44 protein-coding genes (2 of these 44 only partly in view) are annotated in these 57,671 nt (G+C 69.0%); 18 read left to right on the top strand and 26 right to left on the bottom strand.

Annotation, left to right across the window (positions count from 1 at the left end; genetic code table 11):
* On the bottom strand, nt 1-1,758 hold the 5' portion of the coding sequence (locus tag FZ983_RS22660) for a tetratricopeptide repeat protein (protein ID WP_247883918.1). It extends 420 nt beyond the left edge of the window; the window shows 1,758 of its 2,178 coding nt (coding positions 1-1,758); the start codon lies at nt 1,756-1,758; its stop codon lies beyond the left edge, outside the window.
* Nucleotides 1,759-1,986: 228 nt separating this feature from the next.
* Here FZ983_RS22660 and lptF point away from each other — a divergent pair, with 228 nt between their 5' ends.
* From lptF to FZ983_RS22645, 3 genes are all read left to right on the top strand, one after another.
* On the top strand, nt 1,987-3,144 hold the full coding sequence (gene lptF / locus FZ983_RS22655; RefSeq protein ID WP_149225743.1) for an LPS export ABC transporter permease LptF: 1,158 nt from the start codon (nt 1,987-1,989) through the stop codon (nt 3,142-3,144).
* Nucleotides 3,141-4,151 carry a glycosyltransferase family 9 protein gene (locus FZ983_RS22650; RefSeq protein WP_149225742.1) on the top strand — a complete coding sequence of 337 codons (1,011 nt, stop codon included), beginning with the start codon at nt 3,141-3,143 and terminating at the stop codon, nt 4,149-4,151. Before lptF ends, FZ983_RS22650 begins: the two co-directional genes overlap by 4 nt.
* Nucleotides 4,152-4,238: 87 nt before the next feature.
* Nucleotides 4,239-4,790, top strand: coding sequence for a flagellar biosynthesis regulator FlaF (locus tag FZ983_RS22645; protein ID WP_149225741.1), 552 nt, complete (start codon nt 4,239-4,241; stop codon nt 4,788-4,790).
* Between the two features lie 64 nt (nt 4,791-4,854).
* Here the strand turns inward: FZ983_RS22645 and FZ983_RS22640 are convergent, their stop codons facing one another.
* The gene (locus FZ983_RS22640; RefSeq protein WP_149225740.1) at nt 4,855-6,900 is read right to left on the bottom strand and encodes an NAD(+) synthase; all 2,046 of its coding nucleotides are present in this window, start codon (nt 6,898-6,900) and stop codon (nt 4,855-4,857) included.
* Between the two features lie 322 nt (nt 6,901-7,222).
* On the opposite strand from FZ983_RS22640, the gene FZ983_RS22635 reads away from it, so the two are divergent.
* The 4 genes from FZ983_RS22635 (at nt 7,223) to FZ983_RS22620 (ending at nt 14,809) form a co-directional block, all read left to right on the top strand.
* Complete coding sequence (locus FZ983_RS22635; protein WP_247883917.1) at nt 7,223-10,267, top strand: chemotaxis protein CheB; 3,045 nt, start codon at nt 7,223-7,225, stop codon at nt 10,265-10,267.
* Entirely contained in the window at nt 10,264-12,885 is a 2,622-nt protein-coding gene (locus tag FZ983_RS22630) for a PAS domain S-box protein (RefSeq protein ID WP_149225739.1), read from the top strand. The genes FZ983_RS22635 and FZ983_RS22630 overlap by 4 nt, the downstream gene beginning before the upstream one ends.
* Nucleotides 12,886-13,050: 165 nt before the next feature.
* Nucleotides 13,051-14,373, top strand: coding sequence for a CHASE3 domain-containing protein (locus FZ983_RS22625; RefSeq protein ID WP_149225738.1), 1,323 nt, complete (start codon nt 13,051-13,053; stop codon nt 14,371-14,373).
* Nucleotides 14,374-14,410: 37 nt separating this feature from the next.
* Complete coding sequence (locus tag FZ983_RS22620) at nt 14,411-14,809, top strand: response regulator (RefSeq protein WP_149225737.1); 399 nt, start codon at nt 14,411-14,413, stop codon at nt 14,807-14,809.
* A gap of 22 nt (nt 14,810-14,831) precedes the next feature.
* On the opposite strand, the gene FZ983_RS22615 is transcribed toward FZ983_RS22620, so the two are convergent.
* The 3 genes from FZ983_RS22615 to FZ983_RS22605 are packed head-to-tail and all read right to left on the bottom strand — an operon-like array spanning nt 14,832 to nt 16,917.
* Nucleotides 14,832-15,518 (bottom strand): nitroreductase, encoded by a 687-nt coding sequence (locus FZ983_RS22615; RefSeq protein WP_149225736.1) that lies wholly within the window; start codon nt 15,516-15,518, stop codon nt 14,832-14,834.
* Nucleotides 15,515-16,003 carry an OsmC family protein gene (locus FZ983_RS22610; RefSeq protein WP_149225735.1) on the bottom strand — a complete coding sequence of 163 codons (489 nt, stop codon included), beginning with the start codon at nt 16,001-16,003 and terminating at the stop codon, nt 15,515-15,517. Before FZ983_RS22610 ends, FZ983_RS22615 begins: the two co-directional genes overlap by 4 nt.
* A gap of 20 nt (nt 16,004-16,023) precedes the next feature.
* Nucleotides 16,024-16,917, bottom strand: a complete 894-nt coding sequence (locus FZ983_RS22605) for an AEC family transporter (protein WP_149225734.1) — start codon at nt 16,915-16,917, stop codon at nt 16,024-16,026.
* A gap of 322 nt (nt 16,918-17,239) precedes the next feature.
* Here FZ983_RS22605 and bcsA point away from each other — a divergent pair, with 322 nt between their 5' ends.
* From bcsA to bcsN, 5 genes are read left to right on the top strand one after another with little or no spacing between them, the layout of a single operon-like run.
* Entirely contained in the window at nt 17,240-19,525 is a 2,286-nt protein-coding gene (gene bcsA / locus FZ983_RS22600; RefSeq protein ID WP_149225733.1) for a UDP-forming cellulose synthase catalytic subunit, read from the top strand.
* A 4-nt stretch (nt 19,526-19,529) separates the two neighbouring features.
* Entirely contained in the window at nt 19,530-22,043 is a 2,514-nt protein-coding gene (locus FZ983_RS22595; protein ID WP_149225732.1) for a cellulose biosynthesis cyclic di-GMP-binding regulatory protein BcsB, read from the top strand.
* Nucleotides 22,040-23,101 carry a glycosyl hydrolase family 8 gene (locus FZ983_RS22590; RefSeq protein ID WP_149225731.1) on the top strand — a complete coding sequence of 354 codons (1,062 nt, stop codon included), beginning with the start codon at nt 22,040-22,042 and terminating at the stop codon, nt 23,099-23,101. Before FZ983_RS22595 ends, FZ983_RS22590 begins: the two co-directional genes overlap by 4 nt.
* The gene (locus tag FZ983_RS22585; protein ID WP_149225730.1) at nt 23,098-24,921 is read left to right on the top strand and encodes a hypothetical protein; all 1,824 of its coding nucleotides are present in this window, start codon (nt 23,098-23,100) and stop codon (nt 24,919-24,921) included. Before FZ983_RS22590 ends, FZ983_RS22585 begins: the two co-directional genes overlap by 4 nt.
* A gap of 10 nt (nt 24,922-24,931) precedes the next feature.
* Nucleotides 24,932-25,615: a cellulose biosynthesis protein BcsN gene (gene bcsN / locus FZ983_RS22580; RefSeq protein WP_149225729.1), complete on the top strand. Its 684-nt coding sequence runs from the start codon at nt 24,932-24,934 to the stop codon at nt 25,613-25,615.
* 7 nt (nt 25,616-25,622) lie between these two features.
* Here the strand turns inward: bcsN and FZ983_RS22575 are convergent, their stop codons facing one another.
* From FZ983_RS22575 to FZ983_RS34250, 5 genes are all read right to left on the bottom strand, one after another.
* Complete coding sequence (locus tag FZ983_RS22575) at nt 25,623-29,138, bottom strand: indolepyruvate ferredoxin oxidoreductase family protein (RefSeq protein WP_149225728.1); 3,516 nt, start codon at nt 29,136-29,138, stop codon at nt 25,623-25,625.
* A gap of 225 nt (nt 29,139-29,363) precedes the next feature.
* A complete protein-coding gene (locus tag FZ983_RS22570; RefSeq protein ID WP_149225727.1) occupies nt 29,364-29,744 on the bottom strand; it encodes a helix-turn-helix transcriptional regulator in 381 nt (126 codons plus the stop codon).
* The gene (locus FZ983_RS22565; protein WP_052710194.1) at nt 29,741-29,992 is read right to left on the bottom strand and encodes a type II toxin-antitoxin system RelE/ParE family toxin; all 252 of its coding nucleotides are present in this window, start codon (nt 29,990-29,992) and stop codon (nt 29,741-29,743) included. Before FZ983_RS22565 ends, FZ983_RS22570 begins: the two co-directional genes overlap by 4 nt.
* A 99-nt stretch (nt 29,993-30,091) precedes the next feature.
* Nucleotides 30,092-30,673 carry a hypothetical protein gene (locus tag FZ983_RS22560; RefSeq protein ID WP_149225726.1) on the bottom strand — a complete coding sequence of 194 codons (582 nt, stop codon included), beginning with the start codon at nt 30,671-30,673 and terminating at the stop codon, nt 30,092-30,094.
* An 85-nt stretch (nt 30,674-30,758) separates the two neighbouring features.
* Entirely contained in the window at nt 30,759-30,926 is a 168-nt protein-coding gene (locus FZ983_RS34250) for a hypothetical protein (RefSeq protein ID WP_188092454.1), read from the bottom strand.
* A gap of 216 nt (nt 30,927-31,142) precedes the next feature.
* Here FZ983_RS34250 and FZ983_RS22555 point away from each other — a divergent pair, with 216 nt between their 5' ends.
* On the top strand, nt 31,143-31,943 hold the full coding sequence (locus FZ983_RS22555; RefSeq protein ID WP_149225725.1) for a hypothetical protein: 801 nt from the start codon (nt 31,143-31,145) through the stop codon (nt 31,941-31,943).
* Here the strand turns inward: FZ983_RS22555 and FZ983_RS22550 are convergent.
* The gene (locus FZ983_RS22550) at nt 31,876-33,204 is read right to left on the bottom strand and encodes a GH1 family beta-glucosidase (RefSeq protein ID WP_149225724.1); all 1,329 of its coding nucleotides are present in this window, start codon (nt 33,202-33,204) and stop codon (nt 31,876-31,878) included. The two genes, FZ983_RS22555 and FZ983_RS22550, sit on opposite strands and share 68 nt — an antisense overlap.
* Before the next feature lie 200 nt (nt 33,205-33,404).
* On the opposite strand from FZ983_RS22550, the gene FZ983_RS22545 reads away from it, so the two are divergent.
* Nucleotides 33,405-34,430 carry a hypothetical protein gene (locus tag FZ983_RS22545; protein WP_149225723.1) on the top strand — a complete coding sequence of 342 codons (1,026 nt, stop codon included), beginning with the start codon at nt 33,405-33,407 and terminating at the stop codon, nt 34,428-34,430.
* Between the two features lie 16 nt (nt 34,431-34,446).
* Here FZ983_RS22545 and FZ983_RS22540 read toward each other — a convergent pair whose 3' ends face one another.
* From FZ983_RS22540 to FZ983_RS22490, 10 genes are all read right to left on the bottom strand, one after another.
* Nucleotides 34,447-35,355, bottom strand: a complete 909-nt coding sequence (locus FZ983_RS22540) for a DMT family transporter (RefSeq protein ID WP_149225722.1) — start codon at nt 35,353-35,355, stop codon at nt 34,447-34,449.
* Nucleotides 35,352-36,404, bottom strand: coding sequence for a histone deacetylase family protein (locus FZ983_RS22535; RefSeq protein WP_149225721.1), 1,053 nt, complete (start codon nt 36,402-36,404; stop codon nt 35,352-35,354). Before FZ983_RS22535 ends, FZ983_RS22540 begins: the two co-directional genes overlap by 4 nt.
* Before the next feature lie 156 nt (nt 36,405-36,560).
* Complete coding sequence (locus FZ983_RS22530; protein ID WP_149225720.1) at nt 36,561-37,802, bottom strand: Zn-dependent hydrolase; 1,242 nt, start codon at nt 37,800-37,802, stop codon at nt 36,561-36,563.
* A gap of 174 nt (nt 37,803-37,976) precedes the next feature.
* Nucleotides 37,977-38,960 carry a 2-dehydropantoate 2-reductase gene (locus tag FZ983_RS22525; RefSeq protein ID WP_149225719.1) on the bottom strand — a complete coding sequence of 328 codons (984 nt, stop codon included), beginning with the start codon at nt 38,958-38,960 and terminating at the stop codon, nt 37,977-37,979.
* Nucleotides 38,961-40,667, bottom strand: coding sequence for an ABC transporter ATP-binding protein (locus FZ983_RS22520; RefSeq protein ID WP_149225718.1), 1,707 nt, complete (start codon nt 40,665-40,667; stop codon nt 38,961-38,963).
* A gap of 4 nt (nt 40,668-40,671) precedes the next feature.
* A complete protein-coding gene (locus FZ983_RS22515) occupies nt 40,672-41,514 on the bottom strand; it encodes an ABC transporter permease (RefSeq protein ID WP_149225717.1) in 843 nt (280 codons plus the stop codon).
* Nucleotides 41,511-42,491, bottom strand: coding sequence for an ABC transporter permease (locus FZ983_RS22510; protein ID WP_149225716.1), 981 nt, complete (start codon nt 42,489-42,491; stop codon nt 41,511-41,513). Before FZ983_RS22510 ends, FZ983_RS22515 begins: the two co-directional genes overlap by 4 nt.
* Nucleotides 42,492-42,651: 160 nt before the next feature.
* The gene (locus tag FZ983_RS22505; protein WP_149225715.1) at nt 42,652-44,319 is read right to left on the bottom strand and encodes an ABC transporter substrate-binding protein; all 1,668 of its coding nucleotides are present in this window, start codon (nt 44,317-44,319) and stop codon (nt 42,652-42,654) included.
* Nucleotides 44,320-44,525: 206 nt separating this feature from the next.
* Entirely contained in the window at nt 44,526-45,317 is a 792-nt protein-coding gene (locus FZ983_RS22495; RefSeq protein WP_149225714.1) for a class II aldolase/adducin family protein, read from the bottom strand.
* A 28-nt stretch (nt 45,318-45,345) separates the two neighbouring features.
* Nucleotides 45,346-46,668, bottom strand: coding sequence for an ArgE/DapE family deacylase (locus FZ983_RS22490; RefSeq protein WP_149225713.1), 1,323 nt, complete (start codon nt 46,666-46,668; stop codon nt 45,346-45,348).
* Between the two features lie 307 nt (nt 46,669-46,975).
* On the opposite strand from FZ983_RS22490, the gene FZ983_RS22485 reads away from it, so the two are divergent.
* Entirely contained in the window at nt 46,976-47,962 is a 987-nt protein-coding gene (locus FZ983_RS22485; RefSeq protein WP_247883916.1) for a LysR family transcriptional regulator, read from the top strand.
* 21 nt (nt 47,963-47,983) lie between these two features.
* On the opposite strand, the gene FZ983_RS22480 is transcribed toward FZ983_RS22485, so the two are convergent.
* The 5 genes from FZ983_RS22480 to FZ983_RS22460 all read right to left on the bottom strand — a co-directional run bounded on the left by FZ983_RS22480 (nt 47,984) and on the right by FZ983_RS22460 (nt 53,484).
* Entirely contained in the window at nt 47,984-49,399 is a 1,416-nt protein-coding gene (locus FZ983_RS22480) for a GAF domain-containing protein (protein WP_149225712.1), read from the bottom strand.
* On the bottom strand, nt 49,396-49,899 hold the full coding sequence (locus FZ983_RS22475; RefSeq protein ID WP_149225711.1) for a hypothetical protein: 504 nt from the start codon (nt 49,897-49,899) through the stop codon (nt 49,396-49,398). Before FZ983_RS22475 ends, FZ983_RS22480 begins: the two co-directional genes overlap by 4 nt.
* Before the next feature lie 123 nt (nt 49,900-50,022).
* On the bottom strand, nt 50,023-51,090 hold the full coding sequence (locus FZ983_RS22470) for a transglycosylase SLT domain-containing protein (RefSeq protein ID WP_149225710.1): 1,068 nt from the start codon (nt 51,088-51,090) through the stop codon (nt 50,023-50,025).
* 225 nt (nt 51,091-51,315) lie between these two features.
* The gene (locus FZ983_RS22465) at nt 51,316-51,762 is read right to left on the bottom strand and encodes a hypothetical protein (protein ID WP_149225709.1); all 447 of its coding nucleotides are present in this window, start codon (nt 51,760-51,762) and stop codon (nt 51,316-51,318) included.
* A 270-nt stretch (nt 51,763-52,032) separates the two neighbouring features.
* Nucleotides 52,033-53,484 (bottom strand): catalase, encoded by a 1,452-nt coding sequence (locus tag FZ983_RS22460; RefSeq protein WP_149225708.1) that lies wholly within the window; start codon nt 53,482-53,484, stop codon nt 52,033-52,035.
* Between the two features lie 121 nt (nt 53,485-53,605).
* Between FZ983_RS22460 and FZ983_RS22455 the strand changes: the two genes are divergently transcribed.
* The 3 genes from FZ983_RS22455 to FZ983_RS22445 form a co-directional block, all read left to right on the top strand.
* A complete protein-coding gene (locus tag FZ983_RS22455) occupies nt 53,606-54,553 on the top strand; it encodes a LysR substrate-binding domain-containing protein (protein WP_149225707.1) in 948 nt (315 codons plus the stop codon).
* Nucleotides 54,554-54,674: 121 nt separating this feature from the next.
* Nucleotides 54,675-56,993: a glycogen debranching protein GlgX gene (glgX, locus tag FZ983_RS22450; RefSeq protein WP_149225706.1), complete on the top strand. Its 2,319-nt coding sequence runs from the start codon at nt 54,675-54,677 to the stop codon at nt 56,991-56,993.
* A gap of 155 nt (nt 56,994-57,148) precedes the next feature.
* A protein-coding gene (locus FZ983_RS22445) for a putative zinc-binding peptidase (RefSeq protein ID WP_149225705.1) crosses the window boundary here: on the top strand, nt 57,149-57,671 show its 5' portion. Its footprint extends 548 nt past the window's final position; 523 of the gene's 1,071 nt are visible here — the first part of the coding sequence; its start codon is at nt 57,149-57,151; its stop codon lies off the right edge, out of view.

Genomic DNA, 57,671 nt, shown 5'->3' with positions numbered 1-57,671 from the left:
GTCGCGCCACAGTGCCGCGGTGGCTGGGCATGACAGCGCCTTGGTCTTCATCAGCAGGCGGGCGTCCGGCATCCGCTCCAGGATCGCCGCCCAGGCGGCCAGCACCCCGTCGTTCAGCTTGGTCAGGATGTTGAAGCTGCCGAAGGTGACCGGCCCGCCGGACAGGCTGGGCGGCGGCGTCAGCGGCAGGATTTCCTCGCCGCCCGGCGGGTCGTAGGCGATGAAGGCGTCTGGCATGCGCAGCACCCGCTCCGCATAGAAGCTCTCCATGCCGTCGGGCACATGGTGACGGTCGGCGACCAGCGCATCCATCGCCGCCAGCCCGGTCGTCGCCATATAGCCGGACCACGCGACCTGCACCGCCGCCGGCTTGCGCGCGAAGACGCCGGGCCGGCCGCGGGCATTGTGCCCGGCAAGGTCGATCAGCACGTCGGGCCGGTCATGGCGGATCTGGGTCGCGATCTCGGCATCGGTCAAGCCGGCCACCGGCGTCCAGCGCGCCGCCGCCTTGCGGAAGCGGTCCGTCACATCGTCGGCTTCCGTCTGGTTGGCGTAGAGCAGCAGGCGGACATCGTGCTCCGGCAGCGCCTCCACCGTGCGCAGGGCGAACAGGCCGGCGGGGTGGCGGCGGAAATCGCCGGACAGGATGGCGACGGTCAGCGGTCCCTTTCCCGCCGCAGCCCCAGAGGACCCGCGGCCGGGCTTGACCCAGCGCCCGCGGTGCGGCGCGCCATGGACCGCATCCCAGGCCCGGTGCGCCTCCAGCACCGCCGCCGCCGTCACTCCCGGCCGGAACAGCTGGAGATAGGCGAGGTTGGAGCGCACGTCGGCCAGACCGTGGTCGAGCGCCAGCGCCCGCCGGTTCCCGGCCTCCGCCGCGTCGAGCAGCCCCTGGCTCTGCCGCACCAGCGCCAGATTGGCGTGCGCCTCCGCCAGCGCCGGGTCCCAGGCCAGCGCCGCCGCATAGGCGTCGGCCGCCGCGCCCAGCCGGTCGGCATGCTGGCGCACCTCCCCCAGCCGCAGCAGGGTGGCCGGCAAATCCGGCCGGGCGGCCACGGCATGGCGGGCCGCCCGGTCTGCCCCGTCGCGGTCGCCCAGCGCCAGCCGTGCCGCCGCGAGATTGGCGAGTGCCGCCGCGTGATCGGGGCGCAGCGCCAGCGCGCGGGCCAGCGCCGCCGCGGCCTCCTGCGGCCGGCCCAGCGACAGCAGCAGCCCGCCGCGGTTGGCATGCGCCTCGACGAAGCCGGAATCGTCGGCGATCGCGGCGCGGTAGGCGGCGTCGGCATCCGTCCGGCGGCCCAGCGCCGCCAGCACGTTGCCCAGGTTGAAACGGGCGCGAGCATAGCCGGGGCGCCGCACCGCGGCTTGCCGGAATGCGGTCGCCGCCTCCTCCAGCCGTCCCAGAGCCTCCAACGCGTTGCCCATGTTGTAGAGCGCCTGGGCAAAGTCCGGCCGCAGCCGGATCGCCTGCCGGTGGGCGGTAACCGCCTCCTCCAACCGGCCGAGCGCCTTCAGCGCGCTGCCGAGATTGTCGTGATAATCGGCGACCCGGTGGCTGTGCTGGATGGCGCCGCGGATCAGCGTCACCGCCCGATCCGGCTGGCCCGACTGCAGATGGACCACGCCCAGCAGATGGGCGGCGTCGGCATGGCCGGGCATGGCGTCCAGCACGGCATGGTACATCGCCGCCGCCTCTGCCAGCCGGCCGGCCTGATGATGCGCCACCGCGGCAGCCATCGCTTCCTGGATCGTCGCCATGCCGACCGTCATACCGGTTGCCGGTAACCCGCGCCAGCGGTTTCCCTGTCCTGCGGGTGAGACAGACGGCATTCCAACCCGGCTCCTCCTCCCTCTCCCCGGGGGGAGAGGGGATTCTTCCGGCGTCCGCTGATCGAGCCCCAGGTTTTCAACACTTGACCCGGCGGGCTGGGGCGGTCAGCTTGCCGGCCGTATACAGCCCCGGCCGCTGCCCGTGAATCGACGCCCATGAACCGACTGCAACGGTACCTGTTCCGCAACCTGCTGATCGCCACGCTCTACTCCACGGCGGGCCTGACGCTGACCATCTGGCTCAGCCAGTCGCTGCGCCTGATCGAGATCGTGGTCAGCGCCGGCGCGCCGATGGGCATGTTCCTGTGGCTGCTGCTGCTGACGGTGCCGACCTTCCTCGGCATCGTCCTGCCGCTGGCGCTGGTCGGCGCCATCCTGTTCACCTACAACAAGATGGCGACCGACAGCGAGCTGGTGGTGATGCGCGCGGCCGGCGTCGGCCCGCTGTCGCTGTCGCAGCCGGCGCTCGTGCTGGCGGTCGGGGTGACGGCCGTCGTCCTCACCCTGAACGTCTGGATCACCCCCGCCGCCCACCGCGAGCTGGTGCGGATGGAGTACACGGTGCGCAGCGACTATTCGCAGCTGTTCCTGCGCGAAGGCGTTTTCAACGAAGTCGGCGACCATTTCAGCGTCTTCCTGCGCGACCGCGACGCCGACGGCAACCTGCACAAGGTGCTGATCCATGACGGGCGCCAGCCGGACAAGCCGGTGACGATCATGGGCGACCGCGCGGTGATGCAGACCGGGCCGGAGGGCACGCGCTTCGTCGTCTATGACGGCAACCGGCAGGAGTTGGACCGCAAGACCAGCCGGCTGTCGCAGCTGTTCTTCGACCGCTACGCCGTCGACCTGAAGGCGGTGGCGCCGCAGGCGGCGGAACGCTGGCCCGACGCCCGCGAACGCAGCACGGCGGAACTGATGGCGGGCGACGTGCCGGCGCAGGACGACCGCATGCGCCGCGGCCTGATCGCGGAGCTGCACCACCGCTTCTCCTCGCCGCTGCTGGCCCTGACCTACGCCCTGGTGGCGCTGTCGGCGCTGCTGTCGGGCGAGTTCAACCGCCGCGGCCAGTCCTCCCGCGTCACCATCGCCGTGCTGCTGGTGATGGGATTGCAGGCGGCGGCACTCGGCCTGACCAGCCTCGCCGGCAAGGCGACCGTCTTCGTGCCGCTGATGTATGCCATGCCGCTGGCCATGCTGCTGCCGGCGCTGTGGGTGATGTCGCGTGGGCTGACGCTGCGGCCGGGACGCCGGCATTCCGCCGGGGACGCTCCCTTGGATGCTGGCGGGGATGCTGCCGGGCGCGCATCATGAGCCGCATCCTCTTCATCACCTCCAACCGGCTGGGCGACGCCGTGCTGTCCACCGGGCTGCTCGACCACCTGACGCACGCCTATCCGGACGCGCGGCTGACCATCGCCTGCGGGCCGCTGCCGGCGCCGCTGTTCCGCTCCGTGCCGGGGCTGGAGCGGCTGATTCCGCTGGCGAAACGCTCCTACGCCCGGCATTGGCTGCGGCTGTGGCTGGACTGTGTCGGCACGCGCTGGGATCTGGTGCTGGATCTGCGCAACTCGGCGGTCGGGCGGCTGGTGCCGGCCCGCCGGCGGGTCTTCCACGCCAAGCCGCCCCGCCCGATGCACAAGGTGGAGGAGAACGCCGCCCTGCTCGGCCTGTCGCCGCCGCCGGACCCGCGGCTGTGGATCGACGACGCGGCGCGGCGGCAGGCCGATGCCCTGATCCCCGCCGGAGCCGGTCCGTTCCTGGCGATCGGGCCGACCGCCAACTGGCTGGGCAAGGAATGGCCGGCCGACCGCTTCGCCCGTCTGGCGCTCCGGCTGACGGGGCAGGGGGGCGCGCTGGCGGGCGCCCGCGTGGCCGTGCTGGCCGCCGGGCCGGAGCGCGAGCGGGCGCGGCCCGTGCTCGACGCGCTGGGCGATCGCGCCATCGACCTGACCGGCCGCACCGACCCGATGGCGGCGGCCGCCTGCCTGGAGCGGGCGGCGCTCTATGTCGGCAACGACAGCGGTCTGATGCACATCGCGGCGGCGGCCGGCGTGCCGACGGTGGGACTCTTCGGTCCCGGTTATCCCGCCATCTACGGCCCGTGGGGGCCGCGCGGGCGGGTGGTGGTCAGCGAGGTTCCCCAGGCCGATCTGCTGGCCCGCGTCGCCGCCGATCCCAATGCCCGCGGCCTGATGGACGGCATCGCCGAGGACCGGGTGGCGAAGGTCGCTGCCAAGCTCCTGGCTGAAACGCATAGAACTTGTGACCAGTTTGCGGCAACGCCCGCCGGAGCGGCGGAAGTACCCCCGTTGCGTTGACAAAGCCGGCCGGATAACCGACACTTCGACGACTATGCAAAGGGGCAGCTCCGCCCCACCGGATGGGTTTTCCCCCGAGGGTTTGGAATGAAGCCGACTCCTACCTACGCCAACAAGCCGACCTCGGACAATCCGCGCGACGTCGAGGCTTGGGCCCTGGCGGAAGCGGCGCGCCGCATCATCGCCGCCAGCCATGCCAAGGACGAAAAGGCCTACCGCGAGGCTCTTCAGCTGAACCAGCGCCTGTGGACCATCTTCCAGGCGGCGATCACCGAAGAGGATTGCGGCCATCCGCCGGAGGTCCGGACGAACATCGCGGCCTTGTCGCTGCTGGTCGACCGCGAAACCACCAACCGTCTGATCGACCTGGATTTCAGCAAGATCGACACGCTGGTCAACATCAACCGCAACGTCGCCAGCGGACTGACCGCGCAGGGCCAGTTCATCGCCGCCCAGCAGGCGACCCAGCCGCATGCGGGCGCGCCTCAGGCCGCTGCCCCGCAGGCTCCGGCTGCTCCCCAGGCTGCCCCGGCCCCGGGCCAGCCGCCCGCCGGCATGCGCCCCGCCGTGCCGCCGCGCCCGATGACCACCCCCGACGCCGCTCCGGTCAACCGCGAGTCCCTGCGCATCTCGATCTGATCGGTATCCGAACGACACGAAAAAGGCCGGCGCTCCGATGGGGCGCCGGCCTTTTTCATTGGCCTCACTCCGCCGGAACCTCGCGCTCCAGCTCCTCCAGCCAGATGCGGGCGTTGCCGTCGGACGGCGCGCGCCAGTCGCCGCGCGGCGAGAGGGAGCCGCCGGCTGTCACCTTCGGGCCGTTCGGCATGGCCGAGCGCTTGAACTGGCTGAAGCCGAAGAAGCGGCGCAGGAACACGCGCAGCCAGTCGCGGATCTCGGCCGGGCTGTAGGCGCGGCGCTTCTCCAGCGGATAGCCCTCCGGCCAGTCGCCCTTCTCGGCCTCGGACCAGGCATGGCGGGCCAGAAAGGCGATCTTCGAGGGACGGAAGCCGTAGCGCAGCACGTAGAACAGGTTGAAATCCTGCAAATCATACGGCCCGACCACGGATTCGGAGCTTTGCAGCGCCTTGTCCGATCCGGCCGGCACCAGTTCCGGCGAGATTTCCGTCTTCAGGATGGCGTCGAGCGTCTCCGACACCTCCTGCTGGAACTGGCCGGTGCGGCTGACCCAGCGGATCAGGTGCTGGATCAGCGTCTTCGGCACGCCGGCATTGACGTTGTAGTGGGACATCTGGTCGCCGACGCCGTAGGTGCACCAGCCCAGAGCCAGTTCCGACAGATCGCCGGTGCCCAGAACGATGCCGTTGTGGTGGTTGGCGAGGCGGAACAGGTAATCGGTGCGCAGGCCCGCCTGCACATTCTCGAAGGTCACGTCATACACCGCCTCGCCACGGGCGAAGGGGTGGTCCATGTCCTTGAGCATCTGGTTGGCGGCCGGCCGGATGTCCAGCTCCTGTGCCGTCACCCCCAGCGCCGTCATCAGCCGCCAGGCGTTGGACTTGGTGCCCTCGCTGGTGCCGAAGCCGGGCATGGTGTAGGCGAGGATGCCGCTGCGGGGCAGCTCCAGCCGGTCCATGGCGCGGGCGGCGACAATCAGCGCATGGGTGCTGTCCAGCCCGCCCGACACGCCGATCACCAGTTTCCCGATGCCCGTGGCGCGCAGCCGCTGCACCAGCCCGGCGACCTGGATGTTGTAGGCCTCGTAGCAGTCCTGCTCCAGCCGTTCGGCGCTGGCCGGAACGAAGGGCAGACGCGGCACCACGCGCAAGAGCCCGACATCCTCCTCCGGCGCGTCCAGCCGGAAGGCGACGGTGCGGAATCCGCCGCTGGCGGACCCGTGCAGGCGCCGGTTGTCGTCGAAGGTACCCTGGCGCAGCCGTTCCTGCCGCAGCAGGTCCAGATCGACGTCGGCCACCGCCATCTGGGCGCCGTCAGGGAAGCGGTCGGTCTCCGCCAGCTTCTCGCCGTTCTCGAAGATCGAGGTCTGGCCGTCCCAGGCGAGATCCGTGGTCGATTCCCCCGTCCCGGCCGAGGAATAGAGATAGGCGGCGAGGCAGCGCGCCGACTGCGATTTCGCCAGCAGCCGGCGGGTGTCGGACTTGCCGATGGTGATGTTGCTGGCCGACAGGTTGGCCAGGATGGTGGCGCCCGCCAGCGACGCCATGGTGCTGGGCGGCGCCGGAACCCACAGATCCTCGCAAATCTCGGCATGCACGACCAGCCCCGGCTGATCCTCCGCCGAGAACAGCAGGTCGGGGCCGAAGGGGGCGGTCAGGTCGCCGATGCGGATCGTCCCGCCATCCGTGCCGGTGCCCGAGGCGAACTGCCGCCGCTCGTAGAATTCCCGGTAGTTCGGCAGATGCTGCTTCGGCACCACGCCCAGCAGCTCGCCGCGGTGGATGGCCACCGCCGTGTTGTAGAGCCGCCCGTCATACAGCAGCGGCGCGCCGACCAGCAGCAGCGGCATCAGTCCGGCCGAGGCCTGCACCAGATCGAGGATCGCCTGTTCCACCGCGTCGATCAGCGGATCCTGCATCAGCAGATCGTCGATGGCATAGCCGGACAGCGCCAGCTCCGGGAACAGCGCGACCGCCACCGACTTGTCGTGGCAGGCGCGTGCCGCCTCCAGGATGGCCGCGGCATTGGCCGCGGGGTCCGCCGGGGTGCAGCGCGTCGTGCAGGCGGCCACCCGCGCGAAGCCGTGCCGATAGATCGAGGTGAAGCTCATGACCCGTCCCTGCTGCCATGTCTGTCCCTGACGCACCACGATATGGCGCCGGGGCATGAAAGATAGCAGGAATTTCCTCGGCGTCAGGTCCCCGCAGCAGGCTTTCCGGCGTGATGGCCCAGGGATGTGTTAGACACGATACATTCGTTATAAAACCAAGGTCAAATCGATAGTTCGATCAGACGCCTCCAGTTAAAATGATGGGGGTGGAGGATCATGCCCTCCGACAGCCAAGTTGACCAATGCAAGTGCATTGGATATAGCCGGAACTCGTTTGCACCGAGAGTCGGCAGACCGACGCCAGAAGGACTCGTTCATCATCGTGCCATCGGATACGCCGGTCACGCAGCCGGACCAGCCCGACGCCGCACAGCGGCAGACGGATGCCGTGACTCTGCCGCCCGCCTCCCCGGAGAGCGTCCCGGCCGATGCCGGGGCAGGCACGGAGGACCGGCCGGAGAAGTCCTGCTGCATCGTCGGCCTCGGCGCCTCGGCCGGCGGGCTGGAGGCGCTGCAGCGCTTCTTCGACGCCGTGCCGGGCGACAGCGACCTCGCCTATGTCGTGGTCCAGCACCTGTCGCCGGTGCACAAGAGCCTGATGGTCGACCTGCTGGCCAAGCACACGGCGATGGAGGTGGTTCAGGCGACAGACGGCGTTCCGGTCCAGCGCAACACCGTCTATCTGCTGCCCCCCGGCAAGCACCTGACCATCGAGGATTGCCGGCTGAGGCTGACCGCCAAGGACGCCGGCAGCGGCATGAGCCTGCCGATCGACATCTTCCTGACCGCTCTGGCCCGCGACCAGGGGCCGCTCGCCATCGGCGTGATCCTGTCGGGCACCGGGTCCGACGGCACCCGCGGGCTGATGGCGATCAAGTCCGCCGGCGGCTTCACCGCCGTGCAGCAGCCGGAAACGGCGCAGTTCGACGGCATGCCGCGCAGCGCGCTCGCCACCGGACAGATCGACGCAACCCTGCCGCCCGACGAGCTGCCGGCCCGCCTGATCGACCATGCGCGCAAGGCGCTGGCCCGCGCCCGCCCGATGCCCGCCCGGCAGCGGCGGGAGGACGGCGACGACCCGCTGGCCCAGATCATCGCGGTCATCCGTTCCGTCACCGGGGTCGATTTCTCCCACTACAAGCTGGCGACGCTGCTGCGGCGGATCGAACGGCGGATGCAGGGCGCCGGGCTGGAATCGATGGATGAGTATGCCGCCCTGCTGCGGCGGAACAGCGCCGAGACGGTCAACCTCTACAAGGAGATGCTGATCGGCGTCACCCGCTTCTTCCGGGACGAGGCGGCCTTCCGCATCCTGGCCGACCGGGTGATCCCCAGCCTGCTCGCCAACCGCAGCCCGTCCGACATGATCCGCGTCTGGGTCTGCGGCTGCGCCAGCGGGGAGGAGGCCTATTCCCTCGCCATCCTGTTCGCCGAGGCGCAGGAACGGATGGGCCGCAGCGTCGACGTCAAGATCTTCGCCACCGACATCGACCAGGACAGTATAGAGGTGGCGAGCCTCGGCGAATATCCGCGCGCCATCGCCGAGGACGTGTCGCAGGAACGGCTCGCCCGCTTCTTCACCGCGCGGGGCGACAGCTATGTGGTGTCGCGCGATCTCCGCCGGATGGTGGTGTTCGCCGCGCACAACATCATGCGCGACCCGCCCTTCACAAAGATCGACCTGCTGAGCTGCCGCAACCTGCTGATCTACATGGACCAGCCCTTGCAGCGCAAGGTGCTCAGCCTGTTCCAGTACGCCCTGCGGCAGAGCGGATTCCTGTTCCTCGGCACCAGCGAGACGCTGGGCGACCTCCAGTCGGACTTCCACACCGTCGACAGCCGCAACAAGATCTTCCAGAGCCTGCGCGCCGGGTCCTTCCGGCTGTCGCGGCTGCTGGTGCCGACGGTGGCGGCTCCGCTGGCCCGCCATGGCGACGACGTCTCGTCCCCGGGGATGGAGGAGGGGGCGGCGATCGACGAGGCGATGGCCGCGCTGATGAAGGCCTATGTGCCGCCCTGCCTGCTGGTCAACGACCAGATGAACATCCTGCATGTGTTCGGCGACGCCTCCTCGCTGCTGAAGGTGCCGCCGGGCGAGGCGACGCTGAACGTGCTGAAGATGCTGCCCTCGTCGGTCGCCATGGTGACGGGCACCGCGCTGAACCGCGCCTTCCGCTCGGGCGAGGAATTCGCGCTGTCCAACATCCCGGTGAAGGACCGAGAGGGGGTGGTGGCGCTCAGCCTGCGGGTCCAGCCCTATGTGGCGCGCAAGACCGGGCGGCGCTTCGCCCTGGTGGTGCTGGACCGCGCCAACATGCTGCCGCTGTCGGTGCCGGATTCCGACTTCGACCTGAACGCCGACGCCGCCGAGCGCATCCGCGGGCTGGAACAGGAACTGCTGTCGCGCGGCGAGAATCTCCAGGCGACCATCGAGGAATTGGAAACCGCCAACGAGGAGCTTCAGGCCACCAACGAGGAACTGCTGGCCTCCAACGAGGAGCTGCAGAGCACCAACGAGGAACTGCAGTCGGTCAACGAGGAGCTTTACTCCGTCAACGCTGAGTATCAGGCGAAGGTGGAGGAGCTGACGGAGATCACCAATGACCTGGACAACCTGCTGCGCTCCACCGAGATCGGCACGGTGTTCCTGGACGACGATTTCGTCATCCGCCGCTTCACCCCGGCGGCGGCCAGCTTCATCAACATCATCCCGCGCGACATCGGCCGTTCCATCGCGCATCTGTCGACCAACATCGACTATCCCGATTTCCTGGCCGACATCCGGGCGGTTTTCGGCGGGCGCGAGCCCATGGAACGCCATGTCCGCGTCAATGACGGCCGCTGGGTCCTGACCCGGATCCTGCCCTATCTGACCGACAAGAACCAGGTGGCCGGCGTGGTGGTGACCTTCGTCGACGTCACCGACACCAAGCAGGCGCAGGAGCGGCTGCAGAACGTCCTGGACAGCCTGCCGGAACACATCGCCGTGACCGACCGCGATGGACGCATCGTCATGGTCAACGCCGCATGGCGCAGCTTCGCCGACCGCAACGGCGGCGGAGCCACCAACCGCTGCGGCATCGGTACCAATTATCTTGAAGTCTGCCTGACTCCGGACGCGATCAGGCAGGACGGCGTCGCCCGCGCGGTGCATGACGGGCTGCACCGCATCCTGGACGGCAGGGCCGACGACTTCACCATTGAATATCCCTGCCATTCGCCCGACGAGCAGCGTTGGTTCCTGATGCACGCCACACGCCTGAACGACCCTGACGGCGGTGTCGTCGTCAGCCACATCAACATCACCAATCGAAAACTGATGGAACTGAGGCTGGACGACGAGGACGGCCGGGGAGGGGCGGCATGACCGAGGATCGCCCCGGCGGCCTGCGGCGCCGCGCCGAAAGCGTGCTCAGCGGCGGCCATTTCGAGGCGGCGGACATCACCGTCACCTCGATGAAGGAACTGCTGCACGAACTGTACGTCCATCAGGCCGAACTCGAGATCCAGAACGAGGAACTGCGCGGCGCGCAGCAGGCGCTGGAGGCGTCGCGCCTGCAATATCTCCAGCTGTTCCAGTCGGTGCCGCTCGCTTGTCTGGCGGTGAACGCCGCCGGCATCGTGGGGGAGGCCAACGCCGCGGCCGAGCGCCAGTTCGGCCTGCCGATGCTGCGGCTGAAGGGCCGTCCCCTGACCCTGCTGGTCGACAGTCTCGACCATGGCCGCCTGTTCACCGCGCTCGGCCGGCTGCGCGAGACCGGCGAGTGGGTCCGGCAGGAATTCCGCTATGTCGGACCGCAGGGAACCGTCATCGACGGGCTGACCGACGCCCGCACCGTGACGTTGGATGACGGCGACCGCGGCGACGTGCTGCTGACCATCACCGACCTGACCGAACGGAACGCGTGGCTGCGCGAGGTGCAGCAGGCCCGCGACGACGCGGAACGGGCGCGCGCCGACTACCACCACATCCTGCAATCGGTGGGCGACGGCATCCTGGGGGTGGACGCCGACGGGCGCATCCGCTTCGTCAACGCCGCCGCCACGACACTGACCGGCCATCTCGACCTCGACCTGATCGGCCGCCCGCCGTCGGATTTGCTGGCCGGTCCGGCCCTCGATCATGAAAGCGGGACACCCGCAGAAGGCGGTGCCGCCCGCGCGCTGGCCCTGTCGCTGACCGACGGGCGGCCGCGCGGCGTCGCCTGCGAACGGCTGCGGCGGGAGGATGGCGGCATCGTGCTGGTCGAGGTCTCCATCTCGCCCATGCTGATGCCCGGCAAGCGCCTCGCCCCGGTGCAGGAGCGCATCCAGGGCGCCGTCGTCGCCTTCCGCGACGTTACCGCGCGATGGGCGGCGGAAGCGGCGCTGAACCTCAGCGAGCGGCGGCACCGGGTCCTGGTGCAGTCGCTGCACGACGCGCTGACGATGACCGCCGCCGACGGCCGCTGCCTGCTGGCGAACCCGATGGCCGAACGGCTGCTGGGCGGCCCGGCCCGCCCGCTGCTCGATCCCACCGCGGCCGGCTATGACGGGGACGGGACGGACGGGCATCTGGTCCCGGCCACCGCCCCGACCCAGTTGGTGCCGACCACCGCCGGGCGCCGCTTCATCGACGCCAACGGCAACCGCCTGCATGGGCTGCCCCCCGCGGCGGAGGCCGCGCGGAGCGGCAAGCCGGTGGTGGAGCGCATCGTCGGCGTGGTCGAGGGGGAGGAGGCCACCGCCCCGACCCGCTGGCTGCGCGTGTCGAGCCACCCCGTCGCCGACACGGCCGGCCGAGTGGAGGCCGTGGTGTCCAGCGTCGCCGACATCACCGCGGTGAAGGCGCTGGAACGCGAATTGAACGTCGCGCTGGACGCCCGCGAACGCTTCCTGGCCGCGGCCAGCCACGATCTGCGCCAGCCGGTCCAGGCGCTCCTGCTGCTGTCGGACCTGCTGCTGAAGGAAAGCCTTCCGGCCGAGGCGCGGCGGGTGGCGGAGCAGATCCAGTCCTCGCTGGGCGGGTTGGGCGGCATGCTGGACGGGATGCTGGATATCTCCAAGCTGGAGGCCGGTCTGGTCGCGCCGCATCCGGAGCCGGTCGATATCGGCGCCCTGCTGGCCCGGCTGCATGGGGATTTCGCCCCGCTGGCGGAGAGGGGCGGGCAGGAATTGCGTCTGGTGGCGCCGCCGCTGGCGACCCGGACCGACCCCGGCCTGCTGGAACGGGTCCTGCGCAATCTGTTGGCCAACGCGCTGCGCTATGCTCCTGGCGGACGGGTGCTGCTGGGCGCGCGGCGGCGCGGCGACCGCCTGCAGATCGAGGTGTGGGACAGCGGCATCGGCATCGCCGACCAGCACATCGACCGCATCTTCCAGGACTTCTATCAGGTCGGCAACGCCGCCCGCGACCGCCGGGAAGGGCTGGGGCTGGGGTTGAGCATCGCCAAGCGGCTGGTCACCATGCTGGGCGGCAGCATCGACGTGACCTCCTCGCTCGGCCGCGGCAGCCGCTTCACCGTCAGTCTGCCGCTGACCGAGTCCGGCACCGGCGCGCCGACCCAGGCAGGCCAAGCACAGGCCGGCGGCGGCGAATCGGCCGCGGCGATCCGCGACGGCAGCGAAGACCGGCTGATCATGCTGGTGGAGGACGACGCCGTCATCCGTATGGCGTTGGCCCTGATGCTTGAGGATTGGGGGTTCCGCGTGGCGGAGGCCGGCAGCGGCACCGAGGCGGACGGCCTGCTGGACGAGCTGATCGAGGCCGGGCAGACCCCCGACGTCATCCTTGCCGACTACCGCCTGCCGGAGGGCACCACCGGACTGATGGTGATGGACATGGTCCGCCGCCGCCTGTCGCGCGACGTGCCCGGCGTGCTGCTGACCGGCGACACCTCCGCCGACCGCCTGCGGGAAGCGGCCGGCGCCCAATGTGCCCTGCTGCACAAGCCCATTCAGCCCAACCGTCTGCGCGATACCTTGAGTGCCGCACTGAACGGCTGAAAAGGACGGCCGCGCCTGAAAATGCCCTGCCATTTTTCGGAGTAGCCGTTCGGGCAATTTTTCGCCCACGTCACTTTTGACTCAGGTCAATGTTACCAATACGGGAGAGATCAGACTGTAGGGACTACGCACGACGTGGTCGACGGCGGCAAGCGAGACCGGTCCATGCCCACCAACACCGATGCCAGCCTCTTACGCCGGAAGGTTCGCGCCCGCGCCGCCAGAGTATCGGCGTTGCTGTCGGCCGGTCTGTTCGTCGGCTTCCTGCTGTTGATCGTCGTGTTCCTGGAATACCGCCGCGCCATCGACTGGGTGGACCACACGCACGAGGTGATCTCCACCGTCCAGGAACTGCAGTCCAGCCTGTCCGACGCCGAGTCCAGCCAGCGCGGCTACCTTCTGTCGCTGGACCGCCAATATCTGGTGCCTTATGCCGAGGGAACGGAGCGCAGCCGCAGGCTGCTCGACCGCCTGGATCTGTTGACCGCCGACAACCCGGCGCAGCAGGACAAGGTCAAGGCCCTGCGCACGCTCACCCAGGCCAAGCTGGACCGCATGGCCGAGATGCTGCGGCAGGCCGACGGACTGGGGCCGGACCGGGCGCTGGCGACCTTCCGCGAGGGAACGGGCGCCAGCCTGATGACCGGCATCCGGCAACTGACCACCACCATGCGGTCGGAAGAGGATTCGCTGCTCGCGCGGCGCAGCCGGCACGCCACCCTCCTCGAAATCCTGATGATCGCCTATGCGCTGACCTTCGTGTCGGTCACGGGCTGGCTCGGCACCACCACCGTCCGGCGGCTTGAGCGCGATTACCAGGCCGAGCGGGCGGAGGGGAAGGCGCTGGCCGCCGCCCTCGACGAGAACCGCATCCTGCTGGACGAGGTGAACCACCGGGTGAAGAACTCGCTGCAGATCGTCGCCAACCTTCTGCGGACCCAGGCGCTGCGCCACAACAACGCCGATGTGCGCCAGGAACTGCTGGACAGCAGCAGCCGCGTCCTCGCCATCGCCGAGGTCCACCGCCGCCTGTATGGCGAAGGGGCGGTCTACGATACCGTCGAACTGTCGGACCTGATCCGCAGCATCGCCGAGAACGCCATTCCCGCGACTTCCGCCAGCGAGCCGGCGATGACCATGGCGGTCGACACTCCGCTGCCGGCACCGGTCGACACCGCCGTCCCGGTGGCGCTGATCGTGAACGAGCTTCTGACCAACACCTACAAGCATGCCTTCCCCGATGGGCGGCCCGGCACGATCAGGCTCGGCATGGGGGTGGAGGGCAACGAGGTCCGCATCGACGTCACCGACGACGGCGTCGGGCTTCCCGATGAAGTCGCAAGCAGCGGGGGCGGCGGCTTCGGACTGAACACGGTCCGCAATCTTACGCGGCAAATAAGGGGCAGGCTGGAGATCGAACGTTTGACTCCGGGGACGCGGTTCCTTTTAACTTTCCCAATGAAACCCCATTCTCCTACCCAGGCGTGATCCTTCCCGGCGTCGTGCAGCATTTACAAGAAAAACAATGAAGATCCTGATAATTGAAGATGAATACCTGATCGCGGAGGGCGTGTCCCTGACGCTCCAGTCCGCCGGGCACGAGGTGACGGGGGTCGCCGAGGATCTGCCCTCTGCCCTTGCTCTGGCCCGGCAACATCCGCCCGACATGGCGTTCGTCGACATCAAGCTCGCCAACGGATCGAACGGGCTCGACGTCGCCCGCGAACTGAAGGCGCTGGGCATCGCCTGCGTCTTCGCCACCGGGAATCCGCCCAACAAGGCGCAGGCGGGCGGGGTCGGGTTGGGTTACATCGCCAAGCCCTTCTCCCCCCGCGTCCTGGTCCAGACCGCGGCCTTCGTCGGCAGCCTGCTTGCCACTGGTGCCGCTGCGGCCGCCGTTCCCCACGGCTTCGTCACCCTGTAAGACGCGCCCGAAAGCCGGTGAATTAGAATCCGGTGAAGCGTGTGAACGCTTCCGCCGGTTCTCGCTCCGTCGGGAAATTGTTCTCCGGCGCCGACCAGTCGGCGTGGCCCAGCGCCATGCCGCTGGCGATGATCTCGGTGTCCGGCAGGCCGAGATGGCGGGCGGTGATGGCGTGGCGGTAGCAGAAGGCCGCCTGCGGGCAGGTCTCCAGCCCGAAGCCGCGGGCGACGATCATCACGTTCTGCATGAACATGCCGAGGTCGAGCCAGGCGCCCTTGCCCATGTCGCGGTCGATGGCGAAGAACAGCCCGACCGGCGCCCCGAAGAACAGCCAGTTGCGGCCATGCTGCCGCGCCATTCGTTCGCGGTCGCCCTTGCCGATGCCGATCGAGCCGTAGAGCGCCCAGCCCACCGCCCGCCGCCGGCCCAGATAGGGCTCCCGCCAGTTTTCCGGGTAATAGGGATATTCCGGCACCTCCGGCTCGCCCGCCTCATGGGCGGCCAGCAGCTCTGCCGACAGGGCGGCGCGCGCCTCCCCGGCGATGGCATGGACCTTCCAGGGCTGGATGTTGGAGCCGCTCGGCGCCCGCGCGGCGAGGTCGAGGATGCGCAGCACCGTCTCCCGCTCCACCGGCGTGGCCAAGAAGGCACGGACGCTGCGCCGGCCGGCGACGGCGTCCAGTACGGAGAGGGCAGGGGCGTCGCTCATCCCGCGACCTCCGCCGCCACGTCCACTGCCGGCTCGTGGCGGACCGGGAAGTTGACCGAACGGGCGATGAAGCATTTCTCCGCCGCCTCGTGATGCAGGGCCAGCGCCTTCGCGGCGTCCGATCCCGGCGCCAGCGTCACCCGCGGCCGCAGCACGACGCTGCTGAACTGCCCGCCGCCGTCCGGCCCCTCCTCCATCACCCCTTCGGCCTCGTCGGCATAGGCGGTGACGGCGATCCCGGCCGTCGCGCAGAGATGCAGGTACCAGAGCTGATGGCAGGCGGACAGCGAGGCGACCAGCATGTCCTCCGGGTTCCAGCGCGCCGGATCGCCGCGGAAGGCCGGGTCGGAGGAGCCGGGGATCGCCGGCTTGGTCCCGGCGTCTATGCTGTGGTCGCGGCTGTAGGCCCGGTAGCCCGACGTGCCGGTGCCGAGATTGCCGGTCCACTCGACCCGCACGGCATAGCGGTGTTCTCTGTGCGCCATCCTTCCCACTCCTTCGCTGTCTATTGCATCACCACCATCAGAAGCGCCGGCAGCGCCACGAAGGCCATGGCGGTGGAGCCCAGCACCATACCCGCCACATCCTCCGGCGAATTGCCGTAGCGCAGGGCCCAAAGATAGTTGAAGACCGCCACCGGCATGGAACTCTGCACCAGCACCACGCCGCGCGCGGTCCCGGTCAACCCCATCGCCCACACCACCAGCAGCCCCATGGCGAAACCGGCCGCCAGCCGGAAGGCCGACATCGACAGCGCCCGCACCGCTCCCGACAGCCGCAGCTTCGACAGCGCCACCCCCAGCGAGAACAGCATCAGCGGCACCGCGCAGTTGCCCAGCAGAGTCGTCGTGTTGCCGATCCAGGCGGGCAGGGGAAGCCCGGCCAGCTGGATCGCCACGGCGAGCGCCACCGCGTAGATCGTCGGTGTGCGCGCCATCTGCCACAGGTCGAAGCGTCCCGCCGCCAGCGCCGGCCCCAGCGTGAACTGCCCCACCGACATCACCGCATAGAACAGCACGGCAAGGCTGAGCCCGGCCTCCCCGAAGGCGAAGAGGCAGAGCGGCAGCCCGAGATTTCCCGCGTTGGGAAAGGCCATCGCCGGCACATAGACCCGCAGCGGCAGCCGCGCCGCCAACAGCACCGGCACCGCCGCCAGCGCGGTCAGCACCATGCAGGCGGTCGCCGCCGCCGCCATCTCCGCCATCACGTCGGCCGACAGGTGCAGCCGGGTCAGCGCCGAGAAGACCAGGCAGGGCGACGACACGTTGATCGCGAAGGTGGTGATGAAGGCGCTGTCGTAGGGAAGCTGCGCGCGCGTCCAGCCATAACCCAGCGCCGCCACCACGAACACGGGGGCCAGCACGGCGAAGGCGTCGGACAGAAGGACGAGGGTGGGCATGCAACTGCTGGCTGGGTGAATGGTCCGCCACGATGACGGCATTCCCCTCCCGCGTCATCCCCCCAAGCCCGACCAAGCCCAAGCTCCAGTGCAGGGCAGCCGCGCAAACGAACCGATTGCCGCCCGCAACCCACCCGATTCGCCTGCCCACCCGACACCACAACGCGTGTCCCCACCGCCATACGCCTGTAGCCCGAATGCAACGCCATGGAATCGATCGCATTTTCGCAATGTTTATCAAGAGGGAGTAACGATTTGTAACGAAGCTTGAGCCATAAGGGGGCACCCACTATGGTGGGATGGCCTCATTCCGCGGATCTTCATGACACCTTCCCCGGGCGCCAAGACCGTTGTTCGACCCCTGAACAATAAGGCGCAGCAAATCAAAAGACATCCGAATCAGAACAGCCGCCGGTTTTCGCTGCGTTCCGTTCTGCTTTGGATTCTTTTGTTGCTGTCGGCAGGTTTGTTTCTTGCGCTCGCGGCTCTACCCGTCGGAAGATTTGCCAGTGCCGCGATTTCGGTCGGCGTCGTGGCGGCGGCTTTCGTGCTGGGGCGCTTCGCGCGGCGCTTCTGGCATGCCCGCACGCTGACCGTCCTGCTGCTGGCCTTCGTCACCTTCCGCTATTTCTTCTGGCGGCTGACCGGCACCCTGCCGCCGGTGGACGATCTGGTGAACTTCATTCCCGGCGTCACCCTGTTCGCGGCCGAAGCGCTGTCCTTCGTGCTGTTCCTGACCTCGCTGTTCGTCATCATCGATCCCGTCGCCCGCGAACCGTCGGAGCCGACGGGCGATCCCGCCTTCTGGCCCAGCGTCGACGTCTACATCCCCTCCTACAACGAGGAGCCGGAGCTGCTGGAGACGACGCTGGCCGCCGCGGTCTGCATCGACTACCCGCGCGACAAGCTGCACGTCTATCTGCTGGACGACGGCGGCACCGACCAGAAGCTGGCCCATGCCAACCCCGAACTGGCCGCCGCCGCCAAGGAGCGCCGCGAGACGCTGACGGCGCTGTGCGAACGGCTGCAGGTCACCTATATGACCCGGCCGCGCAACGAGCATGCGAAGGCCGGCAACATCAACCACGCCTTCCAGAGGACATCGGGCGACCTCGTGCTGATCCTCGACGCCGACCATGTGCCGACGGTGGGCATCCTCAAGGCGACGGTGGGTTTCTTCCAGCAGGACAGCGGCCTGTTCCTGGTCCAGACGCCGCATTTCTTCGTCAATCCCGACCCGGTCGAATACAACCTCGGCACCTTCGAACGGATGCCGAGCGAGAACGAGATGTTCTACTACTCGATCCAGCCCGGGCTGGACCGCTGGAACGGCTCCTTCTTCTGCGGGTCCGCCGCCATCCTGCGCCGCGCGGCGCTGGAGGAGGTCGGCGGCTTCAGCGGCGACACGGTGACGGAGGATTGCGAGACCGCGCTGGAGCTGCATTCGCGCGGCTGGCGCAGCGTCTACCTGCCGCGCCCGCTGATCGCCGGGCTGCAGCCGGAAACCTTTGACAGCTTCATCGCCCAGCGCTCGCGCTGGACCCAGGGCATGATCCAGCTGTTCCTGCTGAAGAACCCGCTGTTCAAGCGCGGCCTGACCATCGCGCAGCGGCTCTGCTACACCAGCACCATGCTGTACTGGTTCTTCTGGTTCTGGCGGCCGATCTTCCTGCTGTCGCCGCTGTGCTACGCCCTGTTCGGGCTGGAGATCTACCGCATCAACCTGCCGGACTTCGCCTGCTTCGTCATCCCGCACGTCTTCGCCGCCGCCTTCCTGTCGCAGTTCCTGCACGGGCGGATGCGCTGGCCGCTGTTCTCGGAACTCTACGAGTACCTCCAGTCCTTCCATGTCTCCCGCGCCGCGCTCGCCACCCTGATCCGGCCGCGCGACCCGGTTTTCAAGGTGACTGCCAAGGGCCAGTCGGTGGACGAGGACGGCTTCTCCCCGCTGGCCACGCCCTTCATCGTCACCACGCTGCTGCTGGCCGCCGGGCTGGCCGCCTGCGCGTGGCGCTATTCCATCTTCCCGGAACACCGCGCCGCCATCGTCCCGGTGGCGGTCTGGTGTTCGCTCAGCTTCCTGCTGGCGCTGGGCGGTCTCGCCGTCGTCTACGAGCGTAAGCGCGTCCGCCGCCAGGAACGCTTCACCGTCGACCGTCCCGCCGTGCTGACTCTCGCGGACGGAACCGGCATCGACCTGACCGTCGCCGACGTGTCGGCGGGCGGCGTCGGCCTGCTGGTCGATCCGAAATGGCGGGAGGAGATTTCCCGGCCCGACCAGACGCCGGTCCTCACCATCACCGCGACGGAGACGGAGGCGGCGACCACCACCGGCGTGCGCATCTACCGCATCGAGATGCGCAACGGCGAACTGGCGGTCGGCGCAGGTTTCGCCCCGCGCGACCGCCAGGACATCGTGGAGATGGCGCGTTTCGTCTTCGGCAACAGCGTGGGTTGGGATGTCTTCCTCGACCGCAAGCGCGTGGCCGCCCCGACCTTCTTCGGCGGACTGCTGTTCTTCGCCACGCGGGTGGTGCCGCGGCTGGGCCATGTCCTGCTAGCATTGCCGCGCGCCTTGCGGCGCATCCTGAGCTTCCAGGCTCCGTAAAGCCATGGCGCAGGCTCGCATTCATATCGGCGGCCGGACCGTCCGGGGCCTTCTGGCCCTGCTGTCCCTCTGCCTCGCCCTCTGGACCGGCTGGGCGGCACCGGCCCACGCCGCGGACCGGCGGGTGATCCCGCTGTCGAACCTGCGCGACGGCCAGCCGGAAGTCACCCTGCATGGCGAGACGGAGACGGTGGCCCTGCGCGCCGTCCTGCCGCCGGTCGTGGGCCTGACCTCCGTCGTACTGGCGCTGACCTACGAGAACGGCATCGACATCCTGCCCGAAAAAGGAGCGATGTCGGTCTACATCAACGGGTCCCCGGTGGCCGACCTGCCGCTGTCGGCCTTCCGCGGGCCGGTCAACGCCTCGATCACCCTGCCGGCCAGCCTGATGCGGCCGGGCGAGAACCAGATCGTCTTCCAGACCAACGCACAGCACCGCGCCATCTGCACGGTCCGCGGCACCTACGACCTGTGGGCGCGGGTGAACCTCGCCGCCTCGTCGCTGACGCTGGTGTCGGACGGCGGCGTTCCCCAACCCGACCTCGCCATGATGCGGCAACTGCTGGTCGCCGCCGACCGGGCGCGCGAACCGCTGGCCATCCTCCATCCCGGCAGCGAGATCGACGCCGACCATCTCGGCTGGGGCGCCATGGTGGCGCAATCCTACGGCCTGCTGCTGGGCGACCAGACTCCGCGCGTGGCGGCGGTGCCGGCCCAGCCCGCCGCCAAGCCCGGAGCCTCCGGTTCGCCGCCGCTGGAAAGTCTTCCTCTGCCGGGCGGCAAGAACGTGCTGATCGGCACCCGCGACCGCATCGCCCCGCTGCTGGGCGAGGCGCGGGCCGCAGCCATCACCGGCCCGTTCCTGGCGGTCTATCCGCTCCCCGCTCCCGGTGGCGGGGCCTTCGTCGCCGTCGCTTCCGGCCGCACGCAGCAGGAGGTCGATCAGGCGGTGATGCGGCTGGCCGACATCTCCCGGCCGCTGCCGACCCAGACCGCCATGATCGTCACCGACGCGGCCCCGCCGGCTCCGCTGCCGCACCCGCCGGTGCAGGCGGAGGGGCGCTACCGCCTGTCGGAGCTGGGTTTCCAGACCGTCCAGCACAGCGGCTACCGCTATGCCGGCCGCTTCACCCTGACGCTGCCCACCGGCTTCGCCCCGGTCGGCGACCGCGCCATCCTGTTCCATATCGATGCAGCGTTCGAAGGCAACCTCGGCCCCGGTGCGATCCTGAACGTCCGGGTGAACGGCAAGTCGGCGGGCGCCATCGAGGTCGACAAGCGGTCCAGCGGCGTGATCGACAATGGCGAGATGCCGCTGCCGATGGCGATGTTCCGCCCCGGACCCAACGTGATCGAGGTCGAGGCGGAACTGCCGCCGGCCGGCGGCACCGACTGCGTCTTCGCGGTGCGGCGCCCGACCTTCACCCTGCTCGACAGCTCCAGCATCGAAATCCCCGGCTTCGCCCGGCTCGTCACGCTGCCCAGCCTGGGCGGCTTCGCCAACACCGCCTATCCCTATGGCGGGCTTGCCGGCGGGGAGCCGGCGGCCCCCTTCGACCTCGTGGTCGTCGGGCGCGAACCCGCCTGGTTCGGCGCGGCCTGGAGCCTGACGGCCCGGCTGGCGCAGCGGGCGGGCGACCTGATGGCGGTTGTGCCTTACACCGGCTGGGACGGCGCGCCGGACGACAATGCCCTGATCGTCGGCCCGGTCGCGGCCCTGCCGCAAGCCGTCTTCGCCTCCTCTCCCCTTCCCGCCGACCGTCTGGCCGGCCTGCTGGAGGCCGGGGCCCTGATCGCCCAAGCCAGCGCGCGGGGCGAGCCGATGGCGGCGGCCGACCGCCGCGCTTTGGTCGACCGGCTGCGGCTCGGCTGGTCCGGCACCCCCCGTCCGGGCGTGGTCCGGCCCGGCGCCATGCCCTCGTCCTTCGGCGTCACCGGGACGGCGCAGGCGGCCGACGGCGGCGCCCAGAACCGCTGGCAGCGGATGGCCGGCGAGGCCAAGGACGCCTCGTCCGCCGGTGGCGGCTGGGTTCCCGACTGGGCGCGGCGCGTGATGGGCGCGGCGGCACGCTACGTCAACCATTGGACGGTGGAGGATGCGCCGGTCGACGTCGTCGCCCTGACCGAGAACGCCGACCAGTTGCCGGAGGCGGCGCTTCTGCAATACCGGGCGCCCGGTGCCGATCCGCTGACCTGGACCCTGCTGACCGCATCGGATCCGCGCTCCATCGACCGCGCCATGCGCAGCCTGGGGGAGGCCGGGCTGTGGGACAAGCTGCGCGGCGGCGGGGCGCTGTGGAGCAGTGCGGCGCCGGCCGTCACCACGCTGGAGGCGTCGCACCCCTACCAGATCATCCTCAACCCCTTTGACATCGGCAACCTGATCCTGATCCTGGCGCGCAACCTGTCGCAGCGGATCGAGCTTCTGTTCGCCCTGCTGCTGGGGACGGCGGTGGTGCTGACGGTCAGCATGCGTCTTCTGCTGAAGCATGGACATCAGGAACGGAGTGGGCCATGACCCCATCGCGGCGTGACGTGCTGATCGGGACGGCATCCCTGGGATTGGCGGCTGCAGGTCTGGCGGCGCTGCCGGCCGGCGCCTTCGCCGCACCGTTCGACGCGGCGGCGTGGCGGCGCTATGCGGACCGCTTCCTGCAGCCGGACGGGCGGATCGTCGACACCGGCAACAAGGGCGTCAGCCATTCCGAAGGGCAGGGCTACGGCATGCTGCTGGCGGCGGCGGCGGGCGACCGTGCCGCCTTCGACCGGATGTGGGGCTGGACCCAACGCACGCTGATGGTGCGCGGCGACGGGCTGGTGGCGTGGCGCTGGACGCCCGACGGCGGCGTCACCGACCGCAACAACGCATCCGACGGCGACATGCTGATCGCCTGGGCCCTGCTGCGCGCCGCCGAGCTTTGGAAGACCGAGGCCTACCGCACCGCCGCCGTCGCCATCGTCAAGGCGCTGGAAGCCGGGCTGCTGGTGGAGCATGCCGGGCTGACCGTCCTGCTGCCGGGGCGCGACGGCTTCCGCAAGGGCGACACGCTGGTCCTCAACCCCAGCTATTGGATCTTCCCGGCCATCCGCGCCTTCGCCGCCCTGCCCGGGGGGGAGCGCTGGGGCCGGCTGACCGACGCCGGTCTGGTCCTGCTGTCGAAAGCGCGCTTCGGCGGGTTCCAGCTGCCGCCGGACTGGATGGCGCTGGACACCGCCGGCACCGTCACCGTCGCCGATGGATTCAAGAAGCAGTATGGCTACGACGCCGTGCGCGTGCCGCTCTATCTGGCCTGGGACGGCTATCGCGATCCCTATTATTTCCGCCCCTATGCCGATCTGGTGGCGAAGTTCGGCGGATCGACGGTCCCCGCCACCGTCTCGCTGCCCGGCGGCACCACCACGCAGGTGGCGGCCTCCGTCGGCATGCTGGCGGTCTACCGGCTGGCCTGCCGCCTTGCCGGAGCCGGCGGCGACATGGTGACCGTGCCGCCGCTGGCGCCCGACGAGGATTACTACTCCACCACCCTGTTCCACCTCTCCGCGCTGGCGGCCCAGAGCCTGGGGATCGACCCGTGACCCGTCCCGTCCTTCTTTCGACCCTTCTACTTGCCGGCATCGCCGCGCTCGGCGGCGGGAGCGATGCCTGGGCGCAGTCGCATGGCGGCGGCCGCGCGCTCGCCCCCGGCGTGAAGGTGGAGGTGGCGCCGGCTCCCGGCAGCGGCTCCGCCCCCGCCGCCGGCAAGGTGGATGAGACGGCGCTGCGCTATTACGCCCGCATCGGCGACGGCGAAAGGCTGGAGGCGGAGATCGCCCGCCTGCGCGCCCTCGATCCGACCTGGGAGCCGCCCAAGGACCTGTTCGCGCCGCAGCCGACCACGCCCGGCATTGACGAGACCCCGTTCTGGAACCTGGTTTCGGCCGGCAAGGTGGCGGAGGCGCGCGCCGCCATCGCCGAACAACGGCGCAAGTCGCCCTCCTGGCAGCCATCGGACAAGCTTCTGCAGGAACTCGACCTTGCCGAGAGCGCCGGGCGTATCCGCTCGGCCAGCGATACCAAGCGCTGGCAGGAGGTGGTCGATGCCGCCGCCGCCAACCCGGAGGCGGTGGCCTGCAACCGGCTGGACAACGCCTGGCGCCTCGCCGAGGCCTATGCCGAGCTGAAGCAGACCGACCGCGCCTTCGACACCTACAAGACCATCGTCACCAGCTGCCCCAAGGCCAAGGAGCGGCGGGACACCATCTTCAAGGCGTCGCGCCATCTCAGCCCCGACCGGCTGCGCGAGCTGACGGCGCTCGGCGCCACCGCCAACCCGGCGACGGGTGAGGATTACTCCACCGTCCGCACCGCTGAGGCCGAACTCGAAACTGGCCGCCTGCTGGAACGCCTGGGCAATTCCAAGGCCGGCGCCCTCTCCGCCGCCGACCTGTCGCGCGTCCAGGGCATCGTCCGCGACAAGCAGGATGCCGACGGTGCCATCGCGCTCGGCTGGTACTTCCAGAAGCAGAAGAACTTCGCGGAGGCGCAGAGCTGGTTCTCCCAGGCCAATGGCTGGGCGCCGTCCGACCGGGCGGCGGAAGGTCTGGTGCTGGCCTACAACGGGCTGGGCGAGAAGGCGCAGGCCCGTGCCGCCGCCGCGCCGTGGAAGGGCAAGTCGAACCGCGTCGATCAGGCGCTGAAGGCGGTGGATCCGCCACGCGGGCCGGCCGGCGGCGGCCGTGGCGGTCCGCAGGGGCCGAGCGAGCTGGACCGGGCGCTGGCCCGCCAGGATTATGCCGCCTGCATCGCCATCATCCGCGCCTCCATCGCCAAGAGCGGCCCGACCGCCGCGCTGCTGCAGCAGCGGGGCTGGTGCCTGCTGGAGCTGAAGCGCCCGTCGGAAGCCGAGGCCGCCTTCGCCGAGGCGCAGGTGCTGGCCGCGCGCGAGCCCGCCAAGGGTGGCGCGTCCGCCGGCGGTGCATCGGCCGGCGCCGCGGTGCCGCGCACCCCGTCGGCCGGCGGCCTGCCGCAGTCGGCGACACTGGCGCAGGAGAACGCCTACGGGCAGGCCATCGCCCGTCTGGCGACCGGCGACGTGGCCGGCCTGACCCGCGACCTGCCGCGCGCGAACATGACGGCGGCGCAGAAGGCGGAAATCCGCGCCTCCCTGATGGCGACGGAGGCGAACCGGGCGCTGGAGGACAAGCGCTACAACGACGTGCTGCGCCTGCTCGACGCCCGCAAGCAGCTGGAGCCGGAACCGCGCAATCTCGGCATCCTGCGCGGCTGGGCGCTCTACAACCTGATGCGCTACGACGAGGCCTATGATCAGTTCAAGGCCATCGACGACCGGCTGAGCACCGAGGAATCGCGCGAAGGCGTCACCATCACCTGGAAGACGATTTACCATGACTGGTAAGGGAGCCCCGATGCCCGAGACTCCGCCCAAGACTGCGAAGGTCCGCGCCCTCCTGCTGGCGGCGCTGGCCGCCGTCACCCTGCTGACCTCGGGCTGCGCCGGCTGGGTGCGCGACAACCTGACCCAGGCTCCGACCCCCTGGCGCCGCATCCAGCCCACGGCGCTGCCGGTGACCCTGCCGGACAGCCGCGACTTCCCCATCGTCGCCGCCCGCATGCGCGACACCGGCACCGTCTACAAGAGCTACGTCGTGGCGCTGGGCAACCCCACGGTGCTGCCGGGCGAGAACCGGCTGACGGTGGACGTGCAGACCCTGCCCGACAGCCTGTTCGGCGCCCTGGTCCAGCCGCCGCGCGTCTTCCCGGTCCCGCTCTACACCATGGAGACGCTGACCGAGACGACCAAGCGCGAGTTCCCGGACATGCGCATCAAGGTCGCCGACGGCGCCCGCCGCAACCGTTACGGCGACTACGACTACGTGACCGCCCAGGACGGGGAGAACAGCTGCGTGCTGGCGTGGCAGCTGATCACCGACCACAAGCGCACGCTGCCGGAGCGGATCGAGGCGATCCGGCTGGACTACCGGGTCTGCGGCGTCGGCTCCAACATCCGCGCCCTGCTGGCCCCGTTCGAGGCGATGACGCTGACCCTGCCGGAAACGGTGCTCGAGGTGCAGGATTTGGGCGGCCTGTAGGAGAGGCTCACGCCGCCCGTGCGTGGCCCTGCCGCAGCCGCTCCTCCAGCGCCCGCCAGCGAGGCTCAATCGCCTCCCACGCCCGTTGCTTCACCGGCCCGAAGCCGCGGATCTCCTGCGGCAGGGCGGCCAGTTCCACCGCGGTGGCGAGCCTCTCCGCCGACAGCCGCTCCACGATCTCCGCCACCGTCGCCTCATAGCGGGCGATCAGCGCGCGTTCCATCTTCCGCTCCGCCGTGTAGCCGAACGGGTCGAGCGCCGTGCCGCGCAGCCGTTTGCAAGCCGCCAGCCCGCGGAACACCGGCAGGATCCAGGCGCCGAGCGCCATCTTGCGCGGCTCGCCATAGCCGTTGGTGTCGCGCGACAGCAGGGGAGGGGCGAGGTGGAAGACCGGCTTCCAATCCCCCTCGAACCGCTCCGTCAGGCTTTTGCGGAAAGCCGGATCGCTGTGCAGCCGGGCGACCTCATACTCGTCCTTGTAGGCCATCAGCTTGAAGGCGCTGCGCGCCACCGCCTCGGCCAGCGCGGTCGACCCCGGCGCCACGCGGTCCTCCGCCTGCCGAGCCCGCTCCACCAGCGCGCGGTAGCGCCCGGCATAGGCCCGGTCCTGATAGTCGGCCAGGAAGGCCGCCCGCCGCTCCACGATGCCTGCAAGGTCAGTAGCCGGCGCCTCCTCCTCCGCCCCCAGACCCGCCAGAACCTCCGGCCGGTGGGCGGCGAGGCGGCCGAAGGCGAAGGCGCGCAGGTTGGCGGCGACGCCGGTGCCGTTCAGCTCGATGGCGCGGGTCAGCGCCTCCAGCCCGACCGGCAGCAGCCCCTTCTGGAAGGCGACGCCCATCAGGAAGACGTTGGCGAGGATGCTGTCGCCGAACAGCGCGGTGACCACCCGGTTGGCGTCCACCACCTCGACCTGCTCGGCCCCCGCCGCCCGGCGCAAGCTCCGCAGCAGCGCCCCCGCATCCGGCAGCTTGGCGCCGTCGCGGGTGAAGGCCCCGGTCGGCGCCACATGGGCGTTGGCCACCACCCGCGTCCGCCCCAGCCGCACCGTCTTCAGCGCGTCGGGCGAGGCCGCGACCACCGTGTCGCAGGCCAGCACCAGCTGCGCCCGCTTCGGGTCGATCCGCGCCTGATGGAGCAGCGCCGCATCCCCCGCCACCCGCAGATAGCTGTAGACCGCGCCGCCCTTCTGCGCGAAGCCCATGAAGTCCAGCACCGAGGACGCCTTGCCCTCCAGATGCGCCGCCATCGCCAGCACCGCGCCGATGGTGACGACACCGGTCCCGCCGACCCCGACGATCAGGATCTCCGCCAGATCCTCATCAACGCCATAGCGCGGCAGCGGCAGCGCCGCCAAATCGTCGGCGAAGCGCGCGGCGACCCTGTCCGGCTCCGGCTTGCGCAGGCTTCCGCCCACCACCGACACGAAGCTGGGGCAGAAGCCGTCGGCGCAGGAATAATCCTTGTTGCAGCTGGACTGGTCGATCTGCCGCTTCACCCCGAATTCGGTCTGTTTCGGCTGCACCGACAGGCAGTTCGATTTCTTGCCGCAATCGCCGCAGCCTTCGCAGACAAGATCGTTGATGACCATCCGCCGCGCCGGGTCGGCCATGGTGCCGCGCTTGCGCCGCCGCCGCTTCTCCGCCGCGCAGGTCTGCTCATAGACGATGGCCGTGACGCCGGGAATCTCGCGCATCTCGCGCTGCACGGCGTCGAGTTCCTCGCGGTGATGCACCGTCGTGAAGGGGGCCAGCCCGGACCGGCTGTCGTATTTCTCCGGCGCGTCGCTGACCACGGCGATGCGGGTGATGCCCTCCGCCGCCAGCTGGCGGGTGATGGCATCGACGGAGATCGGGCCGTCCACCGGCTGGCCGCCGGTCATGGCGACGGCATCGTTGAACAGGATCTTGTAGGTGATGTTGATCTTGGCGGCCACCGCCTGCCGGATCGCCAGCAGGCCGGAATGGAAATAGGTGCCCTCGCCCAGATTCTGGAAGATGTGCGGCCGCTTGCTGAACGGCGCCTGCCCGATCCAGCTGACGCCCTCGCCGCCCATCTGGCTCAGCCCCACCGTGTCGCGGTCCATCCACGACGCCATGAAGTGGCAGCCGATGCCGGCCATCGCCTTGCTGCCGTCGGGCACCTTGGTCGAGCTGTTGTGCGGACAGCCGGAGCAGAAATAGGGCGTGCGCGGCAGGGCAGGGGCGGCCGGAGCCTCCCCCGGCAGCAGCTCCGCCAGCCTCCCGGAAAAATCCCGCTCCGGAAAGCGGTGGCGGATGCGCTCCACCAGCGCCTTGGCGACGATCCAGGGCCGCAGCTCCCCGGTGGCGGGCAGCAGCGGCGCGCCGAACTCGTCGGTCTTGCCGACCACGGCGCGCGGCCTCTCCCCGGCCGGCAGGTGGAACAGCAGGTCCTTCAGCTGCCCCTCGACGACCGGCGCCTTCTCCTCCACCACCAGCACCTCGTCGGCGCCGCGGGCGGCGGCGAGCGCGAAGTCCGGCTCCAGCGGCCAGGACAGTCCGATCTTGTGGACCGACAGCCCGATCCGCTCCGCCTCCGCCGGCCCGATGCCGAGCAGCCGAAGCGCCTCCATCAGATCGAGATGCGCCTTGCCGGTGGTGACGATGCGCAGCCAGCCGCCCCGGCCGGAGTTGCCGCCCAGCACCGTCCGGTCGATGCGGTTGACGCGGGCGAAGGCCTTCACCGCCGCCACCTTGGCGGCCAACCTTTCCTCGATGGCGAGGCTGGGCAGGTCGGGCCAGCGGTAATGCAGCCCCCCCGGCGGCGGATCGAACTCCACCGGCAGGAAGCCGCCCTCCAGCGCCGGAATCCGCACCGTGCCCGAGCTTTCCACCGATTCCGAGATCGCCTTGAACCCGACCCAGGCGCCGGAGAAGCGCGACAGGGCATAGCCGTACAACCCGAACTCCAGATAGTCGCGGATGCCCGCCGGGTTCAGCACCGGCATCGACCATGCGATCATGGCGAGGTCGCTCTGGTGCGGCATGCTGGACGACACGCAGCCATGGTCGTCGCCGGCCACCGCCAGCACCCCGCCGCGCGGCGAGCTGCCATAGGCGTTGGCATGTTTCAGCACGTCGCCGGAGCGGTCCACCCCCGGCCCCTTGCCGTACCACATGCCGAACACGCCATCGACGGTGCCCTCGCCCGAGGATTCGACCTGCTGTGTCCCCATGACGGCGGTGGCGCCCAGATCCTCGTTCACGCCGGGGACGAAGCGGATGGCATGGGCGTCCAGATGCGAGCGCGCCTGCCACAGCGCCTGATCCAGCCCGCCCAGCGGCGACCCGCGATAGCCGCTGACGAATCCCGCCGTGTTCAGCCCGGCCCGCCGGTCGCTCTCCGCCTGGAGCAGCAGCAGCCGGACCAGCGCCTGCGTCCCCGACAGGTGGACCTGCCCCCCGGCGCGGCTGTAGCGGTCGTCCAGGCGATAGCTGCGGTCGATCCGGTCAGGAGCCCGGCCGGGATCGCGCTCCGCCCGCAGGCCCGTCGGCATGCCGTCCATGTCTCGTTCCCTCGATTATCCTTCGTTGGAACGAGTGTGCGCCCTTTGCAGGCAAATGATTTTGCGGGTTGGGTGCGGAACGGGGGTGTCCGGAAAATCCTGTTGCGGATTGTTAGGGTGGTGAGCGAAATTTTTGCGTCGGGTGAGCGGAGGAGTGACGAAGAAGGGGGGGGAGGGAGTGAGACTTGTCAGATGGACAAATGCGCTCCCCTTCGCGACAGCCGTTCAGTGGCGGACCAGCAGATCCAGCGGCACCTGGAGCGCGCCGGCGATGCGGGCCATCGCGTCGAAGCTGCCGGGCTTTTTCCCGTTCTCAATCTCGGACAGGTAGGACGGAGCCACGCCGGCGGCTTCCGCCAGTCCGCGGGCCGTGAGGCCGCGATGCTCGCGGAGCACCGCAACAGGATGCTCCCCATCAAGGATGCGCTCCGCGACCTCGAACGGAAACGCCTCCGTCTCCCCCGCAGCGAGCCGCGCCTTTACGGTTTCGGCGTCGGCCAAGTCCTGGGCGTCCGTCACCAGATCGGCCAGGGCCTCGAAGTCGGCCCGGCTGAGGGTGACGCTGTCGGCCGTCTCGGCAATCGGCGTGATGGGCAGAGCGTTCATCGATAGACCTCCTTGCGGTTCCCTACCTTCAGCACCGTGACCAACAGCGCATCGCCGTCGATCTGGTAGACGGCCCGCCAGTCGCCGTGGCGAATGCGGCCTTGCCCGCCGCCAAACGCCTTCGCCCAGGGATGCGGGTCATAAGGGGCGGCGGCGAAGGTCTTCAGCTTGTCCCGCAGCCCGGCCGCATCGCCCTTTGGCATGCGGAGCAGAACCTTCAGCGCAGTGGCTTCGATCACGAGCTTCATGCGGTTATGATCGCTTATAGCGAATTAGCCGTCAAGCTGCTATTCGCTAATGGCGAACCACTTCTTTCCGTGACGGTTGCCAGTAACATCGGCCGTTCATTATACGTCCCATCCAAGACGCTGCACTGCTACAGCTACTTCCGGCCGGAGCGTCCAGATCCAAAGCCCACGGCCGCCAGCTGATCGTACACCTGTCGCGAGAGCCATCGTCCACACCGGCTCGCCTCGTTCATCTGAAAAAGGCGGTTGGTAGTCGAGCAATTCCGCGACTCGGCGCCCGAGCAAACCATACTGGAGATTTGCGGCCTCATATCCAGAATACCCGGCGGCCTCCGCTAACTGCTCGGCTGTCACGGTCCGATCTGGAAAGTTGTCCAAGGTATCACCTGCCCGCGCGGCACAATGTGCCTTAAGCATTGCCAACTGCCCTTTTCCAATATCCTGGCTTATTGCTGAAAATGCGTGCTCATAATCTTCTGCGGCTGGGACACCATCAAACCGATTTCGGATTTTCTGATCAATCAATTCTTGAACGGAGGCAATAGCAGATGAAAGGTCCGCGGCGGCGGCTTCCGCGATGCACTTTTTCCCAAGGAATGCTCGGGCCGTCGGCTTTCCCTTAAGGGGTGCCGCAATAATGCGGGTGCCGCGATAGATAAAATCCGATCGAGAATTCGGCATGTTTGTAATTTTCCTCTTTCAATACAACGGATATTTTCTGGACCCTGGTCGCCCCTTTTTACGACCGCTCGGATCAGAGCCCTTCCTAAACTGGCATAGTGGCAGCATGACCAGTGGATGCCGCGGCGAAATATGCAAACGTTGCCTTGCCCGTATAGATTCCTTCCACATCAATTCCATAGGCCTTTAAGGCGTCGAGTTGGGGTTCAAGGAGATGATCTTGGGTGGAGACGCGGGCATAATCGAGCAGCATGGGTGCCTTAGAGTGCCAAAACCCATCAGCGGCACGGTTGTATGGCACAACGATTTTATCACTTCATTTGGTACGGTGTGAACCACAGCGATGCATGGCGTGGCTTACCTGCGTTCAGGTGGCGTCAAAAACGACCCGTTGCGCAAAAGAACCTCTCAACCAGAAAAAATTCCTATATCCTCCCCCGCTGGTCCCATCCACCCGCGGAGCCCCGCCATGCCGCTCGACAGCCGCACCCTCGCCGACGACCATTTCCCCTGCTGGGCGGAGGAGCCGCCGGTCCCCGCCGACGGCTCGCTGGTTCCCGGATCGCAGTTCCACGAGGAACAATGGATCATGGCCGCCGGCATGCTGGCGCGCGGCAGTTCCTTCCTCTACGTCGCCCGCGCCATGGGATGCAGCCGTACCACCCTGTGGCGGGCCTATTACGGATCCAATGATTTCCGTCACAGGGTCTGGTGGGAACGGCAGGCGTTGAACCGGGAGGCGGACCTGCGCCTTGCCTCGATCCGCACCCTGGTGGCGGAACAGATCGAGCGGCTGGTGTCGATGGGCGATCCGAAGACGGTGCGCTGGCTGGCCGAACGGCTTGGCCTGTTCGCCGGGCTCGACGCCCAGGCCAGACCGGCGGCGCGCGCCCGCCAGCCCGACCGGCCCGCCCCGTCCCCGGAACCGGCGGCAACGCCGGCCCCGCAATCGCCGCCACAGCCGCCCTCTCAGCCGCCCCCTCGGCCCTCATCGCCGCCGCAGCCCGAGCCGGCCGCTCCGCCCCCGACGCCCGCGGGCCCCGGCGGCGACCGTCCCCGCCCGCGGCCCGTGGAGCCGGTCGCCGCTGCGCTCCCCGATCCCGCCCCGGCGCCGGTGAACGGATGGAACAGCGCGCGAAATCCGTTCCACACTGTTCCATCCGCCGCCGCCCCGCCGGCCAAGACGGGCGGGCGGCGCCGCGTCAGCCGCCTCGGATCAGCTCCGAATACCAGCGCGCCGACTCCTTCGGGGTCCGCGCTTGCGTCGTGAAATCGACATGGACGATGCCGAACCGCGTGCCGTACCCGCCGCCCCATTCGAAATTGTCCAGCAGCGACCAGACGAAATATCCCCGCACGTCGGCCCCCCGTGCCTTCGCCTCCGCCATCGCGGCGATGTAGGCCTGGAGGTAGGCCAGCCGCTCGGCATCCACCACACGCCCCTCCGCGTCGGGTGCCTCCGCCGCCTTGGTGCCGTATCCGTTCTCCGTCACATAGATCGGCAGGCGGTAGCGGCGGGTCAGGTCGATCAGCGTGTCGCGGAAACAGCCGGGGTCATAGGGCCAGTCGATGGCCGTCCGCTTCATCCCCGCCGGCGGCGATCCGAATCCGAAGCCCCAGATCAGGCTGTCGTCCTTGCGGCCATAGACCGGGGCGTAGTGGTTCAGCCCGAACCAGTCCAGCGGCCGGGCGATGCGCGCCATGTCGCCGGGCTGCACATAGGGCTCGATGGCCTCGGCGATGCGGCGCGGATAGTGGGCCCGCAGCTGGGCGTCGGGGAAGGCGCGGTTCCAATGCTCGTCGAACAGGGCGGCGGCCTCGACATCCTCCGGCCGGCTGGTTTCGGGCCGCATCGGCTGGACGCTGTGCACCGCGCCGATGGAGGCATTCGGCACCAGGGCGCGCAGCACCTCCACCCCGGCGCCATGGGCGAGGTTGACGTGGTGGATCGTCTTCAGGTGGCTGGCGCGGTCGGCGATGCTCGGCGCCCCCCAGCCGAAGGCCCAGCCGAACAGGGTGAAGACCGAGAACTCGTTGAAGGTGGCCCAGCGCTTCACCCGGTCGCCATAGCGCCGGGCGCAGAGCGCCGCATAATCGGCGAACCAGCCGGCACTGTCACGGGTGGTCCAGCCGCCCATGTCCTGCAAGGCCTGCGGCAGGTCCCAGTGATACAGGCACAGCCAGGGCTCGATGTTCCTTTCCAGCAGCCGGTCGATCAGCCGGTCGTAGAAATCCAGCCCCATCTCGTTCGGCGCCCCGCGCCCGCGCGGCAGCACCCGCGGCCAGGAGACGGAGAAGCGGTAGGCCTGCAGCCCCAGCGCCGCCATCAGCTCCACATCCTCCGGCATCCGGTGGTAATGGTCGCAGGCGACGTCGCCGCTCTCGCCGTTGTCCACCCGTCCCTTCAGCTTGCAGAAGCTGTCCCAGATGCTGGGCGCCCGCCCGTCGGCCTCGGCCCCGCCCTCGATCTGGTAGGCGGAGGTGGAGGCACCCCACAGGAAGTCTTTGGGAAAAACCGGACGTTCGGCCATGGCGGGTCACCCGAAAGATGGATGATCGGATCCTACCCCTTTCCCGTCCGGGTGGAAGGGGCCAATCGTCGCTGCACCGGCCGTCGGGCGGCACCACCTTCCGGCGGATGGTCCGTCACCATATCGCGGTCGACAGGATGGCGCGCCGCTCCTATGGTCTCGCCGACCGGACGAGCGATTCAGAAAGGAACGGGCGCATCATGGCGAAAAAGGACGGGGTCAACGGCAAGGGCGGCCAGTTCAGCGGAACGCCGGCCGACCGGCTGGTCCGGCTGTGGCGCAACAACGACGAGCGCTTCGGCGCCCTGCTGGACGAGGTGCTGGACGCCAACCGCCAGGGTGTGATCGAAGCGGCGCTGGGCAAGCTGCGCGAGGAGGAAGGCTACGACTTCATGGACGAGGTCGAAGCCTTCTCGGAGACCGCGCAGGGCACCGACGAGCATGGCGACCCGACGCTCTCCACCCTGTTCTGGCTGGTGCTGGAGGTGGACGGGCGTCTGGACGCGCCGCCGCCGGTGGGCGTGATCGAGGAGGCGCTCGATTCGGCCGGGCTGCTGGAAAAGGCCGCCGACATGCGGCTTCTGCCGCTGTGGCTGGATCCGGAGCCGCTGTCCTACCTGGAGGCCGCCGACCGCCGCACCCTTCTGCGCCGCCTGATCTCCTCGCCGGAGGAGGCGGAGAGCTTCGCCCGCGAACAGGATCTGCTGGCCGCCGCCGACGACACCGGCACCCGGCTGGTCGGCGTCGTCGGTCTGGTGATCGAGGAGGACGCGGAGCCGGAAGGGGAGGGCATGCCCGATCCGCTGAATCTCGGCTTCGCCGATGACGGGCAGGAGCTGGAGATCGACCCGATCGAGCAGGAGCGCATCCGCCAGTCGATGGCCGCCTTCGCCGAGGCGGTCGGGGCCGCCGACCCGCGGGTGAAGCGCTGCGAGCCGGTCGGCGGGCTGAACGACCTGCTGGACTTCACCGCCGAAGGCGTCTGGCCGGACGACATCGAGGCCAACTTCGACGAGGTCAACGACTTCCTCGACATCGCCGGCAACGAGACCGGTGACGGCATCCTCGACCTGTCGGTCGCCCAGTCGCCGGAGGGGATGCAGGTGCGCGCCTACAACTCCGACGGCGTGCTGCTGGACGAACGGACCTTCGACCTCTCCGGCGCCCGCGCCGACGAGGCGCTGGCGATGATGAAGCGGCGCTGCCGCCGCCTCACCGAGGAGTAAGGCAGGGGAGGGGAAGTCAGCGCCGGGCGGGCCTCACCGCCAGCACGCAGGCGACGGCGGCGAGGATCAGCACCAGCGCCGCCGCCAGCCGCAGCGTCATCGGCTCGCCCAGCAGCAGCACCGCCCCGCCGACCCCGACCACCGGGATCAGCAGGGTGCTGACCGCCGCCTCTCCCACCGTCAGCCGGCGGACGGTGACGTACCACAGCGCCTGCGCCGCGCAGATCGAACAGACGATGTGCCAGGCGAAGCCGGCCCACACCTCGGGGTGGATGTCGGCCAGGGCCGGCCTCGTCTCCGTCGCCGCCAGCAGGATCATCGGCGGGGCGCACAGCACATACTGCCAGCCGGTGATGACCATCGGGTTGCTGCGCCAGACCCGCCGCTTCATCACGATGGTGCCCAGCGCCCAGGCCAGCGCCGACACCAGCATCACAGCCGGGCCGGTCAGCTGCGACGGCGGCGCCGTCAGCGCCTCCGGCCCCAGCAGGACCATCAGCCCGGCCAGCCCGCAGGCCAGCCCGACGACCTGCCGCGCCCCCGGCCGCTCGCCCAGCAGCGGGATCGCCAGCAACGTCGCCCACACCGGCATGGTGAAGGCGATGATCGCCGCCTGCGAGGTCGCCATCAGGCTCTGGCCCAGCGCCGTGCACAGGTTGAAGACCAGCACATTGCACAGCCCCGCCGCCGCCAGCGCCGGCCATTCCGCCCGCTCCACCCGCAGCCGGTGCCCGGCCAGCCGCGCCGCCCCCAGCAGCAGCACCGCCCCGGCGGTGAAGCCGATGGCGCGCAGGCTGAAGATCGGCATCTGCGTCAGGATCGTCTTCACCGCCGGCCAGTTCAGGCCCCAGAACAGGCTGATGGTGAGGATCAGCAGATACTTGACCGGATCGCGGCCGGCCCCGCTGGCGGCGATGGCGGTCATGCCGCTGTCTTGCCTTCGAACCCATCCAGGAAGCTGGACAGGTTGGCCGACAGCGCGTCGATGGCGTATCCGCCCTCCTGCACCAGCACGGTCGGCATGTCCGCGGCGGCGAGCAGCGCGCCCATGCGGGCGAAGCCCGGCGTGGTGACGCCGAAGGCGGCCAGCGGATCGTCGATGAAGGTGTCGAAGCCCAGCGAGACGAACAGCATGTCCGGCCCGAAGCGGCGGATCGCCTCCAGCCCCTTGCCGATGGTCGCCAGTACCGTCGCCTCGTCGCTGCCGATGGGCAGCGGCAGGTTCAGGTTGTACCCCTCGCCGCGGCCGGTTCCGCGCTCCTGCGCGAAGCCCGCCATGTGCGGATAGAACTCCGCCGGGTCGGCATGGACCGAGACGAAGAACACGTCGTCGCGGTCATAGAAGATGTCCTGGGTGCCGTTGCCGTGATGGACGTCCACGTCGATGATCGCCACCCGCGCCGCCCGGCCCTGGGCGCGCAGGATCGGCAGCACCGATTCCGCCGCGACCGCGACATGGTTGAGGTAGCAGAAGCCGCCGGCCATATCGCGGGTGGCATGGTGCCCCGGTGGCCGGCACAGCGCGTAGGCCGACCGGTCCGCCCCGGTGGCGACCAGCTTGGCCGCATGGATGGCGGCGTTGGTCGCGGCGCAGGTGGCGGCCCAGGTGCCCTCGCCGATGGGGCAGGCGGTGTCGAACATGTGCCAGCCGGCCTGCCCGACGATGCAGGTGGGATAGTTGGGGGCGGCCTGCATCCGGTGCACGTTGGGCAGCACCACGTCGCCCATGTCGCCCTTCGCCACCCAGCGGGCATGGGCGGTCTCCAGGAAGGCGAGATAGGCCGGCGTGTGGACCGCGGCGCGCGGGGCGGAGCCGTAATCGTCGGGGCGGATCAGCTGCTCCCCGCGCTTCTCGACCAGCGAGGCCAGCGCGCCGAGCCGCTCCGGCTTCTCCGGCAGGGCGCGCAGCAGGCCCTTGTTGAAGTAGGTGGCGGGGCGGTGCAGGGCGGCGTCGGGGTGATGGACGAACTTCATGGGGGGACTCCGGGACGTGCTGAGGTGGTGCCCCCTCCCTTCCGCTTCGCGGGTCCCTCCCTCCCCCGCCTTTGGCGGTGGAGGGTAAGGCTGCGGCAGTTCCCTCTCCCGCGAAGCGGGGGAGGGTTAGGGAGGGGGCAATAGCAACTTGCGCCGTTACGGCCTGCCAGCCGTGGCGACCAGCGTTTCGAACAGCACGGCGGCACCGCGGGCGCCGTCGGCGGGGGAGATGTTCTCGACCTCGTTGTGGCTGATGCCGTCCTCGCAGGGGATGAAGATCATCGCCGTCGGCACCTTGCCCGCCACATACACCGCGTCATGGCCGGCGCCCGACACGATGTCGCGGTGGCTGAAGCCGAAACCGGCGGCGGCGTCGCGCACCCTATCGACCAGCGGCTTGGCGAAGGGCGTCGGCGGGAAGTGCCAGAAATCGGCGATCTCCGCGCTCACCCCCTGCTGCTCGGCGATCTCGGCGACGGCGGCGCGGAAGCGCCTGTCCATGTCGGCCAGCGTGTCGGCGTTCGGATGGCGCAGGTCGACGGTGAAGAAGACCCGGCCGGGGATGACGTTGCGCGAGTGCGGGTGGACGTCGAGGATGCCGACGGTGGCGCACGGGTCGCCCGCCGTCTCCAGCCCGACCCGCTGCACCGCCTGCACCATGGCCGAGGCGGCCACCAGCGCGTCGCGGCGCAGGCGCATCGGCGTCGGGCCGGCATGCGCCTCCACCCCCGTCACCGTCACCTCGTACCAGCGCTGGCCCTGGGCGCCGGTGACGACGCCGATCTCCTTGCCCTCGACCTCCAGCACCGGACCCTGTTCGATGTGGGCCTCCAGATAGGCATGCATCGGGTGATCGACAGAAGCCTCGCCGGCATAGCCGGTGCGGACCAACTCGTCGCCGAGCCGCGCGCCGTCCTGCGCCACCTTGTCGAGGATCTCCTCAAGCGTGAAGACGCCGGTGACGACGCCCGATCCCATCATCGGCGGCGAGAAGCGCGAGCCTTCCTCGTTGGTCCACACCGCGACCTCGACCGGGTGCAGGGTTTCCACCCCGCGGTCGTTCAGCGAGCGCACCACCTCCAGCGCCGCTAGCACGCCGAACACGCCGTCGAAGCGGCCGCCGGTCGGCTGGGTGTCGAGATGGCTGCCCATCACCACCGGGGGCAGGCCGGCGTCGCGGCCCTTGCGGCGGGCGAAGATGTTGCCGATGCGGTCGACGCTGACGGTGCAGCCGGCGGCCTCGCACCAGGAGACGAACAGGTCGCGGCCGGCCTTGTCCTCGTCCGAAAGGGCGAGGCGGCAGCTGCCGCCCTTCGCGGTGGCGCCGATCTTCGCCATCTCGGCGAGGCTGTCCCACAAGCGGTCGGCGTTGATCGGCAGGTTGGAGGGCAGGGGCATGGTGGCTCCGGGAATGTTTGTTGGTTGTTTGGATTGGATGAGGTGTCGGCTTCGAATGCCCCCACCTAACCTCCCCCGCTGGGCGGGGGAGGGACTGCCGCCGCTTTTCCGAACAAGCGCTTGGTCCCCTCCCCCGCCCAGCGGGGGAGGGTTAGGGTGGGGGCAAGAGTCCGCTTAAGCCGCCACCTCCCGCCGCTCCCGCGCCCTGAGGTCGACCATCGCCGACACCGCGCGCAGCATCGGCACCTCGACACCGGCGCGCTCCGCCAGTTCGATCACCGATCCCAGGATCGCCTCCAACTCCAGCCGGCGGCCGGCCTCATAGTCCTGCAGCATCGACGTCTTGAAGTCGCCGACGCCGGCGGCCATGGCGATGCGCTCGTCCACGCTGGTGGTGAAAACCACGCCAAGCTTTTCCGCCACCGCCTTGGCCTCCAGCATCATGGCGCGGCCGGTCTCCCGCGTGCCGGGATCGTTGCACAGCCGGCCCAGCGTCGATCCGGTCAGCACGCTCAACGGGTTGAAGGCGAGGTTGCCCCACAGCTTCACCCAGATCGCCTGCCGGATATCCGTGGTCTTCGCCGGCTGGAAGCCCGCCTGCCCGAACAGGGTGACGATGCGGTCCACCGCCGGGTTGTCGCGGCCGGCAACGTCGCCGAAGACGAAGCGCTGGTCGCTGACATGACGCAGCCGGCAGGGGCCGTCACCCTCAACCGCGACGAAGGTCGTCGCCCCCACCACCCGGTCGGGATCGATGGAGCGCCACAACAACCCGTCGGGATCGACGCTGGCGAGCGGCCGGTCGGCCAAGGGAGCCGGCTGGCGGTGCGGATACCACCAGGGAATGCCGTTGATCATCGGCACGATGGCGGTCTCCGGCCCCAGCAGCGGGGTCAGCGTGTCGATGGTCCCGCGCAGCGCATGGGCCTTGACGCAGAGGAACACCACGTCCTGTGGCCCCAGCGACAGGCTGTCGTCGGTGACGCGGGGGGTGAGCCGGGCGACGCGGTTCAGCGGCGTCACCATGGTCAGGCCGTTGCGGCGGATGGCGGTTGCCGCGTTCGGCCGGGCGACCAGCGTCACCTCGGCCTCGGTGGCGCCCAGCCGCGCGGCCAGCAGCCCGCCGACCGCACCGGCTCCGATGATGGCGACCTTCATTCAGTGCGCTCCCGCCACGCCAGATCCCATCTTTGCTTGGAGATCCTCGGGGATGTGCCAGGACTTGCCGGGAATGGCGTCCAACAGGCTGCGGGTGTAGGCGTCACGGGGATTGGTGAACACCTCCCGCGCCGTGCCGAGTTCCACGATCCTGCCGCGGCGCATCACCGCGATGGTGTCGCAGACCTGGGCCGCCACGCGCAGGTCGTGGGTGATGAACAGCATGGCGAGGTTCAGGCGCTTGCGGATGTCGTCCAGCAGTTCCAGCACCTGTCCCTGCACCGACACGTCGAGCGCCGACACCGGTTCGTCCGCGACCAGCAGCTTCGGCTCCATGGCGAGCGCGCGGGCGATGCCGATGCGCTGGCGCTGGCCGCCGGAAAACTCGTGCGGGTAGCGGTCGGCGGCCGAGCCGTCGAGGCCGACCATCGCCAGCAGTTCACGCGCGCGGGCCAGCGCCTTGCCGCGGTCCTCCCCGAAGGCGACAGGCCCTTGGGCCACGATGTCGCCGACGCGGTGGCGCGGGTTCAGCGAGGCGTAGGGATCCTGGAACACCATCTGCACCGCCCGGCGATAGGGCCGGAAGCCCTTGCGGTCGAGCGCCAGCAGGTCGGTGCCCTGGAACAGGATGCGGCCCGAATCCGGCTTGATCAGCCCGACGATGGAGCGGCCGAGCGTCGATTTGCCGGACCCGGATTCACCGACCAGCCCCACCGTCTCGCCGGGATGGATGGTCAGCGACAGGTCGTCGCCGGCCACCACCTCCTTGGATGCCTTGAACAGGCCGCCGCCGACATGGAACACCTTGCGCACCTTGTCGGCGACCAGCAGCGGGGCGCCCGCCTTGGTGTGGTCGTCGCGGTGCTCAATGTAGTGCGGGACGGAGGCGATCAGCTGGCGGGTATAGGGATGCTGCGGCCGGTTCAGCACGTCGGACGCCGGGCCGTATTCCACCAGCTTGCCGTGGCGCATCACCGCGACCCGATGGGCGATCTCCGCCACCACGCCGAAATCATGGGTGATGAACATCATGCCCATGTGGCGTTCGGCCTGGATCGAGCGGATCAGGTCGAGGATCTGCTTCTGGGTGGTGACGTCCAGCGCCGTGGTCGGCTCGTCGGCGATCAGGATGTCGGGCTGGCAGGCGAGCGCCATGGCGATCATCACGCGCTGGCGCTGGCCGCCCGACAGGCGGAAGGGATAGGCCTCGGCCAGTTCGGCGGGGTTGGGCAGGCCGACCTGGGCCAGCAGCTCCACCACGCGGGCGCGGCGGGCGGGGGCGGGCAGGTCGGTGTGCTCGCGCAAGCTCTCGCCGATCTGGCGGCCGACCCGCATCAGCGGGTTCAGCGCCGTCATCGGCTCCTGAAACACCATGGCGATGCGACCGCCGCGCAAGCTCCGCTGCTCCGCCTCCGGCATGGTCAGCACGTCCTTGCCCTTGAACAGCAGGCTGCCACCGGCGACCCGCACATGCGGGGCGGGCAGCAGGCCCATCATCGCATGCGCGGTCATCGACTTGCCGGAGCCGGACTCGCCGACCACGCAGAGGATTTCGTCGGGGTTCAGGGTGAAGGTCAGATTGTCCACCGCCAGCGGGCGGTCGGCGCCCGGCGGCAGAGCGATGCTGAGGCCGCGCACATCGAGAAGAGGCGTGGTCGTCATGGCGGCGGTCTCCGTCGGGATGCGGGTCAGTTCGGACAGGCTCATCGGATCACCCGCGCGACCGGGCGAGCTTCGGGTTCAGGGCGTCGTTCAGCCCCTCGCCGACGAGGTTCAGCGCCAGCACGGTCAGCACGATGGCGAGGCCGGGGAAGACGCTCATCCACCACGCCTGCCGGATCACCGTGCGGGCGGCCCCGATCATGTAGCCCCAGCTCATGGCGTTCGGATCGCCAAGCCCCAGGAAGCTCAGCGAGCTTTCCAGCAGGATCGCCGTCGCCACCATGAGAGAGGCGGAGACGATGATCGGCGACAGGCTGTTAGGCAGGATCTGGCGCAGGATGATGGTGGTGTTGCTCTGGCCGGTGGTGATGGCGGCCTGGACGAACTCGCGGGTGCGCAGGCTGAGGAACTCGGCGCGGGCGAGACGCGCCAGCGGCGGCCAGCTGACGATGGCGATCGCCAGTACGATGGTGGTCAGGCTGGGGGTGAAGATGGCGACCAGCACCACGGCCAGCACGAAGTTGGGGATGGTCTGGAACAGCTCGGTGAAGCGCATGATGGCGTCGTCCACCCGGCCGCCATGGAAGCCGGCCAGCGCCCCCAGCGTGACGCCGATGGCCAGCGCCGCGGCGGTGGAGGTCAGGCCGATCAGTAGCGACACCCGCGCCCCATGGGCGATGCCGGCGGCGATGTCGCGGCCCAGCATGTCGGAGCCCAGCAGCGCGTCCTCGGACAGCGGCGGCTGGAAGGGGGCGGTCGCCATGTCCCACGGGTCGTTGGGGAACAGGAAGGAGGCGAAGGCCGCCAGGAAGACGATTGCCGCCAGGATGACGAGGCCCAGGACCGCGCCCTTGTTGCGGGCGAAGGCCCGCCAGAATTCGGACTTCATCATTGGGACACCTGGATGCGCGGATCGACGAGGCCGTAGAGGATGTCGGTCAGGATGTTGAAGAGGATCACCATGATCGACGTGACCAGGAAGATGCCCAGCAGCACCTGATAGTCGCGCTGCAGCACCGCCTCGAAGGCCAGCCGGCCGATGCCGGGCCAGGCGAACACGGTCTCGATCAGGATGGAGCCGCCGACCAGTTGCCCGGCCTGGATGCCCGCCACCGTGATGACCGGCAGGATGGCGTTGCGCAGCACATGGCGGGTGACGATCCGCCCTTGCGACAGCCCCTTGGCCTTGGCGGTCTTGATGAAATCGAGGCCGCGCACCTCCAGCATCGAGGCGCGGGTGAGGCGCGCGTAGCTCGCCATGTAGAACAGCGCCAGCGTGATGACCGGCAGGATCAGGTGCTTGCCCACGTCGGCGACATGGGCCAGCCCGGTGTACCCGGCCCCGACCGTCTCGTAACCGAAGGCGGGCAGCCATCCCAGCTGGATCGAGAACAGCAGGCTCAGCATCAGCCCGATCCAGTAGATCGGCGTGGCGTAGGCCAGCAGGGCCACGACGGTGATGGCGCTGTCGGCCCAGGTGCCGACCGTCACGGCGGCCAGCGTGCCCAGCGCAACGCCCAGGGCCAGCGCCAGCAGGAAGGCGGTCAGCGTCAGCACCAGGGTGGCCGGCAGCCGTTCCGCCAGGATGTCCCAGACGGGGCGCTGCTGCCGGTATGAGAAGCCGAGATCGCCCTGCACGACCTTGCCGACATAGGTGCCGAGCTGTTCGAGGATCGGGCGGTCGAGCCCGAACTGCTCGCGCAGCTGCGCGACGAACTTCTCGTCGGCGGCCCCGGCCTCGCCCGCCATCACCATGGCCGGGTCGCCGGGGGCGGCATGGACGAGGAAGAAGTTCATCACCACGATGGCGATCAGGATCACGGCGGCCTTGACGAGGCGGCTCGCGAAGATTTGGGCGAATCCCAGCATGGGCAGGTTCCTACTTGCGGAGGGTGCCCCCTCCCTCCCGCTCTTGCGAGCGGGTCCCTCCCTCCCCCACCTGCGGTGAGAGAGGGGAGATTTGCGGAGCGGCGGCAGTCCCCTCTCCCTCGAAGAGGGGGAGGGTTAGGGAGGGGGCCGCGTCGTCAACTCACTTCGCCAGCCAGACGTCTTCGTACGTCTCGTTCACGCCGATGGCGGTCTTGTTGGCGTTCTTGACCCGCTTGTCGAGGAAGGTCGGGAACTCCATCTCCAGCAGCCACACGACCGGCAGCTCGTCGGCCAGGATGCGCTGCACCTCGCTGTACTGCTCCTGGCGCTTGGCCGGGTCGTTCTCCTGCGACGCCTTGGCGAACAGTTCGTCCACCTTCGGGTTGGAATAGCCCATGGTGTTGGAGAACATCACGCCCTTGCGGATGTTGGACGAGATGTAGGTGCGGGCCACGCCCAGCGCCGGGTCGCCGTACTGGTAGACGAAATTCGTGGTGATCTCGTAATCCCAGTTGGCGACGCGCTGGTTCCAGCCGGCGGCGTCGGTGCTTTCCAGCACGACGGCGATGCCGACCTTGGACAGCGACTGTTTCAGGTACTCGCCCAGGCGGGTCCAGGTCTCGCCATAGGGCATCGGCATGATCTTGACGGTGGCGCGCACGCCCTTGCCGTCGGGCTTCAGACCCATCTCGTCCAGCAGGGCCTTGGCCTTGGCGAGATCGGGCTCGTAGGTGGTGACCTTCGGGTCGTAGAACTTGACCACCGAGTTGACCGGACCGGTCGGCACCCGTCCCAGCCCGAACCAGATCTTGTCGCGGATGAACTTGCGGTCGATGGCGTAGGCGATGGCCTTGCGGAAGCGCTTGTCGTCCAGCGGCTTGACGCGGTGGTTGATCTCCAGCCAGGACAGCGGAGCCACGAATTCGTAGCCGGCGGTGGTCATGGTCAGGTTGGGCAGCGCCTTCATGCGCGGAACCTCGAAGGGCTCCAGATCGCTGTACTGGGTCTGCTGCACCTGTCCGCTCTCCAGCGCCAGCGAGCGGCTGGCGGCGTCCGGGATCACGCGGAAGGTGATGCCGTCGAGGTAGGGCAGGTCCTTTTTGTAATAGTCTTCGTTGCGGACGAGCTGGATGTAGCTGCCCTTGACCCATTCCTTCAGCTTGAAGGGACCGGTGCCGATCGGCGTGGCGTTGGCCGGGTTGGCGCGGAACTCCGTACCCTCATAGAGATGGGCCGGCACCATCGGGGCGGAGGACACCTCGAACGCCTGGATGAAGGCCGGGAAGGCTTCCTTCAGCTTGAACTCGACGGTGTAATCGTCCACCGCGGTGATCGACTCGCAGCGGCTGAAGACGGCGCGGGCGCGCGGGTGGACCTCCATCAGGAACTTGGAGGTGGAGAAGACGACATCCTTCGCGGTGAAGGGCTTGCCGTCATGCCACTTGACGTTCTGGAACAGCTTGAAGGTGTAGGTCAGCCCGTCCGGCGACACCGTCCAGCTCTCGGCCAGCGACGGCATCGGGTTCAGCTTCTGATCGTAGGTCAGCAAGCCCTGGTAGATCTTGCCGGCGACCGTCTGGGTCGGCCCCTGCTGGTTCAGGCCCAGCATCAGCGTCGGCGGCTCCGGCTGCACGATGGAGTTGAGGACACCGCCGCGGACCGGCGTTTCCTGGGCCATGGCCGGGGCGGCGACCAGCGCCGCGGTGCCGGGAACGGCGAGCACGGCGGCCAGCAGACCGGCGGCGGCGGCGCGGTGGAACCCGCGGGTGAAACCGCCGTTAAAACTGCGGCGGAAGCTGGCGGGGATACCGGAAAGGCGTCTGGTCATCGGGTGTCCTCGTCTCCAGAAGTTGTCGGTGGTGTCAGCGACCCTGTCGTGTCGGGGTTTTTTGTTGGGAAGGCGTGGGCTTCGAATGCCCCCACCTAACCTCCCCCGCTGGGCGGGGGAGGGACTGCCGCCACTCTCCCGGACCAGCGCTTGTCCCCTCCCCCGCCCAGCGGGGGAGGGTTAGGGAGGGGGCATGACGACTATCCTCACCGCGGCCCCACCGGCCCGGACGTGCCGTCCAGCCAGCGCAGCATCGCGTCCCATTCCAGGACGCCGGCCTTCGGATAGGCACGTTCATACTGCTGCGCCGTGTGCTCGCACACCTCAGGCGAGGGGTAGATCAGTGGACGGCCGCCGGACATTGCCATGATCTGCTGCTTGCAGGCCTGCTCCAGGTAGTACATCAGCACCGCTGCCTCGGCGACGTCCTGGCCGGCGGTCAGCAGTCCGTGGTTGCGCAGGATCATGCTGTGGTGGGTGCCGAGATCGGCGACCAGCCGCTCCCGCTCCGCCAGATCGAGCGCGATGCCTTCGTAGGTGTGGTAGGCGATGCGGTTGTACCAGCGCAGCGAATGCTGGGTGATCGGCAGCAGCCCGTCGGCCTGGGCGCTGACCGCCATGCCGGCGTCGGTGTGCAGGTGGATGACGGCGCCGACGTCGGGGCGGGCGTGGTGGACGGCGCTGTGGATGGTGAAGCCGGCGGGGTTGATGGCGTCACCCTCGCGCCCGTCCACCAGATTGCCGTCGATGTCGACCTTCACGAGATTGTCGGGCGTCACCTCGTGGAACATCAGGCCGTAGGGGTTGATGAGGAAATGGTCGGGCGTGTCGGGAATCCGCGCCGACATATGGGTGTAGATCAGGTCGGTCATGCCCAGCCGGTCGAACAGCTTGTAGGCGGCGGCCAGATCGGTGCGCACCTTCCACTCCACGTCGGAGCAGTCGCGGGTGGCGCGCGGGGCGTGTGCGGCGTTGGCGGTCAGCGTCTCGGCGATCATCGGGCGGGTCTCGTCGGGAAGGAAGGGGTCAGAGGGGTTCCAGGCCGCACCAGCCGGCGATGAACAGCGCCAGCACGCGGGTCACGTCGCGCAGGCTGTCCAGCGACACCGATTCGTCGATGCCGTGGATGCGCGTCGCCTCGGGGCCGTAGCAGGTGGCGGGCGTGTCGCCGTAGAGCTGGAAGAAGCGGGCGTCGGTGGTGCAGGTCAGCGCCACCAGCTCCGGGTCGCCGCCGCGCACGGCGCGATGGCTGTCGGCCAGCATGGTCACCAGCGGGTGGGCCGGGTCGATCTCGCAGCCGGCGGCCTGGAAGCCGTTCCACTGCAGCTCGATCCCCACGTTGGAAAGAGCCGGGTCGGCGGAGCGCGCCTGCTCCACCGCCCGGGTCACCTCGGCGCGGACCGCCTCCGGCTCCTGCCCGGGGAAGAAGCCGAGCCGGAGGTCGAGCGCGCAGCGCGTCGGGACTGACGACGGCCACTCGCCGCCCTCGATCCGGCCGAGATTGATGTTGACGGGATGGGCATGGCCGCAGAAGGCCGGATGGCGGCAGGCGGGCTCGTTCCAGCGCACTTCCAGCGCCTTCAGATGCGCCGCCAGCGCATAGGCCGCCTCGATGGCGTTCACGCCCGCCGAGGTGTCGAGCACATGGGCCGGCGTGCCGGTCAGCACCAGCCGCAGCCACATCACGCCGACCTGGGCGACGGAGATGGAGTGGTTGAACGGCTCCGGAATCACCGCGGCGTCGGCGCGGTAGCCGCGGTGCAGGCAGGCGAGCGCGCCGTTGCCGGTGCATTCCTCCTCGATCACCGACTGCAGATAGACGGGGGCGGCCGGCCGGTAACCCAGCTTGCGCAAAGCGTCGAAGGCAGCGGTGTAGGCGGCGATGCCAGCCTTCATGTCGCCGGCGCCGCGGCCGTAGAGCCGCCCGTCGGCGATGCGAGGCTCGAAGGGCGGCGTGGTCCACAGCTCCGCCGGGCCGGCGGGCACCACGTCGATGTGGCCGTTCAGGATCAGCGAGCGGCCTTTCGCCTCGCGCGGTCGATGGACGCCGACGATATTCTCGCGCCCGGCATAGGCGCCGGGACGAACCGGCGGCGAAAAGCCCGGCATGCGGGAGATCGCCTCCTCGTCCACGTCGAAGCGGTCGACCTCCAGCCCCAGCGCGGCGAACCGGTCGGCCATCAGCGCCTGCGCTGAGGATTCGTCGCCCAGCAGCGACGGTTGGCGCACGAGGTCCGACAGCAGGGCCACGCACTCGTCCTGGGCCGCATCGGCAGCGTCCAGGATGGCGGCGCGCAGGCTGGGGTCCGGCAACGCATGGTCGAGACGGTCTGCCGTTTCTCGTGTCATTCCGAATCCTCTTCGCCGCTGCGGCAGGATTGCGCGGTCGGTTGAAAAAAGACAAAGCGGCTGCGGCGCGACCTATCCCAAATGGATATGGCCGCTATAATGCGACGCTATGCTTGTCCGGCTTGGCGATGTTTGAAGACCGCCATGTGTCGATTAGGCGATGACGAATGCGACGTGGCAAATAAGCATTTTTCATTTCGACCATGAGTTTGATTTATGCTGCAGTTGCTCAGCGGGCAATCATATGCGTAGAATTTGGGCGATCGAACACAAGCACCGGAATTCGGGCAGAAAAGACGAGGGGCGAGTGGCGAACGAAAACGAGGCGGAACGGCAGGCTTTGGCCCGTCTTGGGCAGCAGATGGACTGGAATCTGCTGCGCACCTTCATGGTGATCGTGCAGGAGGGGAGCATCACCAAGGCTTCCGTCCGCCTGTTTTTGACGCAGCCCGCGGTCAGCCTCGCGCTGAAGCGGCTGGAGGAGCAGCTCGGCCGCACCCTGATCGACCGCAGTCCCGGCCGCTTCGCCGTCACCGCCGCCGGCGAGCAGGTCTATGACGAGGCGGTGGCGATCCACGCCACCGTGTCCCGCCTGGGAGCCCTGGTGCGCGACGCCAAGGACGAGATCAGCGGCCATGTCCACATCCTGATGACCAGCCGCATCCAGACGCCGCTGCTCGACCGCTCGCTGCGGGAATTCCACCGGATGTATCCGCAGGTGACCTTCCGCATCGACGTGATGGCCTCGGCCGACGCCCACATCGCCTTGCAGCAGCGGGTCGGCGCGATGGCGATCTGCCTGTTGCGCGAACCGATTCCCGGATTGTCCGCCCAAGTGTTCCTGCGCCAGACCTACCGCCTCTATTGCGGCTCCGAGTGCCGCCTGTTCGGGCAGCGCGACATCGACATCGCCGAGTTGCGTCACGAGAATTTCGTCTCCTTCACCTCCGACCAGATCGACGGCGCCCTGTCGCCGCTGACGCTGTTCCGCGCGCGGGAAGGCTTCGCCGGCCGCGTCGTCGCGTCCTCCGCCAATCTGGAGGAGGTGCGCCGCATGATCCTCTGCGGCCTCGGTATCGGCCCCCTGCCGGAACACATCGCCGCCCGCGACGTGGACGACGGCATGCTGTGGGAACTGCCGCCCTATGAGGGGATTGCGCCGGTCAACGTCCACCTGATCTGGAACGAACAGGCCAAGCTGAACCGCGCCGAACGTGCTTTCCTAGAGTATCTGCAAACGGCGCTCGCCACCGCCCCGGCGCGGGAATTGGCGGGCGTGTCACCTGTCCCGTAACCGCTGCCATCCCACGCCTCCTCACTGCATCTCCTCCAGCCGCAGCGGGGTCTGCACCAGAAGCCGGAACCGCCCGCGCCCGGTCTTCTCGATCCGCAATGGCCCGCGCCGGTCGTCCAGCCGGCGCTGCAGAAGTATCAGCCGCGCTTCCAGATTCTCGGCGAAATCCGGCAGCGGGATGTCCGGCGCCAGCCGCAGTTCGCGGTTGGTGAAATCGGTGCGCCCCAGCGTTGTGTGGTCGCGCACCAGCTTCCACAGGATCGCCCCGGCCACGCCCTTGATCAGATAATCGTGGTCGAGGAAGACGCTGTCGTCGGTGGCGTAATGGCGCACGGTGATCGGTTGTCCGCCGGCCGGCGGCGCCGTGGTTTCGGCCGGCGTATCCTCCGCCTCCGCTTCCGTCGTGGGGACCGGAACCATCGGCAGGCTGCGCATCAGCGCGCCCAACTGTGCGGCAAGAGTCGCCAGCGCATCCTCGTCGTCGTAGGTGAAGCGCATCTCCTGTGCGCTCTCCACGAACAGCACCCCGGCCAGCACCCCGGCCAGCTTGCCGCAGCCGTCCCCGGCCTCATGCGCCAGGATCGGCACCGCCAACTGGCTGTGCGGCCGCTCCAGGCCGGGGAAGGGGATTTCGCGCAACGGCCCCGCCGTCGTACCCTGCCGCATCGCCATGCTGTAGGCGACGTCGGTGGTCATGTGGGTGATGCGGATCGGCACCCGTTCGCGCGCCGCCACGCCGATTACCCCGTCGCCGGGCGCCACCTCCCAGCCGATGCCGCTGCCCCGGCCGCCCGCCTCCCCGCTCGCCTCGTAACCCAGCGCCGCGACGGTGAACAGCCGCCCGCTGGCGGCATCCGGCAGCAGGATCAGCGCATGCTCCACCCCGAACAGGTCGCGCAGGGCCACGATGGCGCGGTCGAGCAGGTCGGACAGGTCGGCGCAGCCGCGCAAGCCTTCGCAGGCGCGCCGGACGGCCGACAGCAGGCTGCGCGGGCGCATGCGTGCGGGCAGGGGACGGCCGCCGGGAACCGCCTCGATCTCGGTCACCCGAAACAGGTCGGCGCCGCGCAGCCGGAACACTTCCGCCATCCCGACATGCGAGGCGATGCCCGACAGCTTGGCCTTCATGCTCTCGAACAGCGGCCCGTCGGTCTCGGTCCGCAGATAGTCCAGCCGCAGCCGGTACTGCGCCCCCGTCGACGGGTCGATGACTTCCAGAAGGGCGTCCCGGCAGTCCAGGATGTTGGACCGCGTCTTGTTGAAGAACTGATAGGATAGGGCGATGTGGCCGGGGTCGACGTAATGGACCTGCGACAGCTGCGAGACGTTGGGCGTGCCGTCCGGCGCCACCGTGGCGATGGTGGCGGGGATCACCCCCTCCAGGCAGGTCCGGATGGCATCCAGCGTCAGCATGTTCCGGGCCTGCGGGTCGCTCATGCCTGCACCGCCTCCCCGGCCTTCGGGCCCGGCGTCTGGTCGAACACCGCGGCCGGGCGGACGTGCAGCGCCACCAGATCGGCCGGATCGCAGGTCATCACCGCCCGGATGAAGGGCTCGGTGAAGCCGATGCCGGTCAGCTCGGCGATGAAGCCGTCCAGGTAGGGGCCGATGAGCGCCACCTCCTCCACCGTCGGGGCGGCCACGACGGCGCCGTCGCCCTTGACCTGCAGGGAGCGGTGGGTGCTGGGTTCGGAAAAGACCACGGCCAGCCGGCCGGTGTCGGCGACGGCGGCCACCAGTTCGGCGTTGGCCCGCCCGTCGAGCAGAACAGTCAGCCGATCACCCCCGCAACTCGCCCGCGCCGCCACCGCCCGCGCGACCAGGGGCCGGTTCGCACGGTCGCTGCCGGCGACATTGACGCTGAGGCTGCGGTCCGGGAAGCGCAGGACCGCAGCGCCCACACCTGTTCCAAGCTGCAGACCGTCCGGCTCCGTCACGCCTGCCTCCTCAGCGCCCCTCAGCGCTGTTGTTCGGCGATCAGGATAGCAACGGTTCGGGCCGGGCGGCAAACCAACCGATGGACGTCATCCATGCGGCAGGGACCTGCCCGGCCATCCCGCTCACGCCCCCGGCGCAACCACGAAGCAGGCCATGCCGATGGTGACCAGTCCGTTGCAGGCGCTGGCCGCATCCTGTTGCGACAGGCCGGACAGGCGGGCGCGGTAGAGCGGCCCGGTCTGGGTATCCACCGCCTGCACGACCCGCTGCGAGCGCGACAGCACCGGCATGGAATTGCGGGCGCGATCGATCACGCGCTGGCTGTCGTCCGGCGAGCGGAAGGCGCCGAGCTGCACCGTCCACACCCCGCCGCCGGCGGTCGCCGGTCCGGCCATCGTGGCCACCGGACGCGGCGCCGGAGCGTCGGGGGTCGAGGTGTCGGGCGCCACCACCCGCACCGTGGGCGCCGGAGCCGCGGTTGGGGCAGGCGAAGGCAGCGCCGCCACGGCGATCGGCGGACGGCTTGCCGCCGGGCGGCTGTTCGCGGGCGGCGCGTAGGTGGGCGCCTGATAGGAGGGTGCAGGCCGAGACGACGAGTAGGACGACCCGAAGTCCGGCGGCGAATCGGAGGACGGCGCGCTGACCAGCACGATGTCGGCGCCGTTGGGGGCCGGGGTGCGGTTCAGCCGCGGGCCGACGGACGCGATGTAGCGCCGCGTCTCGCCCGGCAGGCTGCGCTTGCCGGCCAGATAGTCACCGTAACAGCCCGGACCGCAGTTGTAGGCGCCGAGGAAGCCCGGCGCGCCGAACAGGTTGTACATCTCGCGCAGATACGCGGTGCCGGCGATGATGTTGTCATGCGGATCGAACGGGTCGGAGCCCAGATCGTGCTTGCGCCGCATCTCCTCATAGGTACCGGGCATCACCTGCATCAGGCCCATGGCGCCGGCCTTGCTGACGATCGGCTTGCCGTTGACGGTGGTGCGCCCGCCGCTTTCCTGGCGGATCACCTCGCGGATCCACAGCTCCGGCATGTCGAACCGCTTGGATGCCTCGGCGACGTGGGCATCGATCTCCGCCGGGGTGGCGGTGCGGTGCGATCCGCTCCCGCTGGCGCAGGCGCTCAGCAGGGCGGTCAGGGCGGCGCAGGTCAGCAATGGCTTCAGGCGACGCACGGAACCCCCGGTCATCGTTCAGTTACAACGTTAGGATAAGCCCGATTTGGAGGTAGCGACCTTTGCACATTCCCGCCCCGCCGTAAACCGTCCCGGCTGTGACCTTCGACGCGGCCGGAGAACGCGGAGGGGGGAGGGCACCGGAGTCCTTCGGACGGACAAGCGGCCGGACGGGCATCTGCCGTCCGGATGGCCCTCTGCCGGGATTTCCATTGCCCGGGTCTTTCGGCGATCGGATCTTCAAATCTCCCGGTCATCGTCCGGGTCGCGGCGGGTCGTCAGTTCGCGCATCAGCCGTTCCTTGGCGGTTTTCCGGCTTGGCCGCCCTCCCGCCCGTCCGAACAGCCCACCCAGCAGCCCACCGGTTTTCGGCTCGTCCTCCGGCTCCGCGGTCACCTGCGCGCGCTCCGCCTCGCGCCGGGCCAGCATGGCGGCGCGGTCGACCAGCGGGTTGCGCAGCCGGTGCGGCAGCGCCTTGAAGGCGAGGTTGGCCCGTTCCAGGTCGGCCACCGACTCGGTGGACCGCGCGATGCGCAGCGCCACCCGGAACAGGTCGAGCCGCCACGCATCCTCCGGCGCATGCGGCAGCGTCTCCGCCGCCGCAAGCAGGGTGTCCAGCCCCTTCCCGGTCAGTCCGCTGGTGGATTGCCCGCCGGTCGGTCGTTCGGTGTCGTGGTCCCGTCCCATTCCGTCATCGAAGCTGTCGCGCTGAAGGCGGACTTTAGGACGCCGGCCGCCGCTTTGTCTGCCCCCAAGCGGGGACCACACCATTTGGGTGGGGGCGGGGAGAGACCGCGACCAAAAAAAGCCCCCTTCCCGAGACGGGGAAGAGGGCTGCCAAGTCAATTGGGGAAATGCGCGGCTGGATGCCGGCAATCATGCCGCCGCCCACGGGGGCGGGCGCGGCATCTCGAAGCCGGCCCCTCCGCATCGCGTGGAAGGGCCGGAAATCTCACGTCACTCCGCGGCCTGCGCCACGGTCAGGCCCAGGCGCTTGGCCACGCCCTCGCCATAGGCCGGGTCGGCGGCCAGGAAGTGCTTCAGCTGGCGCTGCTGGATGAACAGCGGGGCCTTGCCCAGGCTGCCGGCGATGTTGTCCATCAGGCGGTCCTGAGCCTCCCCGCCGATCAGGCGGAACAGCGCGCCGGCCTGTGCGTAGTCGTCGTTGCCCTCGCGGTGGTCGTAGTGGGCGGCGTCGCCGCGGATGCGCAGCGGCGGCTCGCTCGCCACGCCGGTCTGGGCCGGGCCGCCGAAGCTGTTCGGCTCGTAGTTCGGCCGGCCGCCGCCGTTGCCGTCGGTGCGCATGGCGCCGTCGCGCTGATAATTGTGGACCGGGCAGCCCTGCGGCTTGTTCACGGGGATCTGGGCGTAGTTGCCGCCCAACCGGTAGCGGTGGGCGTCGGCATAGGCGAACAGCCGGCCCTGCAGCATCTTGTCCGGGCTGAAGGAGATGCCGGGCACCACGCTGGCCGGGCTGAAGGCGGCCTGTTCGGTCTCCGCGAAGAAGTTCTCCGGGTTGCGGTTCAGCACCAGCTCGCCGATCTCGATCAGCGGGTAATCGGCATGCGGCCAGACCTTGGTCAGGTCGAACGGGTTGATGCGGTAATCGTCGGCCTCCGCCTCCGGCATGATCTGCACCGAAACGGTCCAGGCCGGGAAGTCGCCGTCCTCGATCGAGGCGAACAGGTCGCGGGTGGCGTGGTCGGGGTCGATGCCGCCCATCGTCACCGCCTGCTCGGCAGTGAAGTTCTGGATGCCCTGGCGGGTCTTGAAGTGGTACTTGACCCAGAAGCGCTCGTTCGCCGCGTTGATCCACGAGAAGGTGTGGCTGCTGAAGCCGTCCATGTGGCGATAGCCGCGCGGGGTGCCGCGGTCGCTGAACAGGATGGTCAGCTGGTGCATCGTCTCCGGCGACAGCGAGAAGAAGTCCCACATGGCGGTGGGGTCCTTCAGGTTGGTGGCCGGGTTGCGCTTCTGGGTGTGGATGAAGTCCGGGAACTTCAGCGGGTCGCGCAGGAAGAAGACCGGCGTGTTGTTGCCGACCAGATCGTAGTTGCCCTCTTCCGTATAGAACTTCACCGCGAAGCCGCGCGGGTCGCGCTCGGCATCGGCGGAGCCCTTCTCGCCGCCGACGGTGGAGAAGCGCAGGAAGACCGGCGTCTCCTTGCCCACCGACGACAGGAAGGCGGCCTTGGTCCAGCCGGTCACGTCGCGGGTGACGCGGAAGCTGCCATAGGCGCCGGCACCCTTGGCGTGGACGACCCGCTCCGGAATGCGTTCGCGGTTGAAATGGGCCAGCTTCTCGATCAGGTGGAAGTCCTGCAGCAGCAGCGGACCGCGCGGCCCGGCGCTCAGCGAATTCTGGTTGTCGGGAACGGGCTGGCCGAAGCTGGTGGTCAGGGTGCTCATCCGGGTCATCCTCGTTGGGGCGGTGTCGCCTGAAGCGGCGTCATTGTCTCGCCCCTGGTTATCCGGCGTCTTGAACGATATATCCAAGACATTGAAGGAAATGCTCCCATAGGCACCGTCTATGAATCTCTCCGCCCTGTCCCTGCGTGACCTCGAATATGTCGTCGCCGTCGCCGAGCTGCGCCATTTCGGCCGGGCCGCCGAACGCTGCGCCGTCAGCCAGCCGTCGCTGAGCGCCCAGATCCGTAAGCTGGAGGATGCCCTCGGCCTGTCGCTGTTCGAGCGGACCAGCCGCAAGGTCCTGTTGACCCCGCGCGGCGAGGCCATCGTGGCGCAGGCCCGCGTGGTGCTGGAGGAGGCGCGCCGGCTGCTGGCCCTGGCCGACGGATCGGGCGGTGCGCTGACCGGGCGGCTGCGGCTGGCGGCGATCCACACGCTGGGCCCCTACCTGTTCCCGCACATCCTGCCGCCGCTGCGCGATGCCTGGCCCGACCTAACGCTGATCCTGTCGGAAGGGCGGACCGACAGCCTGCTGGAGGAATTGCGCGACGGCCGGCTCGACGCCGTGCTGCTCGCCCTGCCGGTGGAGCCCGACGGGCTGGTGGCGGAGCCGCTGTTCTTCGAGCCCTTCCTGCTCGCCCATCCCGCCGGTCATCGCCTCTGTTCGGCGCCCAACCTGTCGCTGAACGACCTCGACCCGTCGGAGCTTCTGCTGCTGGAGGAGGGGCACTGCCTGCGCGATCAGGCGCTGGCCGCCTGCGGCCTCAGCGCGCGCGGCGGCGGCGTCCATGCAACTGGGCTGGAGACCCTGCGCCACATGGTGGCCGCCGGCGCAGGCTGCACGCTGATGCCGCTGCTGGCGACGCAAGCGGACGCCGGACGGACCGCCAGCGTTGGCGGGCTGGTGGAGTACCGCCCCTTCGATGCGTCCTCCGATAGCGGCCGCCCGCCCGGCCGCGTCATCGGTCTGGTCTGGCGGGCCAGCGACCCGCGCGACCGCGGCCTGCGCGATCTGGCCGCCTTGCTGCGCCGCGGGATGCCGGTGGGCACCGGGCCGGTCCTATCCTGAAGGGCTGAGGAATTTCGGGAAGGAACAAGCGCCCATCGGCCGGGTTGAAGGCTCGGCCCGCGCTTCTCACTGTCCAGGAGCGAGGGCACGACTTTCGATCCAGGCGGAGAAGTGGGCGATCATGGCAAACATCCTGAAACAGGCAACGCGGCTCGGTGAAGGATTGCCCTTTCCACTGGGCGCGACGTGGGACGGCCTGGGCGTCAACTTCGCCTTGTTTTCCGCCCACGCCACCAAGGTCGAACTGTGTCTGTTCGATGAAAACGGCGAGGAGGAGCTCGAACGCATCGAGCTTCCCGAATTCACCAACGAGATCTGGCACGGCTATCTGCCGGATGCCCGTCCCGGCCTGCTCTACGGCTACCGCGTGTACGGCCCGTACGAGCCGGAGAACGGCCATCGCTTCAACCCCAACAAGCTTCTGCTCGACCCCTACGCCAAGGAACTGGTCGGCGAGATCCGCTGGAATCCGGCCCATTTCGGCTATGTGATGGAATCGGGCGACGACCTGACCTATGACGAGCGCGACAGCGCGCCCTTCATGCCGAAATGCAAGGTGATCGACCCCGCCTTCACCTGGGGCCGCGACCACAAGCCCGGCACCGCCTGGGACCGCACCATCTTCTACGAAACCCATGTGAAGGGCTTCACCAAGCTGCACCCGGCGGTACCCGACAGCCTGCGCGGCACTTATGGCGGCATGGCGGTGAAGGAGGTGGTCGACTACATCAAGTCGCTCGGCGTCACCTCGGTGGAGCTGCTGCCGGTCCATGCCTTCGTCCAGGACCAGCATCTGGTCGACAAGGGGCTGGCCAACTACTGGGGCTACAACTCCATCGGCTTCTTCGCGCCGGAGCCGCGCTATGCCGCGTCGGGTAATGCCATCAAGGAATTCAAGGAGATGGTCGCCCATCTCCACAATGCCGGGCTGGAGGTGATCCTCGACGTCGTCTACAACCACACCGCCGAGGGCAACGAGCGCGGGCCGACCCTGTCCTTCAAGGGCATCGACAACGCCTCCTACTACCGCCTGATCCCGGACCAGAAGCGCTACTACATCAACGAGACCGGGACCGGGAACACCGTCAACCTCAGCCACCCGCGCGTGCTGCAGATGGTCACCGATTCGCTCCGCTACTGGGCGACGGAGATGCATGTCGACGGCTTCCGCTTCGACCTCGCCACCATCCTCGGCCGCGAGCCCTACGGCTTCGACGAGGGCGGCGGCTTCCTCGACAGCTGCCTGCAGGACCCGATCCTCAACAGCGTCAAGCTGATCGCCGAGCCGTGGGACTGCGGCCCCGGCGGCTATCAGGTCGGCAACTTCCCGCCGGGTTGGGCCGAATGGAACGACCGCTACCGCGACACCGTCCGCGCCTTCTGGAAGGGCGACGAGGGCAAGCTGCCGGAGGTGGCGCCGCGCCTCTGCGGCTCGGCCGACCTTTTCAACAAACGCGGGCGCAAGCCCTGGGCCAGCGTGAACTTCATCACCGCCCATGACGGCTACACGCTGAACGACCTCGTTTCCTACAACGACAAGCACAACGAGGCGAATGGCGAGGACAACAACGACGGCCACTCCCACAACCTGTCCTGGAACCATGGGGTGGAGGGGCCGACCGACGATCCCGAGATCAAGGCTCTGCGCGAACGGCAGAAGCGCAACCTGCTGGCGACGCTGCTGCTGTCGCAGGGCTCGCCGATGCTGCTGGCTGGTGACGAGTTCGGCAACACCCAGCACGGCAACAACAACGCCTATTGCCAGGACAACGAGACGGCGTGGCTGAACTGGGACGGCATCGACGAGGACGGGCAGGCGCTGATCGAGTTCGTCCGCCGGGTCATCGCGGTGCGCCAGTCCTTCCCGATGCTGCGGCGCGGGCGCTTCCTGTCGGGCGAGTACAATGCCGAGTTCGACATCAAGGACGTCACTTGGCTGACCCCCACCGCTGACGAGATGGACGAGAGCCATTGGCATGACGGGAACGCCCGCTGCATGGGCATGCTGCTGGACGGCCGCGCCCAGGCCACGGGCATCAAGCGGCCGGCGATGGACGCCACGCTGCTTCTGGTCATCAACGCCCATCACGACGTGGTCGGGTTTACCCTGCCCGAGGTGACGGGCGGCAACGTCTGGCGCTGTCTGGTAGACACCAACCTGCCGGACCCCGACGAGGCGCCGCGCGTCGACACCGGCGACACCTATATGGTGACCGGGCGCTCGCTGCTGCTGCTGGCGCTGGAACCGGAAGGCAAGACCTCATTCGCGCTCCGCCGCGCCGCCCACGCCTTGCGCAACGTCGCCGAAAGCCCGACCCTGTCCTTCGGCGAGGAAAGCGTGGAGGAGGAGGAGAAGCCGGCGGAGCCGGCCGAGACGAAGGAACCCGAAAAGGTGGAAGCGGCTGCCGAGGCCAAGTCCGAAGCGAAGAAGCTCACCTGAACCGACGCTCATTCCCCCTCTCCCCCCCGGGGAGAGGGCCGGGGTGAGGGGGATGCACCGCAGGATTTCTTCGAAGGTCCCGCCGCACTTCCCCCTCACCCTAACCCTCTCCCCGGGGGGAGAGGGGATCCCTCGCGGCCCCAGGATCCCCCGCCATGAAACTCTTCGAATGCCAGAACTGCCACCAGCCGCTCTACTTCGAGAACACGCTGTGCGAGCGCTGCGGCTACCGGCTGGGCTATCTGCCGGATGTGGGAACCCTGTCGGCCATCGACCCGACCGACCATGACGGGGTGTGGAGTGCGCTTGCCACCACCGAACCGCTTTACAAGTTCTGTGCGAACGCCGAACTGGACGCCTGCAACTGGATGCTGCCGGCCGACTCCGCCGACACCCATTGCGCCGCCTGCCGGCACAACCGCACCATCCCCGACCTGTCCGACACGGCCAACCTGACGCTCTGGCGCAAGCTGGAACTGGCCAAGCACCACCTGTTCTATACCCTGACCAACCTGAAGCTGCCGCTGCAGACCCGGATCGAGAACCCGGAGGAAGGGCTGGCCTTCGACTTCCTGTCCGACACGGTAGGCCCCGACGGCACGGTGACGCCGGTGATGACCGGCCACGCCAACGGCCTCATCACCATCAACGTCGCCGAGGCCGACGATGCCGAACGCG

Source organism: Azospirillum sp. B21 (assembly GCF_008364825.1).
Lineage (GTDB): Bacteria > Pseudomonadota > Alphaproteobacteria > Azospirillales > Azospirillaceae > Azospirillum.
This window is presented reverse-complemented; position numbering and strand designations above follow the sequence as displayed.

Coding starts and splice junctions, on each gene's coding strand:
- bcsA (WP_149225733.1), top strand. CDS start 17,240: ATGACACCTTCCCCGGGCGCCAAGACCGTTGTTCGACCCCTGAACAAT.
- FZ983_RS22645 (WP_149225741.1), top strand. CDS start 4,239: ATGAAGCCGACTCCTACCTACGCCAACAAGCCGACCTCGGACAATCCG.
- glgX (WP_149225706.1), top strand. CDS start 54,675: ATGGCAAACATCCTGAAACAGGCAACGCGGCTCGGTGAAGGATTGCCC.
- FZ983_RS22470 (WP_149225710.1), bottom strand. CDS start 51,090: ATGACCGGGGGTTCCGTGCGTCGCCTGAAGCCATTGCTGACCTGCGCC.
- FZ983_RS22465 (WP_149225709.1), bottom strand. CDS start 51,762: ATGGGACGGGACCACGACACCGAACGACCGACCGGCGGGCAATCCACC.
- FZ983_RS22455 (WP_149225707.1), top strand. CDS start 53,606: ATGAATCTCTCCGCCCTGTCCCTGCGTGACCTCGAATATGTCGTCGCC.
- FZ983_RS22605 (WP_149225734.1), bottom strand. CDS start 16,917: ATGCCCACCCTCGTCCTTCTGTCCGACGCCTTCGCCGTGCTGGCCCCC.
- FZ983_RS22560 (WP_149225726.1), bottom strand. CDS start 30,673: ATGCCGAATTCTCGATCGGATTTTATCTATCGCGGCACCCGCATTATT.
- FZ983_RS22625 (WP_149225738.1), top strand. CDS start 13,051: ATGCCCACCAACACCGATGCCAGCCTCTTACGCCGGAAGGTTCGCGCC.
- FZ983_RS22565 (WP_052710194.1), bottom strand. CDS start 29,992: ATGAAGCTCGTGATCGAAGCCACTGCGCTGAAGGTTCTGCTCCGCATG.
- FZ983_RS22590 (WP_149225731.1), top strand. CDS start 22,040: ATGACCCCATCGCGGCGTGACGTGCTGATCGGGACGGCATCCCTGGGA.
- FZ983_RS22515 (WP_149225717.1), bottom strand. CDS start 41,514: ATGATGAAGTCCGAATTCTGGCGGGCCTTCGCCCGCAACAAGGGCGCG.
- FZ983_RS22570 (WP_149225727.1), bottom strand. CDS start 29,744: ATGAACGCTCTGCCCATCACGCCGATTGCCGAGACGGCCGACAGCGTC.
- FZ983_RS22550 (WP_149225724.1), bottom strand. CDS start 33,204: ATGGCCGAACGTCCGGTTTTTCCCAAAGACTTCCTGTGGGGTGCCTCC.
- FZ983_RS22650 (WP_149225742.1), top strand. CDS start 3,141: ATGAGCCGCATCCTCTTCATCACCTCCAACCGGCTGGGCGACGCCGTG.
- lptF (WP_149225743.1), top strand. CDS start 1,987: ATGAACCGACTGCAACGGTACCTGTTCCGCAACCTGCTGATCGCCACG.
- FZ983_RS22460 (WP_149225708.1), bottom strand. CDS start 53,484: ATGAGCACCCTGACCACCAGCTTCGGCCAGCCCGTTCCCGACAACCAG.
- FZ983_RS22530 (WP_149225720.1), bottom strand. CDS start 37,802: ATGCCCCTGCCCTCCAACCTGCCGATCAACGCCGACCGCTTGTGGGAC.
- FZ983_RS22480 (WP_149225712.1), bottom strand. CDS start 49,399: ATGAGCGACCCGCAGGCCCGGAACATGCTGACGCTGGATGCCATCCGG.
- FZ983_RS22615 (WP_149225736.1), bottom strand. CDS start 15,518: ATGAGCGACGCCCCTGCCCTCTCCGTACTGGACGCCGTCGCCGGCCGG.
- FZ983_RS22520 (WP_149225718.1), bottom strand. CDS start 40,667: ATGAGCCTGTCCGAACTGACCCGCATCCCGACGGAGACCGCCGCCATG.
- bcsN (WP_149225729.1), top strand. CDS start 24,932: ATGCCCGAGACTCCGCCCAAGACTGCGAAGGTCCGCGCCCTCCTGCTG.
- FZ983_RS22595 (WP_149225732.1), top strand. CDS start 19,530: ATGGCGCAGGCTCGCATTCATATCGGCGGCCGGACCGTCCGGGGCCTT.
- FZ983_RS22510 (WP_149225716.1), bottom strand. CDS start 42,491: ATGCTGGGATTCGCCCAAATCTTCGCGAGCCGCCTCGTCAAGGCCGCC.
- FZ983_RS22545 (WP_149225723.1), top strand. CDS start 33,405: ATGGCGAAAAAGGACGGGGTCAACGGCAAGGGCGGCCAGTTCAGCGGA.
- FZ983_RS22620 (WP_149225737.1), top strand. CDS start 14,411: ATGAAGATCCTGATAATTGAAGATGAATACCTGATCGCGGAGGGCGTG.
- FZ983_RS34250 (WP_188092454.1), bottom strand. CDS start 30,926: ATGCTGCTCGATTATGCCCGCGTCTCCACCCAAGATCATCTCCTTGAA.
- FZ983_RS22495 (WP_149225714.1), bottom strand. CDS start 45,317: ATGATCGCCGAGACGCTGACCGCCAACGCCGCACACGCCCCGCGCGCC.
- FZ983_RS22535 (WP_149225721.1), bottom strand. CDS start 36,404: ATGAAGTTCGTCCATCACCCCGACGCCGCCCTGCACCGCCCCGCCACC.
- FZ983_RS22505 (WP_149225715.1), bottom strand. CDS start 44,319: ATGACCAGACGCCTTTCCGGTATCCCCGCCAGCTTCCGCCGCAGTTTT.
- FZ983_RS22640 (WP_149225740.1), bottom strand. CDS start 6,900: ATGAGCTTCACCTCGATCTATCGGCACGGCTTCGCGCGGGTGGCCGCC.
- FZ983_RS22630 (WP_149225739.1), top strand. CDS start 10,264: ATGACCGAGGATCGCCCCGGCGGCCTGCGGCGCCGCGCCGAAAGCGTG.
- FZ983_RS22540 (WP_149225722.1), bottom strand. CDS start 35,355: ATGACCGCCATCGCCGCCAGCGGGGCCGGCCGCGATCCGGTCAAGTAT.
- FZ983_RS22555 (WP_149225725.1), top strand. CDS start 31,143: ATGCCGCTCGACAGCCGCACCCTCGCCGACGACCATTTCCCCTGCTGG.
- FZ983_RS22525 (WP_149225719.1), bottom strand. CDS start 38,960: ATGAAGGTCGCCATCATCGGAGCCGGTGCGGTCGGCGGGCTGCTGGCC.
- FZ983_RS22490 (WP_149225713.1), bottom strand. CDS start 46,668: ATGACACGAGAAACGGCAGACCGTCTCGACCATGCGTTGCCGGACCCC.
- FZ983_RS22610 (WP_149225735.1), bottom strand. CDS start 16,003: ATGGCGCACAGAGAACACCGCTATGCCGTGCGGGTCGAGTGGACCGGC.
- FZ983_RS22575 (WP_149225728.1), bottom strand. CDS start 29,138: ATGGACGGCATGCCGACGGGCCTGCGGGCGGAGCGCGATCCCGGCCGG.